At 55.2% G+C, this 56,354-nt stretch carries 56 protein-coding genes and 1 pseudogene (1 of these 57 cut by a window edge); 22 read left to right on the top strand and 35 right to left on the bottom strand.

The genetic code is table 11. From position 1 onward, the window contains the following. The first annotated feature begins 22 nt into the window (after window positions 1–22). On the top strand, window positions 23–907 hold the full coding sequence (locus IFT53_RS15325; RefSeq protein WP_192065888.1) for a SphA family protein: 885 nt from the start codon (window positions 23–25) through the stop codon (window positions 905–907). A 158-nt stretch (window positions 908–1,065) separates the two neighbouring features. Continuing rightward, a pseudogene (locus tag IFT53_RS24145) lies at window positions 1,066–1,395 on the top strand (integrase core domain-containing protein); the annotation flags it as partial. Here the strand turns inward: IFT53_RS24145 and IFT53_RS15320 are convergent. From IFT53_RS15320 to IFT53_RS15280, 9 genes are all read right to left on the bottom strand, one after another. Further along, window positions 1,299–1,553 carry a hypothetical protein gene (locus IFT53_RS15320; protein WP_192096937.1) on the bottom strand — a complete coding sequence of 85 codons (255 nt, stop codon included), beginning with the start codon at window positions 1,551–1,553 and terminating at the stop codon, window positions 1,299–1,301. The pseudogene IFT53_RS24145 and the gene IFT53_RS15320 overlap by 97 nt on opposite strands. 50 nt (window positions 1,554–1,603) lie before the next feature. Continuing rightward, on the bottom strand, window positions 1,604–4,354 hold the full coding sequence (locus IFT53_RS15315; protein ID WP_244656349.1) for a M16 family metallopeptidase: 2,751 nt from the start codon (window positions 4,352–4,354) through the stop codon (window positions 1,604–1,606). Window positions 4,355–4,356: 2 nt separating this feature from the next. Next, window positions 4,357–7,233 (bottom strand): TonB-dependent receptor, encoded by a 2,877-nt coding sequence (locus IFT53_RS15310; RefSeq protein WP_192065884.1) that lies wholly within the window; start codon window positions 7,231–7,233, stop codon window positions 4,357–4,359. Window positions 7,234–7,357: 124 nt separating this feature from the next. Further along, window positions 7,358–8,377, bottom strand: coding sequence for a FecR family protein (locus IFT53_RS15305; RefSeq protein ID WP_192065882.1), 1,020 nt, complete (start codon window positions 8,375–8,377; stop codon window positions 7,358–7,360). Between the two features lie 94 nt (window positions 8,378–8,471). Then, window positions 8,472–8,996: an RNA polymerase sigma factor gene (locus IFT53_RS15300; protein ID WP_192065881.1), complete on the bottom strand. Its 525-nt coding sequence runs from the start codon at window positions 8,994–8,996 to the stop codon at window positions 8,472–8,474. A gap of 272 nt (window positions 8,997–9,268) precedes the next feature. Then, entirely contained in the window at window positions 9,269–9,853 is a 585-nt protein-coding gene (locus IFT53_RS15295) for a DUF1349 domain-containing protein (RefSeq protein ID WP_192065879.1), read from the bottom strand. 171 nt (window positions 9,854–10,024) lie between these two features. Next, a complete protein-coding gene (locus IFT53_RS15290) occupies window positions 10,025–11,251 on the bottom strand; it encodes a metal-dependent hydrolase family protein (RefSeq protein WP_192065877.1) in 1,227 nt (408 codons plus the stop codon). A 50-nt stretch (window positions 11,252–11,301) separates the two neighbouring features. After that, complete coding sequence (locus IFT53_RS15285) at window positions 11,302–11,772, bottom strand: GAF domain-containing protein (protein WP_192065875.1); 471 nt, start codon at window positions 11,770–11,772, stop codon at window positions 11,302–11,304. 56 nt (window positions 11,773–11,828) lie between these two features. Continuing rightward, a complete protein-coding gene (locus IFT53_RS15280) occupies window positions 11,829–13,199 on the bottom strand; it encodes an MFS transporter (protein ID WP_192065874.1) in 1,371 nt (456 codons plus the stop codon). A 100-nt stretch (window positions 13,200–13,299) separates the two neighbouring features. On the opposite strand from IFT53_RS15280, the gene IFT53_RS15275 reads away from it, so the two are divergent. Further along, a complete protein-coding gene (locus IFT53_RS15275) occupies window positions 13,300–14,223 on the top strand; it encodes a MurR/RpiR family transcriptional regulator (RefSeq protein WP_192065872.1) in 924 nt (307 codons plus the stop codon). 60 nt (window positions 14,224–14,283) lie between these two features. On the opposite strand, the gene IFT53_RS15270 is transcribed toward IFT53_RS15275, so the two are convergent. Then, on the bottom strand, window positions 14,284–15,195 hold the full coding sequence (locus tag IFT53_RS15270; RefSeq protein ID WP_192065870.1) for a LysR family transcriptional regulator: 912 nt from the start codon (window positions 15,193–15,195) through the stop codon (window positions 14,284–14,286). Between the two features lie 95 nt (window positions 15,196–15,290). Here IFT53_RS15270 and IFT53_RS15265 point away from each other — a divergent pair, with 95 nt between their 5' ends. From IFT53_RS15265 to IFT53_RS15255, 3 genes are all read left to right on the top strand, one after another. Continuing rightward, the gene (locus IFT53_RS15265; RefSeq protein ID WP_192065869.1) at window positions 15,291–15,614 is read left to right on the top strand and encodes a nuclear transport factor 2 family protein; all 324 of its coding nucleotides are present in this window, start codon (window positions 15,291–15,293) and stop codon (window positions 15,612–15,614) included. Continuing rightward, window positions 15,611–16,390, top strand: a complete 780-nt coding sequence (locus IFT53_RS15260; RefSeq protein WP_192065867.1) for an SDR family oxidoreductase — start codon at window positions 15,611–15,613, stop codon at window positions 16,388–16,390. The genes IFT53_RS15265 and IFT53_RS15260 overlap by 4 nt, the downstream gene beginning before the upstream one ends. Before the next feature lie 225 nt (window positions 16,391–16,615). Next, window positions 16,616–17,545: a YihY/virulence factor BrkB family protein gene (locus IFT53_RS15255; protein ID WP_243258346.1), complete on the top strand. Its 930-nt coding sequence runs from the start codon at window positions 16,616–16,618 to the stop codon at window positions 17,543–17,545. A 62-nt stretch (window positions 17,546–17,607) separates the two neighbouring features. Here the strand turns inward: IFT53_RS15255 and IFT53_RS15250 are convergent, their stop codons facing one another. Continuing rightward, window positions 17,608–18,570 (bottom strand): LysR family transcriptional regulator, encoded by a 963-nt coding sequence (locus tag IFT53_RS15250; protein WP_192065864.1) that lies wholly within the window; start codon window positions 18,568–18,570, stop codon window positions 17,608–17,610. Window positions 18,571–18,677: 107 nt separating this feature from the next. On the opposite strand from IFT53_RS15250, the gene IFT53_RS15245 reads away from it, so the two are divergent. After that, window positions 18,678–19,448, top strand: coding sequence for an SDR family NAD(P)-dependent oxidoreductase (locus tag IFT53_RS15245; protein ID WP_192065862.1), 771 nt, complete (start codon window positions 18,678–18,680; stop codon window positions 19,446–19,448). 11 nt (window positions 19,449–19,459) lie between these two features. Next, window positions 19,460–20,446, top strand: coding sequence for an aldo/keto reductase (locus IFT53_RS15240; RefSeq protein ID WP_192065860.1), 987 nt, complete (start codon window positions 19,460–19,462; stop codon window positions 20,444–20,446). A 130-nt stretch (window positions 20,447–20,576) separates the two neighbouring features. Here IFT53_RS15240 and IFT53_RS15235 read toward each other — a convergent pair whose 3' ends face one another. From IFT53_RS15235 to IFT53_RS15160, 16 genes are all read right to left on the bottom strand, one after another. Continuing rightward, the gene (locus IFT53_RS15235; RefSeq protein ID WP_192065858.1) at window positions 20,577–21,890 is read right to left on the bottom strand and encodes an ABC1 kinase family protein; all 1,314 of its coding nucleotides are present in this window, start codon (window positions 21,888–21,890) and stop codon (window positions 20,577–20,579) included. After that, a complete protein-coding gene (locus tag IFT53_RS15230; RefSeq protein ID WP_192065856.1) occupies window positions 21,887–22,234 on the bottom strand; it encodes a thiol-disulfide oxidoreductase DCC family protein in 348 nt (115 codons plus the stop codon). Before IFT53_RS15230 ends, IFT53_RS15235 begins: the two co-directional genes overlap by 4 nt. Window positions 22,235–22,624: 390 nt before the next feature. After that, window positions 22,625–23,527, bottom strand: coding sequence for a LysR family transcriptional regulator (locus IFT53_RS15225; protein WP_192065854.1), 903 nt, complete (start codon window positions 23,525–23,527; stop codon window positions 22,625–22,627). A gap of 51 nt (window positions 23,528–23,578) precedes the next feature. Continuing rightward, complete coding sequence (locus tag IFT53_RS15220; RefSeq protein ID WP_192065852.1) at window positions 23,579–24,328, bottom strand: RraA family protein; 750 nt, start codon at window positions 24,326–24,328, stop codon at window positions 23,579–23,581. Between the two features lie 37 nt (window positions 24,329–24,365). Further along, on the bottom strand, window positions 24,366–24,677 hold the full coding sequence (locus tag IFT53_RS15215) for an NIPSNAP family protein (protein WP_192065851.1): 312 nt from the start codon (window positions 24,675–24,677) through the stop codon (window positions 24,366–24,368). 45 nt (window positions 24,678–24,722) lie between these two features. After that, entirely contained in the window at window positions 24,723–25,607 is an 885-nt protein-coding gene (locus tag IFT53_RS15210; RefSeq protein WP_192065849.1) for an SMP-30/gluconolactonase/LRE family protein, read from the bottom strand. 409 nt (window positions 25,608–26,016) lie between these two features. Continuing rightward, complete coding sequence (locus IFT53_RS15205) at window positions 26,017–26,430, bottom strand: nitrile hydratase accessory protein (RefSeq protein ID WP_192065847.1); 414 nt, start codon at window positions 26,428–26,430, stop codon at window positions 26,017–26,019. Window positions 26,431–26,440: 10 nt separating this feature from the next. Continuing rightward, entirely contained in the window at window positions 26,441–27,082 is a 642-nt protein-coding gene (gene nthA, locus IFT53_RS15200; protein WP_192065845.1) for a nitrile hydratase subunit alpha, read from the bottom strand. Window positions 27,083–27,135: 53 nt separating this feature from the next. Then, a complete protein-coding gene (gene nthB, locus IFT53_RS15195; protein ID WP_192065843.1) occupies window positions 27,136–27,795 on the bottom strand; it encodes a nitrile hydratase subunit beta in 660 nt (219 codons plus the stop codon). A 38-nt stretch (window positions 27,796–27,833) separates the two neighbouring features. Next, window positions 27,834–29,222, bottom strand: a complete 1,389-nt coding sequence (locus IFT53_RS15190; protein WP_192065841.1) for an amidase family protein — start codon at window positions 29,220–29,222, stop codon at window positions 27,834–27,836. Next, window positions 29,219–29,428 carry a hypothetical protein gene (locus IFT53_RS15185; RefSeq protein WP_192065840.1) on the bottom strand — a complete coding sequence of 70 codons (210 nt, stop codon included), beginning with the start codon at window positions 29,426–29,428 and terminating at the stop codon, window positions 29,219–29,221. The genes IFT53_RS15190 and IFT53_RS15185 overlap by 4 nt, the downstream gene beginning before the upstream one ends. Window positions 29,429–29,570: 142 nt before the next feature. After that, window positions 29,571–30,524, bottom strand: coding sequence for an ABC transporter substrate-binding protein (locus IFT53_RS15180; protein ID WP_192065838.1), 954 nt, complete (start codon window positions 30,522–30,524; stop codon window positions 29,571–29,573). Between the two features lie 61 nt (window positions 30,525–30,585). Then, entirely contained in the window at window positions 30,586–31,353 is a 768-nt protein-coding gene (locus IFT53_RS15175) for an ABC transporter permease (protein WP_192065837.1), read from the bottom strand. After that, the gene (locus IFT53_RS15170) at window positions 31,350–32,123 is read right to left on the bottom strand and encodes an ABC transporter permease (RefSeq protein WP_192065835.1); all 774 of its coding nucleotides are present in this window, start codon (window positions 32,121–32,123) and stop codon (window positions 31,350–31,352) included. The genes IFT53_RS15175 and IFT53_RS15170 overlap by 4 nt, the downstream gene beginning before the upstream one ends. Then, window positions 32,123–32,833 (bottom strand): ABC transporter ATP-binding protein, encoded by a 711-nt coding sequence (locus IFT53_RS15165; protein ID WP_244656339.1) that lies wholly within the window; start codon window positions 32,831–32,833, stop codon window positions 32,123–32,125. Before IFT53_RS15165 ends, IFT53_RS15170 begins: the two co-directional genes overlap by 1 nt. A 374-nt stretch (window positions 32,834–33,207) precedes the next feature. Then, entirely contained in the window at window positions 33,208–33,552 is a 345-nt protein-coding gene (locus tag IFT53_RS15160; protein ID WP_192065831.1) for an EthD domain-containing protein, read from the bottom strand. Between the two features lie 279 nt (window positions 33,553–33,831). On the opposite strand from IFT53_RS15160, the gene IFT53_RS15155 reads away from it, so the two are divergent. The 6 genes from IFT53_RS15155 to IFT53_RS15130 all read left to right on the top strand — a co-directional run bounded on the left by IFT53_RS15155 (window position 33,832) and on the right by IFT53_RS15130 (window position 39,572). Continuing rightward, window positions 33,832–34,197 (top strand): EthD family reductase, encoded by a 366-nt coding sequence (locus tag IFT53_RS15155; protein ID WP_192065830.1) that lies wholly within the window; start codon window positions 33,832–33,834, stop codon window positions 34,195–34,197. Between the two features lie 295 nt (window positions 34,198–34,492). Next, window positions 34,493–35,323 carry a metallophosphoesterase family protein gene (locus tag IFT53_RS15150; RefSeq protein ID WP_192065828.1) on the top strand — a complete coding sequence of 277 codons (831 nt, stop codon included), beginning with the start codon at window positions 34,493–34,495 and terminating at the stop codon, window positions 35,321–35,323. Further along, on the top strand, window positions 35,320–36,480 hold the full coding sequence (locus IFT53_RS15145) for an ABC transporter ATP-binding protein (RefSeq protein WP_192065826.1): 1,161 nt from the start codon (window positions 35,320–35,322) through the stop codon (window positions 36,478–36,480). The genes IFT53_RS15150 and IFT53_RS15145 overlap by 4 nt, the downstream gene beginning before the upstream one ends. Next, on the top strand, window positions 36,473–37,405 hold the full coding sequence (locus IFT53_RS15140; RefSeq protein WP_192065825.1) for a carbohydrate ABC transporter permease: 933 nt from the start codon (window positions 36,473–36,475) through the stop codon (window positions 37,403–37,405). The genes IFT53_RS15145 and IFT53_RS15140 overlap by 8 nt, the downstream gene beginning before the upstream one ends. Then, window positions 37,402–38,253: a carbohydrate ABC transporter permease gene (locus tag IFT53_RS15135; RefSeq protein WP_244656338.1), complete on the top strand. Its 852-nt coding sequence runs from the start codon at window positions 37,402–37,404 to the stop codon at window positions 38,251–38,253. The genes IFT53_RS15140 and IFT53_RS15135 overlap by 4 nt, the downstream gene beginning before the upstream one ends. Before the next feature lie 47 nt (window positions 38,254–38,300). Further along, window positions 38,301–39,572, top strand: a complete 1,272-nt coding sequence (locus IFT53_RS15130; protein WP_192065823.1) for an ABC transporter substrate-binding protein — start codon at window positions 38,301–38,303, stop codon at window positions 39,570–39,572. 99 nt (window positions 39,573–39,671) lie between these two features. Here IFT53_RS15130 and IFT53_RS15125 read toward each other — a convergent pair whose 3' ends face one another. After that, window positions 39,672–40,649 carry a substrate-binding domain-containing protein gene (locus IFT53_RS15125; protein WP_192065821.1) on the bottom strand — a complete coding sequence of 326 codons (978 nt, stop codon included), beginning with the start codon at window positions 40,647–40,649 and terminating at the stop codon, window positions 39,672–39,674. A gap of 384 nt (window positions 40,650–41,033) precedes the next feature. Here IFT53_RS15125 and IFT53_RS15120 point away from each other — a divergent pair, with 384 nt between their 5' ends. The 3 genes from IFT53_RS15120 (at window position 41,034) to IFT53_RS15110 (ending at window position 43,812) form a co-directional block, all read left to right on the top strand. Further along, window positions 41,034–42,251 (top strand): GGDEF domain-containing protein, encoded by a 1,218-nt coding sequence (locus IFT53_RS15120; RefSeq protein WP_192065820.1) that lies wholly within the window; start codon window positions 41,034–41,036, stop codon window positions 42,249–42,251. Window positions 42,252–42,432: 181 nt separating this feature from the next. Then, window positions 42,433–42,966 (top strand): cytochrome b, encoded by a 534-nt coding sequence (locus tag IFT53_RS15115; protein WP_192065818.1) that lies wholly within the window; start codon window positions 42,433–42,435, stop codon window positions 42,964–42,966. Between the two features lie 27 nt (window positions 42,967–42,993). After that, the gene (locus IFT53_RS15110; protein ID WP_236727923.1) at window positions 42,994–43,812 is read left to right on the top strand and encodes a RibD family protein; all 819 of its coding nucleotides are present in this window, start codon (window positions 42,994–42,996) and stop codon (window positions 43,810–43,812) included. On the opposite strand, the gene IFT53_RS15105 is transcribed toward IFT53_RS15110, so the two are convergent. The 4 genes from IFT53_RS15105 to IFT53_RS15090 are packed head-to-tail and all read right to left on the bottom strand — an operon-like array spanning window position 43,741 to window position 46,910. Next, entirely contained in the window at window positions 43,741–44,538 is a 798-nt protein-coding gene (locus IFT53_RS15105; RefSeq protein WP_192065817.1) for a methyltransferase domain-containing protein, read from the bottom strand. The genes IFT53_RS15110 and IFT53_RS15105 overlap by 72 nt on opposite strands. Next, window positions 44,535–45,581: a glycosyltransferase family 4 protein gene (locus IFT53_RS15100; protein WP_192065816.1), complete on the bottom strand. Its 1,047-nt coding sequence runs from the start codon at window positions 45,579–45,581 to the stop codon at window positions 44,535–44,537. Before IFT53_RS15100 ends, IFT53_RS15105 begins: the two co-directional genes overlap by 4 nt. After that, window positions 45,578–45,976 (bottom strand): 6-pyruvoyl trahydropterin synthase family protein, encoded by a 399-nt coding sequence (locus IFT53_RS15095; protein WP_192065814.1) that lies wholly within the window; start codon window positions 45,974–45,976, stop codon window positions 45,578–45,580. Before IFT53_RS15095 ends, IFT53_RS15100 begins: the two co-directional genes overlap by 4 nt. 10 nt (window positions 45,977–45,986) lie before the next feature. Next, the gene (locus tag IFT53_RS15090; RefSeq protein WP_244656337.1) at window positions 45,987–46,910 is read right to left on the bottom strand and encodes a zinc-dependent alcohol dehydrogenase; all 924 of its coding nucleotides are present in this window, start codon (window positions 46,908–46,910) and stop codon (window positions 45,987–45,989) included. Window positions 46,911–47,146: 236 nt separating this feature from the next. On the opposite strand from IFT53_RS15090, the gene ribA reads away from it, so the two are divergent. After that, complete coding sequence (gene ribA / locus IFT53_RS15085) at window positions 47,147–48,253, top strand: GTP cyclohydrolase II RibA (RefSeq protein ID WP_192065811.1); 1,107 nt, start codon at window positions 47,147–47,149, stop codon at window positions 48,251–48,253. 23 nt (window positions 48,254–48,276) lie between these two features. Continuing rightward, complete coding sequence (locus tag IFT53_RS15080; RefSeq protein ID WP_192065810.1) at window positions 48,277–49,080, top strand: CDP-alcohol phosphatidyltransferase family protein; 804 nt, start codon at window positions 48,277–48,279, stop codon at window positions 49,078–49,080. Here IFT53_RS15080 and IFT53_RS15075 read toward each other — a convergent pair. After that, window positions 49,011–49,907, bottom strand: coding sequence for a lysylphosphatidylglycerol synthase transmembrane domain-containing protein (locus IFT53_RS15075; protein ID WP_192065808.1), 897 nt, complete (start codon window positions 49,905–49,907; stop codon window positions 49,011–49,013). The two genes, IFT53_RS15080 and IFT53_RS15075, sit on opposite strands and share 70 nt — an antisense overlap. A 74-nt stretch (window positions 49,908–49,981) precedes the next feature. On the opposite strand from IFT53_RS15075, the gene IFT53_RS15070 reads away from it, so the two are divergent. Continuing rightward, the gene (locus IFT53_RS15070; protein WP_192065806.1) at window positions 49,982–51,607 is read left to right on the top strand and encodes a sulfatase; all 1,626 of its coding nucleotides are present in this window, start codon (window positions 49,982–49,984) and stop codon (window positions 51,605–51,607) included. A 313-nt stretch (window positions 51,608–51,920) separates the two neighbouring features. Further along, window positions 51,921–53,996 (top strand): ATP-binding protein, encoded by a 2,076-nt coding sequence (locus tag IFT53_RS15065; RefSeq protein ID WP_192065804.1) that lies wholly within the window; start codon window positions 51,921–51,923, stop codon window positions 53,994–53,996. A gap of 48 nt (window positions 53,997–54,044) precedes the next feature. Here the strand turns inward: IFT53_RS15065 and IFT53_RS15060 are convergent, their stop codons facing one another. Continuing rightward, window positions 54,045–54,452, bottom strand: coding sequence for a tautomerase family protein (locus tag IFT53_RS15060; protein ID WP_042617188.1), 408 nt, complete (start codon window positions 54,450–54,452; stop codon window positions 54,045–54,047). Window positions 54,453–54,553: 101 nt separating this feature from the next. On the opposite strand from IFT53_RS15060, the gene IFT53_RS15055 reads away from it, so the two are divergent. Continuing rightward, the gene (locus IFT53_RS15055) at window positions 54,554–55,444 is read left to right on the top strand and encodes a LysR substrate-binding domain-containing protein (RefSeq protein ID WP_192065802.1); all 891 of its coding nucleotides are present in this window, start codon (window positions 54,554–54,556) and stop codon (window positions 55,442–55,444) included. Window positions 55,445–55,507: 63 nt separating this feature from the next. On the opposite strand, the gene IFT53_RS15050 is transcribed toward IFT53_RS15055, so the two are convergent. Beyond that, window positions 55,508–56,354 carry the 3' portion of an NADH:flavin oxidoreductase/NADH oxidase gene (locus IFT53_RS15050; protein WP_192065801.1) on the bottom strand. It continues 245 nt past the right edge of the window, so only the last 847 of its 1,092 coding nucleotides appear in the window; its start codon lies beyond the right edge, outside the window; its stop codon occupies window positions 55,508–55,510.

Here is a 56,354-nt window from a genome sequence, read left to right as displayed (position 1 = left end):
TTCATGTGAGGAGGGATGAATAATGAAATTGAATACATGTTGGCTCGCTGCCGTCGTATCCGCGACGGCACTTTCTGCGCAGGCGGCCGAGAACGGAAACACACAGTATTCGCCGGGTTCGGCACAGTTCTTTGCCGGTGGGATGCCGCCATTTCCCGGCTTTTATTTCGTGTCGCAGATCAGCTACTACAGCGCTGACCGGACAAACGATTCAAACGGTGACAGGATACCGATCGACTTCAAGGTGAAGGCGTTGGCGGAGACATCGCGCTTTCTCTATATCAGCGACATCAACATCGCTGGTGCCGACGTTTGGGGACAGCTTGTCGTGCCTGTCGTCCATCTCGACATGTCCTTGCCGTTTGGGCACGACAAATCCACTGCGCTGGCCGATATTATTGTTTCCGGTGGTCTCGCCTGGCATCCGGATCGCTACAACACGTTTGTCGCGGGTCTCGACATTGCTATGCCCACCGGCAGTTACGATGTATCGGAACTCGTCAATATCGGCACCAATCACTGGTCGGTTCAACCCACCGTCGCATATCATTACACCGACCCTGAGGGCTTCGAGTTTGGCGGTGTCGCCCGTGTGATCTTTAACACCGAGAACACGGATACAGATTATACTTCCGGCAACGAACTGGTCATCGATTATGCTCTCGGCTGGAATTTCGACAAGCTGCGCGTGGGCGCCGTCGGCTACTATTTGCAGCAGCTAACCGATGATAGCGGACCGACGGCCCCCGCCGATGGCAAAAGAGGCAAGGGCTTCGCGGTTGGTCCGTCCCTGACATACAGCTTCAATCCCGGCATGCAGCTCGGTGTCTCCTGGCAGCATGACGTGGTGGCGGAAAACCGGTCGCAGGGCGATATCTTCTGGGTCAATTTCGCCACGAAGTTCTGAACAGCGCGTCCATGCCCTTGGGGGGACATTTTCGCAAAAGCCCGTCTGGTGTCATCGTCTGGCACCAGACGGATCGGAGCGCTCATCGGACAAGGCCACGACAGCCAAAGACTGGGCAAAGAGGTCTAGTTCTCTTGGCAGCCGGGTGGGTCGTTTGATCCCTCAATCGGTTCATCGAATGGCGCGGAGAGCCGGATACAATTCGGGCGGACAATGGGCTCTAATACATCAGCGGCACACTTTTGGCATTAGCCAAGAAGCGGAACATCGCCATCGCCCATATCCAGCCGGGAAAGTCGGCGCAAAACGCCTAAATCGAGCGCTTTGACATCACGGTCAGGCATGAATGCCTGGGATGCTTCAAGTTTGATACTATCAAGCAGGCGCAGGACTACGCCACACGATCGCGCTGGACATACAACCCTGATTTACCCGATATGGCCACGGGCGTTATCACTCCGAGGCAAAAGCTGAAAATGGCAGCATGAATTCTACTGCCGATCCCGATTAAAAACGGGTGGATTACCAGATGAATAGGTGTGTGAATATAGGTGCTGTGATGACCACCATTGCTCTTCCGCTGTCCCGGATCAACATATCCATCAGGTATGCGTAGCCTGGCGGTGAGGCTGAGTTCACTTGCCATGGCTCTCTTTCTAATTCCATTGATGTCTCGATCTCCCCACTGATATTCCGCTACCGCTTCGGCATTTGAATCAACACTGCGATGTTGTCCGTGCTGAACGCGCCGCGGGCGTGGGTTGCCAGCAAGGTTGGGGTGATGCGCTTACCAAGACTTTGCACCCGGTTAAGATATCCCCCATTGCCGTATCGGAGATAGCTCAGCGCAAGTCTGCGTAACAAAGTATTCGGGTCGTCAAGTCGGCCGAGTTCAGCAAACGCAATGTCAGCCTGAACTCGATTGACATCCGCATTCAACGCTAACTCCGGCATCGTCTTGATCACACCGATAGCGGCGTCCGCCAGTTTACTGGCTGTTTCAGGTGCACATTCGAATGACAGATTGCCGATGATCCGGTTTGAGTCAGGATCAAGTTCAAGGTCGAACTGCACGGAATAAACGCCGCCCAGTTCCAGCCTCAGTTTGTTCTTCAGCGCTTGCTGGGCTAATGGCGTCAGCGTCGAGACGATAAATGCACCCTCTGGTGTCCAGTTCATCGGTGAAAAAAACGACATTTTCACACGTGCCTTATCGGTATCAAATGTTTCGATGTTGGCCGTATGAACTCCATTGCGTTGAAGCGCTGGCATCTTGGATAGTGGCTTTGCGCGCGAAACCGCGCCAATTATCTCGGCAAAGGCCGTCTTTATGGTGTCGTCCGGAGTGGATCCGACCACAAACCATGTGACCGGTGCCGATAGAAAACCCTGAGCGGTAGTCGCCAGGCCCTCTGTCGTCACGGTGTTGATGTCGATGGCGGACAGCTCTTTAGCAGCGGTACCATACAATAGCTGCGTGTAGTCGTCGGGGTGTGCGAGGGGTGCTGCCTGTTTAAGAAATATGTCCAATGCTTCGTCTCGAACCGTGCCGAATGCCACACTCGAAGCATATTGTTCGAGAAGCAAAGGCAATTGGTCCGTCTGAGCAGCGACTGCGATATCGAGCGATCCCTTTTTGAGAACCCAACTCCAGCTTTGCTTTTGTGATTGTTGCCAGCGATCAAATTCTCTTTGTGACCAAAAGTGAAAGCCACTCTGCTGCCATAACTGGATGGCGGTTTGTGAGATGATGCTGCCGAATTCGGCGTTCATGTAACCTGGATGGGACTGCCCCGACACGTAGATCTTGCCATCCGGAGTTTGTCGCTCCAGCCATATGACTCTATCGCCGTTTGAAAGATGCCATTCAATGATAGATGGAACCTTGTTGTGGGTTTCAGAAGTAATGTTGCCGTTCCGTGGCAGTTGAGCCTCTTGTGGCCATTTTGGCGGCTCATTCGCTTTTGCCGCGTTCGGTGTCTCTACGATGGCTGGCAAATCTGGAAGTGAATCGAGTGTTCTCAGCCGTGTGTTTGCGTCTGTGATCTCGTCAACGGTGGGCAGTACCCGCGTGACGTTACCTTGAACCTGATAAAATAGGACCTTATCAGGCGAAGACAGCATGTCCTGCATCCTTCGATTAAGGCCTTCAAGTGTTATGCGCTTTAACAAGGTGTCCGTTTTCGCGGTGCGCGCCTGCGGCTCTTCAAGGACGGACCCGGTAAGCACAGCGGAGGCAATTTTATCCTCCCATTCGGCGAAAGTTCTTTTTCGCGCGGCATCAACATTGTTTGTGTTGATACGCCGCGCATTCGCCATCAATGAATTGAAGCCATCACCGGAAACCCCGTTTCGGCGCAACCGCTCGACCGTCTCTAGCAGGATTGGCCACGCTGTTTCGTGATCGTGCGTGCGGGCATCGAAAGCCAATATCAACCGTTCTTCGGTCGTCTCCTGCGCGACAAATGCGAGACCATCGACTGCATGACGGAAGTGAAGGCCCTGGCTTTGAACGGCGTCTCGGATGAGGCGTATCAGGAAATAGTTTTGTAGATACGCGATCTGGCCATCTTCACTTTTGCGATCTGGCATGGGTATGCGCAGCGCATAGGTCACCTGGGACGAGGAGCCCTCTTCATCCTGGACCAGTCCCGTCGTTATACCATTCCTAAGCGGAAGCTTGACATAGGGGCGATCCGGGCGTGGCTGCTTTGGCGCGGAACCGAAAAGCCGCTCGATGGCATTCACGGCAATCTGCCTGTCTATGCGACCGGACAGAATGAGAGTCATGTTGGCGGCTACGTAAAATCGCTTGTGAAATGCACGGATGTCGGCAATGGAAACCTTTTCTATGCCGTCACGCGTGCCGATTGTCGGGCGGTCGACATAACGTGACCCGGCGCGCAAGACGGCCTTCTTCTGGCGGCTTATGCGGTCAGCAACGCTATTGCCCTGACGCAGTTCCTCGAGGATGACGGATCGTTCCTTTTCCCAGTCTGCTTCTAGCAATTTCGAGCCAAATGCGAGGTCAGACACAAGCGCTAGAGAGCCCTCGAGGTCGAGCGCATCGTTTGGGCGTGTGCGCAGCATGAATTGGGTTTCGGTCTCTCGGGTAACAGCATTGACCTGAACGCCTGTCCGCCAGCCGAGATGCTGGAAGTAACGGTGCAATGTTTCAGGATGCGCCACGCTCGACTGAAAAACCATGTGTTCCAGTATGTGCGCAACGCCGCTTGGCGTTTCCTCATCGACGGAACCCGCATGCACGATCAGCCGGATGTTGAAGGGATCTTCCAACTTTTCGCTATCATAGATGATGTAGGATAGTCCGTTTTCGAGCGTTCCCCGTGTCAGGCGGGGATCCCATTTTGGCTCATCTGCAAAAGTGGTCTGCGAAAAAATAAGAGTGAGGCTGATCGCTGTGACAACGAGACTAACAATTTTCATCATCAGAACGTCGCCTTGGCGCCGACCCAGACCGTACGACCGATTATCCAGGGCTTCGATTTCGAGCTAGTGGCGTTGCCTGTTTCATCGAACAGATTGTTGACTTTGACATTGAAGACGAGGCTGGCATCGTCCTTCTTATAGACGGTGTAGTCGGCTGACAGATCAACCGTTAATGCTGCGTCAAACTCGAAGTCTTCGTAAATGTCGTGAGACATTCCATCGACGATAATGGTTTTGTCGGTATTTTTGGCGCCGGTATAACGAAGATTGTAATTGCCAGAAACGTCTATGTGAAGGCTGTCATCCAACCAAGTGCTGGAAAGCCCGGTCTGGAGGCGGAGCGGAATATCCATGTTGCCTGTTACGACACCGAAACCGGCTTGGGTGTAGGACTTGCCTTTGTACCAGATATGATCGTCTTCGAAATCGTCTTCGAAGTAGCTGTCATTGGAAACCTCTCTTTTCGACCAGGTCACCGACGCGTCAAAGCCAAGCCGCTCGATACTACTGATGGAGCTGACGTCGATCTCTTTGGAATATTCGGCGCTCGCAGATTGATATGCGCCATAGGCGTCGTTGGTGAGAATACGGCCTTGTCCACTGGGTCCGCTGGTCTCTGAAGCGAATTGGTCCTTGGCTCGGCGGTCAAGGAAACGCAGCCGCCAATCGCCATCAAAAATTGGATCCTTGCCGGATAGACCAAAAGTGATCTCGTCCGTGTATGGCGTTTTTAGATCGGAAGCGCTGTTGCTATAATTTCCGGCGATCGCAGCGAGTTTCCAGGTATCACCGACAACTCCGCCCGTTTGAACGCGTGTGTATGATTGTGGTCGTGGCTGCTGATCGCGGATTGCGAAAGCGAGGCTTTGCGCATTGTAGTACCGGTTGACACCTGCGGAGAGCGAAAAGTCCTCCCAGGGCGTCACGGTTGCGACCAGGCGAGGTGAAATGTCGAGATTTTTCATATAATCGTTGTAGGAGAGTCTTGCTCCAGCCCGTACGTTCAGCCAATCCCAGGTTTGCTCAATCTCTGCATATGTGTTGAACTCGTTCAGCTCGGCTCTGATGTCAAATGCCTGGTAGACCGTCTTGGTGCTTGCAAACTGCTCGCGGCTGCACTCTTCATTGGTGTTGCAAGTAAATCCTGGGATCGTGCTCGAAACGTCGCCAAGTGAGGTGTATACGCCATAGTATAGAGCGTCCTCTGGGCGCCTGCGATAAGCTTTCGTATGGGTGTATTCTGTGCCAACGGTAAACGTACCATTCCAGATATCACCCGTCAGGTTTTCGGACCATCCAAGTTGCTCTTGGCCTTGCTCTTTGTCTCCGATTGCGCCGTCGTAGCAGCGGGTAGTCGTTTTGGTTGGGTCTGTCCGGCACCAGTCGGATAGCTCCGTTGAGGTGAAAATACCGCCGCCATTTTTTGAGCTTCGCGTAGTCTGTTGTACAAAGGCTCTGGCGACATTGCCGTTCATGTCGTTTAGTGTGTTTGACTTTCCATAAGTTAGCTTTGAGGCCAGCTTGACATTGGAGAAAGGAATACCGCCAAGGTTGACGTCCCCGAATTCGTATTGATGTGCTAACTTGCTTGTCAGGCTCCGGGTCTCGGTATTCAAAATCAGGTTGCGCCATGTCGCGCTTTCCCAGGCTTGATCATAATCCGTATAGGCACCCTCCAGAGTGAAATCTCCGAAGTCCGTGTCGGCCTTTATTTGCGCTCTGTAGAAATCATTCTGAGAGTCTTCATCGACGCGGTCAGTCTCTGTGTATCGATATTCCTTGTCCTTCTGTGTGGAGGCGCTCGATCTACTGTACTGGCCCAGGATGGCAATATTGTCTGTCACCGGACCACTGGCTGAAATCGATGATCGCCGCTTGATAAATTCATTGCGGGCGACGCTGTTTGGATTCAGGCCGTCCTTAGTCGCAAGGTTGAAACTCGTCCAATCACTTGAGGTGTAATCGATGCTCGCACTCCGTATCCAACGGTCCTTCTGCGCATCCATTAACTTGTACGAAACAACACCGCCCTGGAAATTTCCGTATTTGGCAGACGCATTGCTATCGATGACTGTTGCCTCTTCGATAAAGTCTGTTGGTACAAATATTGTCTGAGAATGCAGCCCATAAACACGGTCTGCATTTGGCGGCGATTCAGTCGTTGCAAATTCCTCACTGCCATAGCGCTCCTGACTACCCGTGACGTCGTTGATTTCCATACCGTTTATGATGAAGTTGTTCTCATAAACACGTGCGCCTGAGATCGATACCTCACGAGGTTTCAAGTCTATGACGCTCTGGTCTGTGATGCCGGCGTCGTCGTCAACATCGTTCTGGTACTGGACGTTTGGAAGGTTGCGAAGGATACCATTGGCATCGTTGCCTTCCGCGCGCGCAGTAATCTGGCCGCCGTAAAGCGTGCTGGTACCTGTGTCAGCAACGCTCCCAGTGCCAAGGCCCACGCCACTGCGCGCGCCTTTGACCACAATCGTTTCAAGTACAGTCGAACCGTCAGAAGCCTGCTCGGTAGTTGATGCCCCAGCAAGCATTACCGCGTTGGGGCCGGTCAAACGGATCGTGACGTTTGAGCCTGATAACATTGCCTCAAGAGCTTTGAGTGGCGCCATCCTGCCCGAAATTGGGCTTGATCGCTTACCGCTGATGACAGCTGCCGCATAACCAACCTGCCAGCCGCTCTGCCGGATGAATGTGTTGAGGGCTGCGTTCAGTGGCTGCGCCTCTATGGCGAACACCACTGTATTTTCTGTAATGATGTCTTGGGCATGAGAGTTTGTGGGGATCAGTTGGGTAGATATAACCGCTGTCGTAACCAGTAACGCCGCGAAACTCTTTCCGCGCTTTAAACCTCTATTCACTGTCGTCCCCATGTCCAGGGCGCTAGGCGCGCGCCCTTATAAATCCACAAGCGCGCCGCTGATCACGACGCCTCAATGGGATTGACGAAAGAGGAGAATGAATCTCACAAAAAAAGTTGAGTATTTAACGAATGATTGTGATGCCGCCTGGCAGGAAGGTGACTTTACCACCGACAGCACTGACAATGCCGTTGAGCGCATCCTTGGCGCTTTCAACCCTGTAGTTTCCACTAACAGGTATATCCAGGATTGATCTGTTCAAAACGAAGACCTGCGAATTCCAGTAGCGGGAGATTTCGTCCAGGGCCTCCCGAAGAGGCTTTTCAGTGAAGACGATTCTGCCTTCGCGCCATGCCATCGTCTCATCATTGCCGGTGGGCAGTGCGTCCGATATACCTTGCTCCGTTGCCCGTGCCGTTTGCCCGGGTAAAAGATGGACGGGGCGGATCTCTTCGCGCTTATGGGTTAGATATACCGAGCCACGTTCGAGTTTGACGGTATCGTTATTCGTGCCGACCCGCACATCAAATGCCGTGCCGGTAACCGTTGTCGTGGAGAATTGTCCGTTCACGCGAAATGGCGCAGTTTCGTTGTGGACGACATCGAACCAAGCTTCACCCTGAATGATGCGGACACCACGCTTCGTCGCGGAAAAGTCCAGCGCAACGGCACTGTCTGAATTGAGTTGCATGGTCGTTCCATCGGGAAGCTGGACGGTGCTGATTTCCCCGACTTGTGTCGTAAAATCGGCTGTCGGCAACCGGAGAAACACCAGCATCATCTGGCTTGTTCCAGCGATCAGCAGGATCGAAGCTGCAGCGGCAAATGCATACCGACGTCGAACGCCTGCATGATTGGTCGGCTCTTTAGGGCTGCCAGTCGTTGATCCAACCGTGTCGTACTCGTCCTGAAGTCTTTTTGAAGCAACAAGTGTTTCAGGAAAGGTCCAAAGATTTTTCACCCGTTCGAAACTATCTGCATGGCTGGGGCAGGCCGCCAACCAAACCTGGAACGTCTCCAGCTCGGCAGCCGTCGGCTCACCGCCGACTTTGATGGTGATAAACCACTCCAACGCCTGATCCGTGACGGGGTCGGCATGTTTGTAGTCACCGTGATCCGAGAGGTTGTCATTCATCGAAACCATCTATGCCTTCCGAACCGGATGTTCCCACATGTACCTAGACGTTTCATAACTGGCGATCTCACAAAAAAACACACGGAAAGGTTTGGTGCCGACTTCAAGGAGGATCGATCCTTGATTTGAGATCAAGTAACACGCCCATCGCCAATTTGATGTCGTTGAATATAGTGTTCTGTGAAACGCCAAGCTGCTTTGCGATTTCCGGATAGGAAATGCCATCGACCCGACTTAATATCCAGACCTGCTGGGTGCGCTGCGGAAGTTTCAGCAGGGCCTTGGAAAATGCGCGGAGCAAATCTCGTTGAATGACAATAGCTTCGGGAGACGGCTCTGTGGAAGCAACATTGTGTAGCGCATTTTCATCAAGATTCCGGGCTTCGTAAATCGACCTGACCTTGGCCTTACGCCAATGATCAATGGCCAGATTTTTCGCTGTCTGCCACAAAAATGCTTCTGCGTTTTCCAGCGGGTGTAGGATTGAGGCGGTCCGAGCGCGCAGGTAGGCGTTCTGAACGATCTCTTCAGCCAGAGCGTGCTCGTGGACGATGCGAAGGATGCGATGACGAAGTATGTCTTGAATTCTGAGGAATGCAGTATCGAGCTGATTGGTATTATTGCCCATTCGAGTTCGATCTTTCGGCCCTGCAAGTTTATGAAGGAATAACAATCTATACAAAATTTGTCATGTTATTAATTGGAGCCGAAAGAGATTTCAAGAATAATGTGCGAACCGGTGAAAGCAGTCCGATGCGGGCTGGCATTCGTGTAGGCACAGATAAGGATCAACACAGAATGGTTACTCGGCATCTGAAGAGGCTAGCCCGTCGCACTTCATGAGACAAAGAAAATACTAGCCTTCAAAATCGGCTCGATGCCCATCGCCATTGGCTATCATCAGGTCAGATCGTGGAGATCGGTGGTGATTGCCGGACCGATCGAAAACTCCGAGAAGTTTACAGAAAGGCCGCTGCGTTCCGGCGTGCAGGCGGTCGGCCCAACTTGATAGCGTTCCGCGATCGGGAATGGCGCCAGCCGCAGCAGGGGCCAGAATTTTCCGTCTCTGGAGGCCTGTATCCGCATTGCGCCATTGTTGACGGTGACGCGGATGTAGAAATCCTCAAGTTCCTTGAATGGCTGCGAAATCGACCAGTCCGACTTGCCATTGGTTACGACTGTTGAGAGGAAAAGCTCGCCATCCGTAAACTCAACCCCGGTCTTTACCCACTTCGTGTCATCGATGCGAACCATCAGACCAGCCTGATCGTAAAGAGTGCGAAACTCGCCGCGAATACGGATAACGGCGGTAAAGCTGCTGCCAGTGGTAAAGCCTAGAAAATGGCCGCTGTCGCGGGTGAAGCCGTAATAGGTTTCGCGCCAGAAATCAGTCTTGGCGTCCGTCACGATGGTCAAGCCACCGTCGTCCGCCTTCCAGCTCTGTGGCTCGTTTAGCCACATACCGTTGTTGAAATCGATGCTCATGAAAATCTCCCCGTTCCATATTCCGCGGCGGCGTTGAGGTGGCAAAATTGCTCTACAATGCTGGCGGTCAGTTTAAGCTATTGAGACGAAATCCATGAGCTATCTCTTCGATAGTGCTCGTTACCGGTTAGTCATCCTCGGAGCAAATAAAGACAAGCACTGCGCCTGAAATCAAGAACCTTTGACGAATTCGCCGCCCTTTAAAATGAATGGCATATGCTGGCCCTGGCCGGTCAACAAAGAAAGGTCTTCAAGCGGGTTGCCATCGACAACGATAAGGTCCGCAAATGCGCCAGCAGCGACGGTTCCAAGCTTGCCCTCGTAACCCAGGGCCTTTGCGGCATCGAGTGTAGCGGAGCGAATGACATCTGCAGCGGGGAGGTGCTGACCCCGCAAGACAAATTCCTCTGACTGATGCTCATGCATCTCTCCGAGAAGGTCGGTGCCATAAACCATCGTTACACCTGCTTCATGCAGAACCTTGAGTGCGTTGAAGCCCGCGCTTCGCACGTCTTCAATCTTTGCGACAGAAACGGGTGGAAGCCCGAGTGAGGCGCCATCCTTGGCAAGCCGATCATAAACGATGTTGGTCGGCACGACGAATGCTCCACGTTCGCGCGCCAGTTCCGCCGTTTCAGGCGTAATCAGATTGCCATGCTCGATGGATTTAACACCGCATTCGACAGCACGGCGAATGGCAGCATCTGTGTAGAGGTGAGCGGCGACGTAGGTCTGGGCATTCTCTGCCTCTTCGACAGCAGCAAGCATTTCATCGCGCGAAAAGCCAAGGTTGGCGATAGGATCGGTCGGGGATGAGACACCACCATTTGCCATGAGCTTGATGAACTGTGCGCCCCCTTTGATTTCCTCACGACAGGCTAGACGAACCGCATCGACACCATCGCAAATACGCCCCAAAGCTCCCAGTTGATCTGGATAGTGCTCAACCGAACGACGATTGAACCGGCCTCTGTAGTCGGTATGACCACCAGTCTGGGACAGTGCCTTGCCGCAAATGATCAATCGTGGACCGACGATTGTTTTTTCTTCCAGTGCTTCGACCAGACCATGATCGGCACCACCAAGGTCACGGACCGTGGTAAAGCCACGCATCAACATGTCCTTCATGATTTTGGCCGATCGCAATGCGACCAATGAATTGGGCAAATCTGCGTTCGCACCCAGATCAAGCTTCGTAGCAATGACATGGACATGCCCATCGATCAGGCCTGGCATGACGGTCTTGCCTGCAAGATCGATTATCCTGTCTGCTGGCTCTGTTATAGTGTTGCCTACGTCAACGATGAGATCGTTCCGGATAAAGATATCGACCGGAGCAGTTGGCTTGCTCTGTGAGCCGTCAACGATGCAGGCATTTTTTAGAAGAATCGTCGTCATCAGTCTTTGCTTTCATTCGAGCCGCTGTGAATACGGCATGGTTTTTAAAATTACCGCGCGGCTTGCAGAAAATAGGGGACGAGCCAAGGCGCGAAGGCTTCTGCACGAGCAAGATGGCTCTCGTTGTAGTGACCTGCCCTGTGGGTAAGATTGATGGTCCCGACGCATTTGCCATTGAACACGACGGGTACGTTGATCTGTGTGCCACCGCCGAGGCTCGCGATCAGTTCGTGATCGAAAAAAGCCCATTTCAAGTCATCCATGTCTTTGGCGAGAAAGCTCTTCTGTTCGCCAATCACATGACGCCCCCATGGCGTATCGGTCATGGGTTTGCGCCCGGATACGGGATAATGGTCAACATCGGACGAATAGATGCGCACAACTTCACCGCCATCCACCGCCAGAAGCGTGAAGAGAATATGCCCCACCTGCTGCTGCAGAAGCGCGTCCAGCGCCTGAAAGAAGGGCTGAGGCTGATTGCTCTTTCTCATTGCCCCGTAAAGCGAGATGTCATTTTCCATGTCTGTTCCTTTCCCAAGCCGGGAGCGACATCCGTCGCTCCCGATGAGACGGCGTGTTATTTGGAGCTTCCACTGAACTCTTCAGCTTCAATTTCTTCCAGCGAGCGGTCTTTCGTCGGAATTCCCAGGATCAAAACTGACGCAGCGCCGATCACCAGGATGACTGTCGTCATGCCGAAGACGCCCACAAAACCACCGATAGGGTAAACTGCGCCCACGAGGATTGGTGCTGCGATGCCGCCAATTCGCCCAATTGCCGATGCGGTACCAACACCCGTCGCGCGGATACGGGTGGGAAACACTTCTGGTGTGTAGGCATATTCCCCAGCCGCAACGCCGTTGATAAAGAAGGAAAGCGTCATCGCGAGCGCGATAACCTGAGTGTCACCGTTGGCGAAAGCAAGCGATAGAGCAGATACAGCGGCCAACGCCATGTAAAGAACGATGGTGTAGGGGCGACCGATCTTTTCGCAAAACCATGCTGCGGAAAAATAGCCTGGAATTTGCGCCGCATAAATGAGGATCGAAAAGGAGAAGCTCTTCGTCATCGTCATGCCGCGTTCTACCAACAGGCTCGGAATCCACGTCATGAACGCATAGATGCTGAAGGTGACCGAGACCCACAAAAGCCAGGTCATGATGGTGATCCGTAAGAAACGCGGTGACAGAAGTGTCTTGAAATTGGCGAACAGGGACGTATTCGGTGTTGCTGCAACCTGTGGCACGGAAGCGGCTGCGGGAAGGGAAACACCCCGTTTGCGGTAGTCCTCTTCAATCGCCGTAACGATTTCGTTGGCTTCGTCATGCCGGCCCTGGCTCTCAAGCCAGCGTGGCGATTCTGTCAGACTGCGGCGCCACCATAAAACGATGATGACAGGCATGGCCGTGACGATCAGGGCATACCGCCATCCATCTTCGGACGTCGGTACCAGCAAATAGCCGAGCACCGCCGAAATGACGAAGCCGAAGGAGAAAAAGGCTGCAAGCGACGCGGTAAACCTGCCGCGATATTTGGCGCCAACGAATTCCGAAAGGAACGGCGCGATGATCGCGGCTTCCGCACCCATGCCGATACCGCCGATGACACGAATTGCGAAAAACTGATGCCAATCATTAACCGCAGCACCTGCAAGACTAGCAAGGCAAAACAGCACCAGAGCCCAGAGCATGACATTTTTGCGGCCGTACCGATCGCCAATCGCTCCTGCGATTAAAGCACCGATGAGAAATCCGACATAGGTACTGCTCGCCAGATAACCGACCTGAAGGCTCGTCAACTGCCACTGCGCACGCAACGCAGGAAGCAGGAACGCGATAATACCCGCGTCCCATGCCTCGAACATGTAGCCAAGGCCGCCCATCATCAACAATTTGTATTGGAAGCGGCCAACAGGCAGCCTCTCCAGTCTTGCAGCAGTGTTATACATTTCCAGTTCCCATTATATAGTGCGATTGCTTGCCGCGCTTATGCAGATTGCGTGCGCAATGTTTTGCCACGCAATATTTTTTGCACAGGATAGTTTAAAAATGCAATATGCAAAAAACGCTGCAGACGAATTTGTGCAGTCACTGGAAGACTGGCTTCGCAACCTCGATGAAAAGCATGAGCTTACGCCAGCCGCGCACCAAGTTGTTCAAGCGGTGATCAACGATCCCAGAGATGCGTCTTTTGCATCTGCAGCAGAGCTTGCACTAAAAGCCAACGTCAACGTAGCGACTATTACGCGAACAGCTCAAAGCCTTGGTTTTTCTGGATGGCCTGACTTGAGACAGGAAATCCGTGTCCGCTTTATGAGCAAGCTGTCGGCCCCAGAAGTGAGTGTTGTGCATCAACAGGAAACCGGTTCCGAGCGTCCCTTCGATGCTGCATTGAACCGTCAGATCGAGCAACTGACAGCCTTGCGCAGGCGCACGGACAGACAGTCTGTCCGTGACGTTGCAAAAACTGTTGCAGACGCCAAACGGCGCATTGTGGTTGGGTCCGGCAGCTTTGCATCCATAGCCAACATCCTTGCGCACCACGCCACGCTTTGCGGTTATCGTATGGAATTGGCCACGGATGGTGTGATGATCGCTAACGCACTGGGCGATGTGAAAGAAGGTGATGTCGTTGTTATCATCACCTTCTGGAGGCTTTATAACTCCGCCATTCGGGCAGCTCGAAAAGCTAAAGAGCGCGGTGCGACGACGTGTATAATCACGGATGCTGCCGTCGATGCCCTGAGGGAAAATGCTGACTATCTCCTTCTAGCCCCAGCAGAAAGCACTTCGTTCTATACCACGATTTTACCCGGTATCAGCCTTGTGGAGGCGATCTCAGCAGAGCTCGGTGCCCTTGATCCAGAGATGAGCGCTAGGTCTATCGCAAATTTCGAGGAGCAGTGGCAAAGTCAGGATTTGCTCTTCACAAAGACAGCGCCCATGGCGGGAAAACCCTTTGATAAATTATGAACATCCGTGCCTACTTGCGGGTCTCATACTTGAACAGCGATTGCAACGAAACGACTGGCCCTAATGTCGGCCAGTTGCGGATCTTGAGAGTTCACGAGCGAGTTCCAGAAACGCTCTCACGCCCGCCGACAGGTTTCGGCGGCCGGGATAGTAAAGGCAGAGCCCCGGGTACGGTGGCGTCCAATCTTCCAGAACACGGATGACGCGTCCCGCTTCGATATCTGGAAGAACATCCTGCTCGAAAAGGTAGCCCAGACCGGCACCTTCGATGACAGCGGTTCGCGTAAGGCTGGCTTCATCGAGCGAAATCGCGCCCCGCACATCGATCTGCACCTGCTCGCCGTCTTTTTCAAAACGCCATCTAAACAACGAGCCGTCCGGCAACCGAACACGAATGCATTTGTGACCCAGAAGATCAGGAGGAACGATGGGCTTGCCATGCTGATCGAAATATTCAGGAGAACCGACCACGGCGTGTCGTTGAGGGTGGCCGAGCGAAACGGCAATCATGTCGCTGGGAACGAGACCTGCAACCCTGACGCCCAGATCAAAACCGTCTCTGACGATATCGACCATTTTTCCTTCGGTGACGATATCGATGTTCATATCGGGATAGCGTCGCAGGAACTCAAGAACGAGTGGTGAGATGATGGCGCGTGCCGCAAAGGGTGCAGCATTGATCCTGATCGTTCCGGAGGGTGTCTCTCGTTGCGAGCGAACCAGATCCAATGCGGCATGGAGATCCTGAAGCGATGGCGCGACCTGCTGCACAAACAGCCTGCCGGCATCCGTTAGCGACACGCTGCGTGTGGTGCGGTTGAACAGTCGCACACCCAGCCCTGCCTCGAGCCTGCCGATTGTGTGGCTCAGTGCGGTCGTCGATATGCCCAGATCAATGGCTGCTGCGCGGAATGTTCCGCGACGGGCAATCGCAATGGCTGCTTCAAGTTCCTTCAGACTGGCGTGATCCATTGTCCCGATCCGTTCAATACCGCATGCCGCTTTATCCCACTTATCCAAATACTGGTCGAGGGCTAAGTTAGGGGTCGTTGAGCAGGAGAAAAACGATGGATATGCCCCAAATTGTGAAGAACTATTTCGGCGCCGACAGCCGCAGCGATATCGATGCACTCCTCAAAACTTTTGTGGTCGACGCGGTGGTCGAGGACGAGAATGCGCGCCACCAGGGAGATGTGGCAATCCGCCAGTGGTGGCTGGCCGCCAAGAAAGCGACCCAATACCTTGCAGAGCCAGTGGAATCCAAGGTTGAGGGCGACAAGGCACTGGTTCGGGCCAGGGTGAGTGGTCAATTTGCGGGCAGCCCGGTGATGCTCACCCACGCTTTCACGGTAAGGGATGACAAGATCGTCAGACTGGAGATTCACTCATGACCGACTTTCTCGATCTGAGAGGCAAGCGCGCGCTCATCACCGCCGGAACCAAAGGCACAGGTGCTGCAACCGTCAGCCTTTTTCGCGAACTTGGTGCGCGGGTTCTGACGACAGCGCGGGCGCATCCTGAATACCTGCCGGAAGAGCTGTTCGTTGAAGCGGACCTGACCACCGAAGCGGGATGTGCAATGGTCGCGGATGCTACGCGCAAGCGCCTTGGCGGCGTCGATGTCATTGTTCATATGTTGGGTGGATCTTCAGCGGCCGGTGGTGGCTTTTCGGCCCTGTCGGATGATGACTGGCACAAGGAGCTGTCGCTTAATCTCTTTCCGGCTGTTCGACTGGATCGGCTGCTCGTTCCGGACATGGTCGCGCAAGGAAGTGGCGTCGTCGTGCATGTCACATCGATCCAAAGGGTATTGCCGCTTCCGGAATCGACAACCGCCTATGCTGCGGCCAAGGCAGCACTTTCAACCTATAGCAAAGCGATGTCCAAGGAGGTGGCGCCAAAGGGTGTGCGGGTCGTTCGGGTGTCGCCGGGCTGGATCGAAACGGAAGCCTCGGTCCACCTGGCAGAGCGCCTGGCGAAACAGGCCGGGACAGATATTGAGGGTGGCAAGAAGATCATCATGGACGGGCTGGGCGGTATTCCGCTGGGGCGTCCGGCAAAACCGGAAGAGGTCGCGAACCTGATCGCCTTCCTCGCCTCTGACCGCGCGGCCTCTATCACCGGGACCGAGTACACAATCGATGGAGGAACGGTGCCGACGACATGAAGTCTATTAGCACCTGGATCAGGCGGGTGCGCTCCATCCGCCTGACTCAGCTCCGTCACACCTTGGCGCTCGATAAACCTCACCGTGGATGAGAGCGCATTCACATCCGTTTCAGCTTGAATGCTAATATGCTTATGCGATACGTGGCGGGTCGAAATGGCTAGGGTAGGGTGCTTGGACAGGAACAATAGCAAGTCAACTGAGGTTGGTGATAACCGAGGCCGTATGGCGGCAACGCCTGGCGAAATCACATCTCTCGGTTATCGGGACGTGTTCTGGCGCGTCTTCGCAGGATTTACGGAAGATCGCGTTACGTTGGTTGCAGCTGGCGCCACCTATTACCTTTTGCTGGCTCTGTTTCCTGCTTTGGCTGCACTGGTTTCGCTCTACGGGGTCTTTTCCGACCCTTTGACCATCGCGAAGCATATTGCATTTCTATCCACGACGCTGCCTCCAGGTGGCTTTGACATCATCGTTTCCCAGCTCGATGCATTGTCACAACAGAAGAACTCCACTCTGAGCTTTGGTGTGATTACCGGCTTCATGGTTGCTCTATGGAGTGCGAATAACGGCATCAAGGCACTCTTTGAAGCCATGAATGTTGCCTATGGTGAGAAAGAGAAGCGCGGGATCATCCGGCTCAATCTGAATTCGTTGGGCTTTACCTTTGGCGCTTTGCTCGTTGCCATAGCGTTGATTATAGCCGTTGGTGTCGTGCCAGCCGTTCTCGGTTACCTTTGGCTGGACCAGTGGACCGAATTTCTAGCTAAGATAGCCCGTTGGCCTTTTCTGCTTCTGATTGTCGGGTGTGGCATTACAATGATGTACCGCTACGGGCCGAGCCGGGAAGCTGCCAAGCTTCGCTGGATCACATGGGGTGCGACCTTTTCGACCTTTCTCTGGCTGGCGGCCTCGGTCCTTTTTTCACTCTATCTTGAAAACTTTGCCGACTACAACGCGACCTATGGGACGCTTGGTGCTCTGATCGGTTTAATGGTCTGGACCTGGATATCGGTGATCATCCTGATCTTGGGCGCAGAGCTCAATGCCGAACTCGAACATCAGACAACCATCGATTCTACCACTGGCAAGCCAGTGCCAATGGGGGAACGGGGAGCCCATGTCGCGGACACCATTGGTGAGCAGTCTAACTAACCTGCCTCTCATGATGTCCTTCAGCCCGGATTAAAGCCCGGCCATCTTGGATTGTCGCGCCATCATTGACCGGCTGGTATTGAGAGATGGGCAACGGGGCCATGTTCATCGAACACTCGGGTCAACCCGTTTTGATGGCGAATGATGTTGACCAGGGATCGCAGGCCCGGGTGGCCGTGGCGGCGACTGTCGTAATAGACATGGAATGGTTCGCCCGGAGAGGCATGGTCAGCCAAAACAACCTTCAACGCGCCGTCCCTGATCTCATCTGCAATTCGCGCCTCCAACAAATATGCCAATCCGAGGCCAGCCTTTGCTGCCTTTATTGTCGTGGCCGTGTCATTGATGGTTATCGAACCTGGTACTCGCAGCCTTAAATTCCTGGTGCCCTCAGACAGCTCCCACTTATATGCAGAGTTATCTCCAAGGAGCAGTTGGAGGCAATTATGTTGGGCCAGGTCGTTGATAGAACTTGGCGTCCCGTTGGCCTCTAGATATGCCGGTGATCCCGCGACCACCCAGCGTTGTGGGCCTGATAGGGCCAAGGCAACCATGTCCTCTGGTACGTTATGGCCATAGCGAAAGCCCGCATCATAACCCTCAGCGACAATATCGATCGGACGATCCTCCACAACGACTGTAATCCTGACATCGGGGCATATGCGTGCGAACTCTGGTAGTGCAGGAGCGATCAGCAAATGGGCGGCATCAGCGAAGGCGTTGATGCGAAGCTCGCCAAACCGCGCAGCACCGGGCACGCGGAGCGAGTGCAGTGCTGCGCCGATGACATCAAATCCTTCAGTAAGCCTGGAAGCCAGTTCCACGCCCAGATCCGTCGGGGCCACGGCCCGGCTTGTTCTGTTGAGAAGTTTTGCGCCAAGACGACTTTCCAACCGCCGCATCGCATGGCTAGCGGCCGAAGGGGTTATCCCAAGCTCGATGGCTGCGGATTTGAAGCTCTGCCGGCGCACGATGGTCGTGAAAAGTCTCAAATCCGCAAGATCGACGCGCTCGAAGAAATCCATGATGCTTCTCTTTCATCGTAAGAGTGAACCAAGTTCATCATAAAGCATGAGGCTTTGAAGCGGGCAATTGCTATGACAATGCCTGAGGACTTTGAGGAGGAAGTAGAATGTTCGACGGGTTTGTTTTTAGCGACCTCAAGGGCAAGCGTGTCCTTGTAACGGGAGGCTCGACGGGAATTGGCGCTGCGGTGGTATCGGCATTCGCGAAGCAAGGTGCTCGGGTTGCCATTCACTTTAACGAAAGCCACGATGCCGCCGCCGCGCTTCAGGGCAAGCATTCCGAAAACACGGTGCTGGTTCATGGGGACCTTGGCGCGCCGGGTGTCGGCGCACAGGTGGTGGACGAAGCATCACGTCTTCTCGGGGGACTCGACGGCATCATCAACAATGCAGGTGGCATGTTGGGCAGAGTACCGACCACGGAAGTCAGCGCCGAACATTTCGACCGTGTTTTGGACCTCAATGCGAAGTCACTCTGGGAAGCAAGCGTCGCAGCTCATCGCCATCTCGTGGCGTCCGGGGGTGGGTTCATTATCAACACGACGTCAATCGCGGCCAGAAATGGTGGCGGTGGTGGCGCCGTCCTCTATGCAGCTGCAAAGGCTTTCGTCAGCAGTCTGACCCGAGGCCAGGCCAAGGAATTCGTCAAGGACAGAATACGCGTGAATGCGGTGGCCCCCGGCCTGATCCAGACACCATTTCACGATCGGTATACGTCGGCGGAGATCATGGCCGCCCAGCGAATGACCATTCCCATGGGACGGGAGGGGACGCCGGAGGAGTGCGTTGGAGCATTCCTCTTCCTCGCCTCGGAGGCTATGTCCGGATACATCACCGGGCAGGTCATTGAGGTCAACGGCGGACAATTGATGCCATAAGGAGATGATGCATGAACTATAGAGAGTTTGATAGAACGGGACGGTCTGTCTCGGAGATCGGATTTGGTGCCTGGGCGATTGGCGGCTCCTGGGGCGATGTGTCAGAGGCGGATGCTCAAGCGGCGCTGAACGCTGCCTTGGATGCAGGCACGACATTCATCGACACCGCCGATGTTTATGGCGATGGCCGATCCGAGAAGATCATCGCTGATGTGTTGAAGGCACGGGGTGGTGAACGGCCGTTCGTCGCCACCAAGGCAGGCCGTCGCCTGTCGCCGCACATATCCGAGGGTTACAACAAAGACAACCTGACCATGTTCGTCGAGAGGTCGCTCAAAAACCTCGCAACGGATTGCCTGGACCTTGTTCAGCTGCACTGCCCGCCAACGGAGGTGTATTATCGCCCAGACGTTTTCGAGGCGATGGAATCGCTGATCAAGGCGGGGAAGATCAGAAACTACGGTGTTTCCGTCGAGAAGGTCGAAGAAGGCCTGAAAGCGATCGAATATCCGGGCGTAGCCTCTGTCCAGATTATCTACAACATCCTCAGGCAGCGCCCTGCCGATCTTTTCTTTGGTGAAGCCAAGCGCAAGGGCGTGGCGGTCATCGTTCGTGTTCCGCTTGCATCCGGCTTGTTAACCGGAAAGATGAATGCCCGAACAACCTTTGCAGCCGACGATCACAGGGCATTTAATCGCAATGGAGAGGCGTTCGACAAGGGTGAGACATTCTCCGGCGTCCCTTATGAGGTTGCGCTTGAAGTTGTTGAGGATATCCGCAGGCTTGTTCCCGGTGACGTGACAATGGCCCAGTTCGCTTTACGCTGGATCCTTATGAATGAGGCTGTCAGCACGGTCATTCCAGGGGCGAAGAACGCCGATCAGGCGAATGGCAATGCTTCGGCAAGCGGTATCGAGGAAATCTCGCCGTCCATGATGGAGCAGCTGAAAGCTATCTACGAAAACCGCATTGCTCCTCACGTCCATCAGCTTTGGTGAGCGATCGCCGTTGGCGATGGCTTCATACCGAGCAGGGATGAACGAAGCTCTTTCTATGCGCCAGTCCCGGCGCATAGAACACAATTTACTGAACTAATAGGCCGCTCATCCATTCGTGGTTCAGGCGACCTTAGCAAAAGCGCGCAAGCGTGTCGGCCAGTGGAAGACGCGCGCGCATGTTGGTTAGTAGCAACGCCATACCGCCGATCTTGCGTTGAATAAGCAGCGTATCAGCAGGAGGCAGGTGCCAGCTTGCACGATCGGCCATCATCGGCATTGCACGTTCGCGGATCATAGCAATGACATCGCGGTCGGCAAAATCGAAAAGACCATTTCGGCTCGTCTCAATACGGGAAACCGCAAGGCCAATCATGGCATCCAGTGTCGTACCGTGTCGCAGCACCTGGACTGGGGAGATGAAACCCATTTTCACGAGTGCATCACGGATCGCAGGGACATCGCCCGTCATCCCGATGCGCAGCAAAATGCAATATTTATTAGCAATCTCAGGGGCTACCGCACGTGTGGCACCAAAGTCCAGAAGCACGATGCGACCACCGTCGCGCTGCCAGCGATAATTGGCGAAATTAGGATCTGTCTGCATCAGGCCGAATTGGAACAGCTCCTTTAGGAGCAGTTCGAGCAGTGCTTGCGATGCCCGGTTGCGATCTGCTTCCGGTGCCGCGGCCAGTGTTTCTAAGGGGCCGCCCGGAATGTAGTCCATCGGCAGAACAGTCCTATGGAGAAGATCTGTGACAGGCTCAGGCACAACGAAACGCGGGTCATCTGCAAGAAGCCTGCGGTAGCGGCGCATCTGCTCTGCCTCCCGCAGGTAGTCCGCCTCTTCATGCAACTGCCTTTTGGCCTCGGTCAGGTAGGGTGCCAGGTCAAGTCCTGATGGTAGCAGGCCCGTGATCCGCAAAAGTGCTGCAACATTGTCAATGTCGGCATCGATGCTGGCCGAAATTCCCGGATATTGCACTTTGACCGCCAACTCGCGCCCTGATGAAAGAACGGCGCGATGAACCTGCCCAATCGAGGCCGCTGCTATCGGTGTCATATCAAATCGAGAGAAGTGCCTTTGCCAGTCTGGACCCCAGGCTGCCGTCAGCGTTTGCTGGAATTGACGATCCGGCATAAAATGCGCGCTCTCTCGCAAGTCGGCAAGGATGACCGCGAGTTCTGGGGGCAGAAGGTCGCCCGCATCGAGTGACAGCATCTGTCCAAGCTTCATTGCGGCACCTCTCAGGCGCGACAATTGCTCTTTAGCCCTAAGCGCGTTGGATGGTGTCAGGAGCAGATCGGAAAGATGCGGGCGTTCTCCCTGCGCCATCCGGCGCAAGCCTTCACCGACCATCCCCGTTGCTACGCCGCCTGCAAGCTGGCCTAACGCCGCAAGCCGGCCGAGACGGCTTTTGGGGACGGGGTGAAAACGGTCCTTCATCGGAAAAGCCTCTGCAGCCGGGGACGAACGCGCAGGAAGCCACGATAGGCCGCTTCGAACAAGGGTGTGACTGCAGGCCAGCCAGCGATCTTTCCCAATGGGCGCAAGATTGGGATGGCCCGCCACATGGCCGCAAATGCCGCCGCACCCGAAAGCAACCTGTCGCCCTCCTGCGCATGGAAGCGGGCAAGAATGTCTGCGCGATCAATGGGGCAGACCGTCAAAGGATCGCAAGCATCGATAAATAAGATCGCCCCGCGCCGATCGAGCCGTTTCATCAATGCGATTTCTCTCTGACACAACGGGCAATTGCTGTCGAACCAGACTGTCACTTGCTCAGCCATGACGATGGTCTCCAGTTCTGATGAGTGCTGGAATCTTGTTGGACACGCGTGGGCCAAGCGAGTTTCCTGAATGATGTCTTAGACATATTACGGCGACACGCTGTATTCAGATCAGGCGAGTGATGTTGGATTCGGCTTTTCTTTCGGTAGCGCCCATGCTTCCTCAACTCAACTCTACTGTTCTGAAAGCGGTAGTTTTAAATGGGCGCCTTGAATATTGCGGGCGAATTGCGGCAACAGCGGCACCCTGCATGACACTAGTGTCACCCAGAAGGGGTAGCTTGGCGACCCCACGGCATTTATGATCTGACGGCACCAGATTTGGTTGAGAATCCAAACATCATGGGGATGCGATAGGCCGGAGCATGCTTGGACTGTTAACGGCTGGCTCTAAACGTTGAGGGTTGTCTCACGCAGAACCCTCCTCAGCCAAGAGCGGGCAGGATCCCGTTCGGTTCGTTTGTGCCAGGCCATTTTGTAGATGATATCATGCGTGACGAAGGGCAAGGGCGATACGGTCAGGTCTTGTCCGTTCCGGTAACTCTGAACGAAACTCAGCGGCACGGCGGCGGCGAGATCCGAGCGCCGCACGATCTCGATGGCCTCTTCCGCCTTGTTGACGACAAGTGAGATATCGCGTGCCCCACCGGTTTGCTCAAGCCATTTATCAACGATACCCATCTGCCCGGTTGCCTGCTTGACCAGAACATGCTTCGCGCCAAGAAACGCCTCTTTTGATACGGGGGCGACGAGGTCTGGATGGTCGTGGCGGAAAATACAGACATATTGATCCGTAAAAAGCGGTTCCACAGCCAACTCGGCATCCAAGGTTGGAAACATGCCGACCGCACAGTCCAATACGCCGCGTTCTAGACCATTGATCGAGCTGGGGTTGGAGTGGACATGGAAATGCAGTTTCGCCTGTGGCGCTTCTTTCAGAAAACGGGCTGTGAAATCGGGCAAAATGCGTGAGATCAGCGTCTCGGTCAGCGCAACGTTGAACGTCAGACTGGTTTGGGCCGGAGAAAAAGCCTGAGGCACAGCAATTTCCCGGATCTTGTCCATCGCGGCCTGCAAGTCCGGCCAGATCTCAAGGGCCTTGGCTGTTGGCTCGATGCCGCCGGGGACCTTGATGAACAGTTCGTCCTGCATGATATGCCGAAGCCGCCCAAGCGCATTGGATACCGCCGGCTGGGTGAGCGAGAGTCTGTTGGCGGCGCGTGTCACACTGCCTTCGGCAAGGACAGCGTAAAGGACATTCATCAGGTTCAGGTCGATCCGTTTTTCCTGCATAGCCCTATCCTTAAATGTGACATGCAAGCCGCACGCTTGCGGCGGTCGCCCTCAAGCCTTCGGTTTGCGTCGCATGACATCGCGGATCGGCGCACCGTTGCTGATGGCCTTTTGACGCATTTCTTCGCTCTCGGCAATGTCTTGCGCATGTTTGAGGACTTGTTCGATTTTATCAAATGGAACGAAGCACACACCGACCTCATCGGCCAGGACGAGATCGCCGGGGCTGACGGTCACGCCGCAGATTGTAACGGGTGTGTTGATAGCGACAGTGCGTACCCGCCACTTGCCTGTGATGGGGCTGACGCTCCGGGACCAGATGGGATAACCGATATCGCGCGAATGACCGATATCGCGGACTGCGCCATCCACAATGGCTCCGAGCTCACCCTGCCGTTTGGCGATGCTGGCCAGCAGCCCTCCCATATTGGAGATTTTGTCTACGCCCTCCAGCACAAGCACATCACCGGGTTCGGCGAGGTTATGTGCCTCAACATCTGCCAGCTCCGGATTGCCTGTTTTAAACACGTCGATAGGGCTCATATCATCGCGCAAGACATTCTTCACCGTCAGTGCCCGGCCAACGACACGGGCGGATGCATCTGTTGGCCGCAGCATTCCACCGGGAACGGCACCTGCAATGCCCAGTTCGTCCATTGCATCTGATGTCATTCCGGTAAGGTCCGGCAAAGCGCGAAAGCCCGCAAGGCTGTCGGGGTCGATTTTGGGCAATGTGAATATGCCGAATGCCTCGAGCGGAAGCCGTCCCAGCGTTTCAATCTGCGGGTTGTTCTGGTCCATTGGGGTGCTTTCTTAAAACGAACCCGCTCTTTATGGCTTAGAGCTTGGTAAAGGTGGTCGGTTTGAGGATCTTGTTTTCCTGAGCGACAAAGCTGCCGGCGTTTAGCGTCAGAAACGCCTGCCATTCGGGATCTGCGGCCATATTGGCACGGCGTGTTTCCCGGTCAGTTATGTCTTCGTAGGCCCAGATATGCACGACCTGGTTTTGCGGCCCGATATCGGACACGAAGGAGCCGATGAATTTGCCGAGATGACGCAACTGGATCGGCAGCGCGACCCGCTCGAACTGCTCAAGATATTGCTTCATGTGACCGTGTCTGACGGTATAGGTGCGATGATCGATTATCATGGTGTGCCTGCCTGACGATGATGACGAAAGATATTGGATGGAAATTCAGCCCGCATATTCTGGCTCCGCCAAGCCTTTGATGCCGATATCGAAGGCAAATACATCTCCAGCCAATGGCTGCGCCGCGAGGTCGTCTAGGCCCAGCCGTTGATGTGCCGATGTGACAAAGAGAGTGGCCAGGTCTGGGCCACCGAACGTGCAGCTCGTCGGCTGGGTGACGGGTAGATCAACAACCCGGTCGATACGGCCATCTGCCGCATAGCGCACGACACGACCGCCACCGTATTCCGCGTTCCAGAGATATCCATCGGCATCGACTGTCGAGCCATCCGGCCTGCCCGGACGATCCGATGTATCCGCAAACAGCCGTTCGTCATGAATTGTGCCCGCATCAGCGTCGAAACGATAGGCCATGATCCGATCGCGGTAGGTATCCGCGAAATACATGACCCGGCTGGCGGGGCTCCAGCAGATGCTGTTGGGAACGATCACATCGCCGCGCAGGCAAGAAACCGTTCTATCCGCGTCAAGCCGGTAGAGCGATCCGGTTGGGTCGCGTCTGACGTCGCTCATTGTGCCCGACCAGAACCGGCCTTGCCGATCGGTGCGTCCGTCGTTGAAGCGGTTGTCAGGGAGGTCTTTTTCGGGATCAGCAATCGGCTCGCAATGCTTCGAATTAAAATTCACGAAATGCAAACCAGTTTGCATGGCAACGACAAGCTCGCCTGGCCCACCACTGCGCAATCCTATGCTGCCGATAATATCTGGCATTGCAAGGCTTTCGACGTTGCGGGACACCGGATCGAAGCGATAGATCGTCGGGCCGCGACTATCCACCCAATATAGCTTTTGCTCCCGCTCGCTCCAGACCGGGCTTTCGCCGAGCTTGTTTTTGACATCAATCGTATAAATTGGAGATATGGCGGGCATGTCGGTTTCCTACAGCCTGTCGTGTGACAGATCGATTGAGTGTTCTGGGCGCGTAGGTGGACAGACGCTGGATATGTCCATCGAAGGTACAGAGGCAGCGGCAACCGCAACCGCCGCCAGTTTTGCAAATATCATGAAGTCCTCCCGAATTGACTTGGCATTGCCCGCTCCATCCTCATGCGCGACAAGCCTCCCTGCATGCCGCTGAAGAACGTCGGCCACAAACAATTCCCACACCGCTTTCGGTTTGCGCCGGGACTGAGGCTAAGAAGCTGAACGTCTCAGAGGTAGTCATTATTCGTGATGGGCCGCATCACCCATAGTTTTGAAAGGAAGATGAAATCCGCGCCGACGCCAGAACGATCAACTCACGCGGATCCCCAGAGACCAACCCATCGTGTAGGGGCCCTCAAGCGCGATGATGCGAGCGTGCCTCTTCGAAATCTGCCTCCTGCAGAAAGATGGGCAGGCCGTGCGGTGTTCGTTCGGCTGCGTGTTCCCATGCATGCTTATAAAGATGCTGCTCATCGCCCGTCGCCAAAGATCGTATCGAGGCGATTTCTTCCAGAGCGTTCAGCCAGTCGTCGTAATAGGTATCGACCGTATCGGGCATGCCGTTTCTGGCACTCGCCTTGCGATGTTTTGAAAACACCCCGGCCCATTCGCTCCATTCGAACTGTCCGGCCTCGTTTAACGCAACCGTCATGGCAAAAATCTGCGCCTGCCACGGTTCGCCAAAGAGCATGCCAGTCTCTTCATCCCAGATGCGCGGGTCTGTACCGCAGGTTTGAGCGAGATCGATATCAGTATGCGCCTGTGTCATGCTGTTTGCCTCATGCCGTTGCGCTGGGCCGCTCGGAAGCAGCGGTTGCGATCCGCGTACCGATCATGGAATCGCGGTTTGCGAGTTCTGCCAGTTCCTCTTCCGACCATCCCTCTGTTCCTTCTGGGCGCATCGGAATAACGATGTAACGCATCTCGGACGTGGAATCCCAGACACGCACGCGCGTCGTTTCAGGAAGGACAAGGCCGAATTCCGCAAGGACGGCGCGCGGTTCGATCACGACGCGTGAGCGGTAGGCTGAGGACTTGTACCATGCAGGGGGCAAGCCAAGCACAGGCCAAGGATAGCAGGAGCACAGCGTGCAGACGACGACGTTATGGACCTCGGGCGTATTGATGAGCGCCACGATATGTTCACCCTGACGGCCTGTATATCCCAGAGAAGCGATGGCAGCGCTGCTGTCGGTCTTCAGCCATTCCAGATAGGCTGGATCGCTCCAGGCCCGGGCTACCACCCGCGCGCCATTGCGAGGGCCGATCTTGGTCTCGTAAGTCTCCAGAATCGTTTCCAGCGTTTTCGGATCGACATAGCCTTTCTGCGTGAACAGAGTTTCCAAGGCCCGGACGCGCAACTCCGTGTCAGTCAGATGAGAATGATCGTGATCATGGTCGTGGTCATGGTTGCCGGACATGGCAAACTCCAAGGCTTGAAAGGTTGAGGCAGCTGCTAAAGGCGGTAGATGCTTCAGGCAGGATCGAGATAAGGTTCAAAGGCATCGACAACGACTTCGCAGCCAGGTTCGCAACCCTCGCCCCAGAGGTCCCGTCCATCGAACTGCACGGCATAAAGCCACTGCGGATCTTCGTTACCAAGGGCGCTATGGTCGGGATACACGTGGACGCCATAAACCATCGTCACCACGCCGGGATGGCCCCGGACGTAGCGAGGCAGCCGCGTATGGGTGGACGGGTTAAGCTTGCGTGCAATCACCCTGTCCCCGATGTTAAAACGATGGGCCGTCTTCGCTGGGCGCATCGAGGAGTTGCCCTTTTCGGCCATGATCGGAATACGCTCAGGGGGGAGGGCAGAGAGGCCTGTACGCGCCGGATGAAGGGCCGCGCCGGCGCTGATCTCACTCGCATCGGCCAGCGAATGTTTGATGGCCAACCGCTCAAGCCGAAGGACAAACCTGCGAAAGTAGTCATCGCCGCGCAGATATTCGTCAGGCGGCAGGGATTCCATTTCGGAGCGGACCTGATCGATCGACCAGAGCCCAAGCCCACCAATCGCAAAATTCACCGCAAAGATGCGGCGCTCCCATTCATGGTGAAACGGTTCTTCGTTCTCGATATCTGGAATCGGGCCGAAGCCGTGCATTCCGCCCATGTCATGAATACCATTCATCGTCCACTTTCCTCATTGCGGCAGCGTCGTCCAGTTGGTTACCGAGCGTAGTCAGGCAGTGATATGTCTGTCCACCCACTCAGGCTTTCGACGGCATGAGCGACCGTGAGCAGGGTTTTTTCGTCGAAGAGCCTGCCGACCAGTTGCACGGACAAAGGCAGACCGCAGTCGTTAAGCCCAACTGGAACGCTGATGGCGGGATTGCCTGTCACGTTGAACGGGTTTGTCATGGAAGGCCCGGCAGGATCGAATGGATTTGGTACTGGTGTGTAGCGGGGTGCGGCATTCGCCGTCGTGGCGCAGAGTAGAACATCGCAGCCAGTCAGCGCAGCCGACAGCTGTTCAGCCAGAATGCGCCGTGCTTTCAGGCAAGCAAGGTAATCTGTCGCGGTATAGGCGGCACCCAGCGCCAGCCGGCGCGCTGAAAGGGGGCCGAAATCGCCTATCCGTGAACGCAGGTTGGCTTCGTGAATGTGGTGCCCTTCGATGAGAAGCAAAGCGCGGATGACGGTTCCAAACAAGGCAAGCGGTGGGGTTTCCACATCGAACACTTCCGCGCCTTCTGCACGAAGCAGATCCGCGACCCGCTCGATTTCGGCCAGAACCGGCCCAGATGCCGTGACCAGCAGCGACCTTGCGATCCCGACCTTCATACCTTTGACGGAATGTCCGAGAGCTGCGGTGAAATCCTCTGTGGGCACATTGGCGCAGTCATTGTCGAGTGGATCATAACCAGCCAGCACGTTGAGTGCCACGGCTGCGTCCTCCACCGTCCGCGCAAGAGGGCCGCAGTGGTCGAGGGACCATGACAGCGGAAAGCAGCCACGGCGCGAAACACGCCCGAAGGTCGGCTTCAGGCCGACCGTTCCGCACCAGGATGACGGCGACCGGATCGAGCCACCGGTATCTGTGCCAAGCGCCATGCGCAGAATGCCGCCAGTAATGGAGGATGCCGAGCCGCTCGAAGAACCACCAGTGATGTGATCGAGGTTCCACGGGTTGCGGGCAGGCGGAAAGGGAAGTTCAGCATCCGGGCCATAAAGGGCATATTCATGCGTCGCCATCTTGCCGACGAGCACCGCGCCACCGAGGGAAAGCTTTTCGACGATGGCCGCGTCGCCAGACGCAACGGTATCAAGCCCGATGCGCGAATGGCAGGTTGTTGGCAGACCGGCTACATCAAACAAGTCCTTGGCGCCATAAGGAATGCCCTGCATCGGGCCGCGATCCACGCCAGCGGCAAAATCCCGGTCAGCACGCTCCGCCGCAGCCAGCGCCTGCTCGGGAAGAATGCTGATGAAGGCGTTCAACGTGTCATTGGCGGCCTTCGCCTTGTCCAGCGTCCAGCGGGTCAGTTCTGTGGACGAAAAGGCACGCTCACGCAGTTTTTGGCCAAGCGAGCGAAGGGAGAGATCTGTGAATGTCACTTTTCGACCCTCCCAAAGGTAATCACCTGGCGCAGATCCGCGGGACCGCTCGCACGATTGGCAAAGGCGTGAATGGTATCGAGTTCCTCACGCATCTGCGCAAATTCGACGAGCATCTGTTCGCGCCAGCCCTCATCAAGATCGAGCTTGGCGCGCTGCATCAGAATATCGAACTCGCCAACCAGCGATTCGGGCGTGTAGGTCATTCTCATCACCATCCGTAAAAATATAGACCCCGGTCAGACCGAGGGCGTGAACCGGTCCTTTGCCCGCAACGGCAAGCTGGCATGTCAGGCATTGTTCGTGGAAGTGATGGACGCGATCGCCCCCATCACCTTCAATGCGTTCTTATGTCCAGGGCGTAAGTGCTTTGTCGGCTGTCAGGCCGGTTTTCAAAAGTCCCTGGTCACGCATAACGGTGAACACGTAGTCGAGATTTGTAGGCTCGACCCTCGGCGAAAGATTTGGGACGGCCATTTTCTTGACCAGTGATATGTCCATCTTCGTCCACTTCGCGATGGATTCATAGGCCAGATCATGATCTGCCATGGCCAGTTCAGAACCCTGCACCAGAGAGGCACGGAACTTCGCAACAAGCTCGGGATTCTTGGCTGTCCATCCGGCGTTGGCCTGATATCCACCGACGACAACGCCATCAGGTGCGTTCTCGAAGAAGTTTACGAAGGGCACTGCGACGCCTTCCTCTTTCATGAGGAAGAAAAATGGGTCGAAGTTGAGTGCGGCATCGATCTCGCCGCGCTTCATCATATCGCTGTAGTTGACTGGCGGCACTTCAATCCACTTGAGCTTCTTGGGATCAAGGCCCTTCTGCTTGAACCAGTAATTGAACATGTACAACATGATGTTGTTCAATGCTGGTGTGGCAAGCCGGCGACCGTAGAGATCAGCCGGTTCCTTCAGGCCTGCGCCTGCGCGCGCCATCAGCCCGATATTGCCGGTGGCGGGAAGTCGTTGCCCTCCGGCAATCATGGAAATCGGAAGCCCTGCATCGATGGACTGAAGCGTCGGGATCATATTGAGCGTGCCGATGTCCATGGAATTGGTCACCAGCGCCGGTACGATTGCGGTCGCTGACATTGGCGTCAGTTGAAAGTCGATCCCATTCTTTTCAAAGATTCCCTTGTCTTTCGCAAGGAAGGCTCCGACGAAGTCGACAGCAGGATAGAAGCCAAAGCGGATGGGCTTGAGGTCCTGCGCGCGCAACAGTGACGGGGCCGCGAGCGAGCCAAGCGCAAGGCCTGACAGTGCAAGTGCGGAACGGCGTGTTATTTTCGATGTCATTTTAGTTCCCCTAACTTAACGTTGAGTTTTTCTTGTTGTTACATCGCTGAAGAGGCGGCGTTCATTGTTGTGAACTTCGCCACCGCAGGATTTTTCGCTCGGCAAAACCGAGAAGGAGCGCAGACCCCATGCCGATCATCGACAGCATCACAAGGCCTGCGAACATATCGGCTGACCGGTAGGATCGACCCGCCGCAAGCATGAACTGGCCTATTCCGTCGACACCGACCAGCATTTCCCCGGCGACCGCCATCCCCAGTGAGGCGGTCAAGCTGATTCGGGCTCCAGAAAGAATATCGGGCATGGCACTTGGCAGCGCGATCTTGAAGGCAAACTCGGTCCGAGACATGCGAAACACCCGCGCGACCTCAAAAAGGCGGGGCTCGACCATCCGGAAACCATGAATGGTGGACAGAAGCATTGGCCACAATGCGCAAAAGGCGACAACGCTCAAAACCATCAGATCGCTGAGGCCAAACAATGCCATGGCAACCGGAATGATCGCCGAGGCTGGCAAAGGGCGCAACGCCTCGAGGGAAGGCCCGAGATAGCTCTGCGCGACTTTCGAGCTTCCAACCAGAGCACCGATCGCTATCCCTGCGATGGACGCCAGTACCCAGCCATAAAACATGCGCATAACGGTCGCGAAAAACTTGTGGCGGATGTCCTCGTCAAAAAAACCAGCCCAGAGGCTTGCGAATGTATCACTTGGCGATGGCAGGAAAACGGGCGTGATAAGATTTGCGTCCGTGACCAGCTTCCAGATGCCGATAAGGACAAGGAACATGCAGCCGCTGGCCAGAACCCATGCGAAACGGTTGATGTTCATTCTTCCTGCTCCTTTGTGTAGAACCGGCCGAAGAAGGTTTTCTGGACCGAGGCCATTGCTATATTGAGCAGGAGGCCGAGAAGCCCGATCCAGACGAGTGTTGCCAGCATCAGCGCCGGGTTCATCGCTTCGCGTGCCAGCATGATGGCTGAGCCAAGGCCTTGCGGGTTGCCGACAATTTCGATGGTGACGCCGACGACGAGTGAAAAACCAAGCGTTACACGCAGCGCGACAAAGATACCCGGCAGCGCTGCTGGCAGCACGATTTTCCAGATTTGTTGAAGTCTGGACAATCCCAGAACCATTGCCACTTCATTGAGGCGCGGCGTAATGCCCTGAACGGCAGACCGCGCCATGATCAGATTTGGCCAGATCGTGGTAAAGGCGATCACGGCAATTTCCATCTTGAAGCCAAGGCCGTAGATGATCATCCAGACCGGAAGCAGCGCGATGGAAGGCATGGCGCGAATGAACTCGACAGGCACCTCGAACAGCCGGTCGAGCTTGTTCAACAGGCCGAGGAAAATACCGCCGGGAATGCCGACCGCAGCCCCGATCAGGAAGCCCAATACAACAGATACCAGTGTTTCCCATGTCGTTTTGAAGAGCGAGCCATCGATGATAGCACCCGCGCCTGCAACCAGAATTTGGCTTGGGGGCGCCAGCGTGTAGCTTTGCATGTGGGTCAATCGCGCCCAGCTTTCTGCAATCACCACCGCTGCGATAGGCAGTGCGGCAGCGCGCAGCGCGTTGATCTTGGGCGCGCCCATCAACCTTGCTTCTCCGCAATGGTAATAAACCGTGTCAGTTCTCGCCGCAGACGAACAAACTCCTCGGTTTCGCGCGTTTCAAGCTGATTGCGGGGGCGCGGAAGACGCACGTCAAACACTTCCGCGATCCGACCCGGGTGCGGCAGAAGGCCGATCACACGATCTGAGAGATAGATTGCTTCTTCCAGGTCATGTGTCACGAAAAATGCAGTGGCTTTGTTCACTGCCAGAATGGCAAGCAATTCGTCCTGCAGGTTTTGCCGGGTCATTGCATCGAGTGCACCGAAGGGCTCATCCATCAGCAAGAGCTTCGGTTCCTGCGCCAGCGCACGGGCTATCTGCAAGCGCTGCTGCATGCCGCCCGACATCTGGCCGGGAAATTTATGGCTGTGCTGACCAAGCCCGGTTTTATCCAGCAGGTTCTGAATGATCGGAGCGCGTTTCTTATGGGGAACGCGCGCAGCCTCCAATGCCAGCGACACGTTTTCTGCAGCCGTCCGCCAGGGTAGCAAAGCCTTGGCATAATCCTGGAAGACGACGGAAATCTCGCGGGTGGGGCCACGAAGTTCCTTGCCTTCATAAAGAATACGCCCGTCCGTCGGAGCAAACAGTCCCGCAATCAGCCGCAACATCGTCGTCTTTCCACAGCCCGACGGACCAACGACGCTGACAAATTCGCCTGGCTTCAAAGCCAGTTCGATGTTGCGCAAGATCTCATGCCCGCCAAGGGTAAGGCACGTGGAATGAAGATTCACCAACGGAATAGCTCGCTGCGTGTCTTCAGGGCCGCCTCGGCTTGGCGTTGTGATTGTTGATTGCTGCGTCATATGCTCAGTCACCGATCCGATATTTGCGAGAGATACGTCAGAGTTCCATTCGGAAACCAATCAAATACTGACCTCACTCATTGCCATGAGAACATGGATGCGCACCTGTTCCGAACAGGGATCTGTCACGAGTGAGCGCTCCAGAAAGTCTCTTTCGGACATGAAAGCTGCGAAGCGAGAATTCGCTGGAGCGACCTGCGCAAAGTGGTCAGCGTGTTCAGGTTTGTTTTTCCCGTGCGGAAACACACTGAAGATATTCAGGGGATCCTGAGCGCGATAAACTCATCTTCACGAACAATGACGGTTCGGGCACGTCCGATAAATTTGGCACCGTCGGCGAGAAGGCGCTGACCTTCTGGTGAAACGCGCGCTTCGCGCATTGCCTCTTCGCTCTCGTACCAGACCTCGGCGACACCGTCGATTGCGATGTCCATTTCCACGATATCCTGGCGCACAATGTTGTCGAGACATTCGGACTGCACGTAACGGAGAATATTCTTCACATCAATTGCCAGCGGACCATGAACTTCGCGCCAGTATTTGAGGAATTCTTCGCGGGTCCAATCATCGCGTTTTGCCAATAGGGTTACAGTCTTGATCATTGTCCCTCCGAAATCTTTTTTTCAGACCTGTTAGAAATGGTAATGTTCCAAAACCATTCCGCCCAAATGGATAGTTTAAGATCGGGGCGGATGACACAAATTTCCTCTCGTAATGCGCCACATCATGTTCGTGAATAAAGAGCAAAGGCTTCATTAATGCTGGTAATGAGCCGTATTTCGAACTTCAATTACAAGGTGCGCCTTGATTGGACGTAAGTTGAAGATGCCTTTCGTGATGACGGGCTTTTTCAAAATTACCCAAACCTTTGAGGCCCTTACATGATCAAACTCATTTCGTTGCTCGTTCGACCGTCGGAAATGACGAAGGCCGACTTTCTTTATGCCTGGCGCGTCGAGCATGCTGAAATGGCGCTCTCTGTCCCCGGTATCCGCAAGTTCGTGTTGAATATCATCCTGAAAGAGCCAAGTCGTGCCGATGTGCCGGACTACCCCTTCACCTGCGACGGAATTGCCGAGATTTGGTTCGATGACGAAGAACAGATGAAGGACGTTCTGGCTTCGGAAGCGCTCAAGCGTTTTCGTGCACATGGTGCAACCTTCATCGGCAGCATCAAGGCTTTTCTGGTCGAAGAGCAGATCGTCATCTCTGGCGAAGAAAGTCGCCTCCCATTGCCTACAGCATAGGTTTTGCCATGTGAGGTGACAGGACCTCTTCGTTATGCATGCGACGCAGCGATTATGTGGATGATCCGACCTGAGGACATCAGGTCAGATAGCTCATTTAAACGTTGCGTCGCCCCCAGTGGTGGGAGTTGTCCCGACGAACATCGAACGTGTGAAGGTTTTGCAACAAAACTGAAAAACCACTGAAAGAAACTGTAGCCATACTGACATCATCAGTGACTAAACACGGCGGCAACACAATGCGGGTCGTGCTTGAAGGCATTCTCCGGACAATGTGAGTTACCGGAGTTGCACCTTGAAAATCATCCAGATCACAGACACCCATCTGAGCCCCACCAAGCCGCATTTCAATGGCAATTGGGAGCCGCTGGTTCGCTGGATCGAAAGTGAGAAGCCTGATCTGGTCGTCCATACCGGTGATCTCAGCATCGACGGTGCCGATTTCGAAGAAGACATCGCTTTTGCCATGGACATGATGCGGCAATTGTCCATGCCGATGCTGATTGTTCCTGGCAATCACGATGTTGGACATTTCCATGGGTCGGCACAGCCGGTCAATGCCGAGCGCCTGGACCGTTGGCATCGCCTCGTCGGCCCCGACTACTGGGTCGAAGATACGGATCGTTGGCGCATAATCGGGCTCAACAGTCTCCTGATCGGGCTTGGTGGCGCAGATGAAGAGGCGCAGGAACGCTGGCTGGAACAAACCCTTGAGAGCCGCGACGGCCGTCAGGTCGCAATCTTCACGCACAAACCGCTTTTTGTCGATGACGCCAACGAGCCGGAAGCAGGGTACTGGAGCGCACCGTTTGAGCCGCGCATGCGCCTGCTGGAGCTTATCGCCAGGCATGATGTTGCATTGGTCGGTTCCGGCCATCTGCACTGGAGCTGGATAGGCCGTCATGACAACACCACCCTCGTCTGGGCGCCACCGTCCTCCTTCATTTTGGGAGACATGGAACGCGAAATGCCGGGATCGCGTCTGCTTGGTGCAGCGGTTCACCATCTCGGAGAAACGGTGGAAAGCCAGTTGGTGTCCGTGGAAGGGCTGAAGCCCTATTATCTCGATGACGTGGTGGCAGAGGTCTATCCATCCGCTCTCAAGAAGAAGGAAGCGGCGGAATGAGCGTGCTGTCTCTCTCCAACATCACAAAGTCTTTCGGCTCCAACGATATTCTCAAAGGAGTAAGCCTTGAGGCTGAGCCTGGCGAATTCATCGCGCTGGTCGGCCCGTCCGGCTGCGGCAAGAGCACGCTTCTTCGCATCGTCGCGGGTCTGGACCATGCCGATCAAGGTGAGATCAGCCTTGGTGGAAAGACATTGTCGAACCTGACAGCCGCCGATCGCAACATTGCCATGGTGTTCCAATCCTATGCGCTTTATCCGCATCTGACAGCTGGCCAGAACATCGCAGTGCCGCTTGCCATGCGTCGCCTCACTGCCACGCAACGCCTGCCGATTATCGGCAATGTCTTGCCCGGTCAGAAAGCAATCCGCCAAGGCATACTCAAGGAAGTTGAGGCGATGGCTGCCTCCTTGAAGATCGGCCATCTGCTGAATCGTAAGCCCGGCCAGATGTCTGGCGGCCAGCGCCAGCGTGTGGCGCTTGCTCGCGCCATGGTTCGCCATCCAGCATTGTTCCTTATGGATGAGCCTCTGTCCAATCTGGATGCCAACCTGCGTGTCCATGCGCGTGGCGAAATCGTCGAGCTGCACCGCAAGTCAGGCGTTCCGGCACTTTATGTTACGCACGACCAGTCGGAAGCCCTGTCCATGGCAAGCCGTGTGGCGGTTATGATTGGCGGCAGACTTCTGCAACTGGCCACGCCGCAGACGATCTATGAAGACCCCTCCCATATCGAGGTTGCGCGGTTCATCGGCCAGCCCCGGATCAACCTGCTGCCGACAAAAGCGACTGCCAATGGCATGGTGCAATTCGGTGGTATCACCATCGCAGCGTCTAGCCTGTCGCGTGGCGACGACATCACCGTCGGCATTCGCCCGGAGTTTGTGAGGCTGGCATCGCAATCCAGAGACACGATGGCTGCAACGGTGGAACGTCTTGAGTTCCTCGGCTCGGAAGTCATTCTCTTTGCACGCCTTGACGGTATGGGCGAAACTGTCGTCGTCAAGCTCACGCCGTCCGACGCCGCAAATCTAGGCCCCGGCAAGCCGGTTCATCTGGCAATCCAGCCGGACAAGGCGCTGCTCTTCGGTGCGGATGGTGAACGCGTCACAACGCAGGTTTCCATTGTTGGTGCGCCGGAGCTGCTCCATGGCTGAGTTGACCGCATCCGTTTTCGCCGCTCCGACACCGACGCAGGCAGAGATCGCCGCCAGGCGCGAAAGCCGCACCGCCTGGCTGCTTGCGGGACCGGCTATCGTCCTCATGATGCTGTTCATCATCGTTCCGACGGCCGCCGTCATCGTGCTGGGCTTTACCGATTTCGAACTTGGCTATTCCAATTTCCGCTTTGTCGGATTTGAGAACTATGTCGAGCTCTTCAGTGACCGCACGTTCCGCACATCGCTTTGGAATACCGTTGTCTATACGGCCATCGTAACGCCCTTCTCAATCATCTTCGGCCTTGGCATTGCCATGCTTATCGAAGCTGAGCCGCGGGCCAAGGCGTTTTTCCGCACAGTCTACTTTCTGCCGGTCGCCTCTCTGCTGGTGGCCATGGCAACGGTCTGGCAATATATGCTGCACCCGAGCATCGGCCCTGTGAACATGATGCTAGGCGTCTTTGGCATTGCTGGACCCAACTGGCTTGGCTCGTCCAGCACGGTTTTGCCAAGCCTTGCCATTATCGGCATCTGGCAGTCGGTCGGCTTCAATATGGTTCTGTTTCTGGCAGGCCTGACGGCCATCCCGCGTGATCTTTACGCAGCAGCGGAAATGGATGGCGTCCGCTCCAGTTTCGAGCGTTTCCGCCTTGTCACATGGCCGATGCTGGCGCCAACCACGCTGTTTGTGGTGACGATCAGCATCATCAATTCGGTCAAGGTCTTCGAGACCGTAAAAGCCTTGACCGAAGGCGGGCCGAACAAGGCATCCGAAGTGCTGCTCTTCACGATCTATCAGGAAGGGTTTGTCTATCTGCGCGTCGGCTATGCGTCAGCCATGACTGTGATCTTCCTCGCCATTCTGGTGGTCCTGATGTTCCTCCAGTACCGCGTTCTTGACCGCAAGGTGCATTACTCATGACGCAGTCCGCCACTCTCCCACCAACGATGACATTGGGCCGCGTGATCCGCCTGTGCATTCTGAAAATTGGCGCGCTCATCTTCCTGTCGCCCTACATCTTCATGATTTCGACGGCTGGCAAAGCGCAAAGCGAGATTTTTTCCTCGTCTCTGTCGCTCATTCCGCAGACATGGAGCTACATGGCCAACTTCACCAAGGCCATGACGCGGGTTTCTATGCCGCATCTTCTCTTGAACGGTGCCATCGTCTGCTCACTGATTCTGTTCATTCAGGTCATCGTCGCAGTGCCCTGCGCCTACGCCATGGCAAAATTGAAATTCAAGGCGGCGCGGGCATTGATGATCATCGTCATGCTGGGCCTTCTGGTGCCGATCCACGCCACCGCCTTGCCGCTTTATGTCGCCTTCGACCGCATGTCGGTGCTCAACAGCTATATGGCGCTGGTCGCACCTTTCTCGATCTCGGTGTTCGCGATCTTCCTGTTCCTGCAGTTCTTTCGGGCAATGCCGGACGATCTTATCCACGCAGCCCGGCTGGATGGAATGAGCGAAGCTGGGATCGTCAGCCGTGTCATTTTGCCCAATGCCTGGCCAGCGGTCACGGCCTTTGCGATCTTCTCGGTCGTCGCCCACTGGAATGATCTGTTCTGGCCGCTGATCGTCGTGACGAACCAGACCTATGCAACACCGCCGCTTGGCCTTCTCTACTTCCGTGCTGCGGAAGCAGGAGACGATTACGGCGCACTGATGGCGGCAACGCTCATCATCACTCTTCCCCTCGTTCTTGCGTTTCTGGCTGCCCAGAAGAGCTTTATCGAAGGCATCACCATGACCGGCCTCAAAGGTTGAGCCGGACAGCATAAACACTAGCCTCACCATTTAACGGAGAACGTGCCATGAATCTTATCAGACACGCATTGACGGCGCTTGCCGTCTCGGTTGCCTTTGCTGCCATGCCCGCAAAGGCAGAGACAGTGCTGACCGTGCATTATCCAATGCCGGGCTTCTTCAAGGATGTGATGGACAACATTTCGAAGAAGTTCATGGAAGAGAACCCGGAGATCAAAATCCAGTTCGCCAATCCTTCCGCAACCTACGAGGAAGGCATCCAGACCATAATGCGGCAGGCCGGAACGGCCGAAATGCCTGATCTGACCTTCATCGGTCTTAACCGTCTGCGCATGGTCAACGAGCGTGACATTCCTGTTGATCTCGGGCCGCTCGTCAAAGCCGATGGCAACATGGCTGAGCAAGGCTTTTCAGACAATATTCTGAAGCTTGCCCAGGTGGACGGCAAGCAGGTTGGCCTCGCCTTCGCAACCTCGAACCCGATCATGTATTACAACGCCGATCTGGTTCGCAAAGCCGGTGGCAACCCGGACGTTCCGCCAAAGACCTGGGATGAGGTGATTGCACTTGGCGGGAAGATCAAGGCGCTCGGCGACGGCAATGAAGGCATCGATTTCCGCTGGCAGGGTGATGACTGGATGTTCTCCGCACTGTTGTTCGGCGCAGGCGGCACCATGCTGAGTGCTGACGAGACAAAGGTGACATTCAATGGTGAGGCAGGCCAAAAGGCCGTTGCCGTTCTCGACAAGATGGTCAAGGAAGGCGGCCTTCCGGTTCTGACCAAACAGGCTGGCGAACAGGCCTTTGCAGCCGGCAAGATCGGCTTTGCGTTTCAGACAACGGGCGCCCTTCGCAACACCATCAAGAACGTTGGAGACAAGTTCGATCTACGCACAGCACAAATTCCGCTGATCGACGCAGAAAATGGCAAGCTGCCAACAGGCGGCAATGCTGTGGTTATCCTGACCAAGGATGCCGAAAAGCAAAAGGCCGCATGGACCTTCGCAAAGTTCGCAGCCGGGCCTTACGGTGCGTCCGTTGTCGTGCCGGGCACAGGTTATGTTCCAAACAACGAGTTGGCTGCAAAGTCGCCGGAATATCTCGGCAATTTCTACAAGGAAAACCCGCTGTTCCAAGCTGGTCTTTCACAGATGTCGCGCATGATTCCTTGGTACGCTTTCCCGGGCACAAACGGTGTGAAGGTTACTCAGACCATCGTTGAAAACCTGTCACGCATCGTCGAGCAGAATGCCAAGCCTGACGAAGCCTTGAATGACGCTGCCGATGAAGTGAAAAAACTTCTGCCGCGCAGGTCTTGAAGACACCAAGCACGACGTTGAGGAGGTGGCTTTGTCACCTCCTTTTTTGATTTTTCAGATAGTTAGGATGGAGCGGGCCTTTGGCGTCAGGCTGTCATGCTAGGCGACTGTTGCGCCGGGGAACAATTGGTATCCAACTCGCAGATGCCTTGGTGGTGCTGCGTTCTGCGCAATATCCAGCAACAATGCGGCAGCTGCGGTGCCCATGTCTGCATCCGGCATCCGTATCGTGGTCAACGGCCGCTCGAGCATACGCCCGATGGAAATGCCGTCGAAACCGCAGACGGAGATATGACCCGGAACCGAAATCCCATGTCGTCTCAGAGCGCTGATCACACCAAGCGCCAGAAGATCATTGGAGGCGATGATGGCACTTGGCCTGATATTCTCTACAACGTCCAACAGATCAAGGTTTTCGTATCCGTCGAGAAAGCCAATCTGCAGCGCTTCGAGCGATCTAAGCCCGCTGTCCGCCAGCGCCTTGCAGTGCCCCTCGTAACGTAGCCGTGCCCTGTCAGAGGAGGTGAAATACCCGGATACAAACAGGATATGATGATGACCCTTATCCATCAAGAAACGGGTAAGCTCGTAGCTTGCCTGAAAATTATCGACGGTGACCGCCGCTTGAAACCGCGGCAGTGGCAAATTGTTCAGCAGAACGGTGGGTGGCAATGCTGCCGAAAGTACATCGCTGGAACGGGGATCGCAAAGCGTCAGGATTAACCCGGTCGGGTGTTCTTCAAGGAGGGATGCGACAGCCGAAGCCTCGCTGGACGGATCATAATTGGACTGTGCAATCAACACGCTTTGCCCTGCGGCTTGCAGGCGACGCTGAATGCCCGCAAGAGATGCGGCAAACACCGGATTGGAAATGCTCGGAACAAGAACGCCAACGACAGCGCGTGATCGACGGGTATCGCCAGCTTTGTTTGCGATATGCCTGTAACCCATTTCCGCCGCCGCACGGCGGACCTTACGCACCATCTCGGCGCTAACTGGCCCAGTGCGGTTCAGTACACGGCTTGCAGTGCTGATGGAGCATCCTGCGCGGAAAGCGACCTGCTCAAGTGTGATCATAGAGGTGGTTTTTAATAATCAACATAACAGCCTGTCTTGTCAGCAGCGTAAGGCATCAATTCCCGGCCCACGACTTCGGATCGAGCTACCATATCTTATTCTGAGCAGCGCTACGAGGCTATAGTAAGCAATATCTACTACAGCTGCCATCCAGCGCATTGTTCCGATCTGCAAACGGTTGCCCAAGACCATCAGGTTCTTCTGGAGTTGACTGTACCGCCAGCCTTTTCTGCCCAAAGCCACCGAGATCCCACCACAGAGAACAGCGCTCTTATTTAAGAGAATTTACAGACCACCAACGTACTATAGAAAAAATTTAAGTTTTTTAATTGGTCCATTCTGGGAAAGGCGCCCTCCCAATGTGGAAATATCGAGGTCAACATATTGGAACTCTCTACCACCCTGTTGCTGCATAAATCTTCTTTGCTCGTTGGGGCGGGCTGTTTCCTCTATGTAAGATGGCAATCTGGAAAGAGCCTGGGTCTAAGGCTTATGGCCATCTCTTTCATCATACTCGCCATCGGCTCAACAATCGCGGGCGCCGGGGAGCGAGGAGAACTCCCCGTTTATGCCTGGACACTTTTGAGTTTCACGGCTGGACCCCTTGCTTACGCACTGTTCTGGATTGGAATTAGACGTCTCATCCATGAGCGCGTCTGTCACCGGGACTGGATCGTGCTTGCAATAGCGCCTGCGCTATTTGCCATTGCTGTTGCGACCGATTTCCATTTGGAAAACTCTTATAGAGCAACTATTTTTCTGACTGTGATGGCATCCTTCATGGTGTCCTGCGCCTTTATCGTTCTACGCGGCACCCGTGGAGCCATTGTCCGGGCTCGTTTTCCTTTGGCGCTGTCATTCGCCGCGAAGGCGGTGTTAGCGTTGATTGCGATTGCAAGCATTACGATCCCTGAACATGTGTCGGTTTCCGTCAGTGAAACTTTCTTTATGCTGATCCTATGCCAGTTCCTAATCGCGATGTTCGTGCAGATATTTGCCAAGGAACGCGCGGAAATGCGGTTGATCCAGCTCCTTGAAACCGATCCGCTCACCCAGATCCACAACCGCCACTGGTTCTTTTCAAATCTGCCTGCCAATCCCTCGCCAGGGGATATTTTTGTGACGATCGATATCGATCACTTCAAGAAGGTCAACGATGAATTCGGTCACGCGATTGGCGATCATGTTCTCGTTGCGACGGCAAAAACAATGGCTGAAAGCCTATCGGGAGACTATATGCTCGCCCGGGTCGGCGGCGAAGAGTTCGGTCTTTACATCAAATCCTCTTCATTGGATGAAGCCGAACGACAAGCGGAGCGTCTGAGGAGCGCCGTTGAGGCAATTGATTTGCGTTTTGAGGGAAGGCGTGTCCCCGTTACAATTAGTCTTGGTCTCGCGACCGCGACAAGTGGAATGAAAATGCAAACCTTGATGAGGAACGCAGATCAGGCGCTCTATTCCGCAAAGGCTGCGGGACGGAATCGAAAAGAGATTTTCAGTCCTTACCTCGAGGGGCCGCTTTTCAACGATCTTTCCAGTGACAATTCTCACAGTGTCACTCGCCTTGGCGAAATGGCGAATGCGCCCGGTCACATCCAGTGATCGCCTGAGGCGGGTCAAGCGCGATAGCCGTGGACCTTGCCACTTCGGGGCAGATGTTGTCCTGCCTCGTAACAGTAGCCGTCTTAACCCTCGAAGATTTGCATCACGATAGCGCGATGTTTGCCATGCTCATAGCTGTTACTTTTCGAAGATGTTATATACATCAGGAGGGAGGATGCCGATGACAGATCGCTCGACGCGAGATTTTCCGGGCTACAGCCGCATATCAAAAGCCATGCATTGGATCGTGGCTTTGCTTGTTTTCGCGACATGGCCTCTGGGCTTGATGATTAGCTTCGTAAAGGATGACGTCAAGCTGGATTTCTATCTTGTGCATGAAAGCTTCGGCTTTCTCGTGCTGTGGGCCATGTTGCTCAGAGTTGGATTTCGGCTTTTTCAACCACCGCCTCCAGTGGAGAGATCCGCGCTAGAGCGTATTGCGGCCAATACGGTTCACGGGTTGCTCTACGTGTTTTTGATCATCATGCCCGTTTCAGGCTTCTTAGCCACAAATGCCCACGGTTTCCCCCTGCAATGGTTTGGATTGGTGACGATCTGGAGTCCGCTTGGCAAATCTTCGGAGATCGCGCAGATGCTCTCAGCCATCCACGAGTGGAGCGCGTGGATCGTTTTAGGGCTTTTCGCGTTACACATATTGGCAGTGATATTCCATCACCTCATACGCCGAGATGCCACGCTTTACCGAATTCTTTAGACAGGGACGTCGATGCAAAACCTCCATATGAATGACAGGCTTTGGACGCGGCTCCTTTCACTACGCAGTGGGAATGGCCTGATCGGCAGGCAAGATGTGGATCCCGCATTTGCGCTTTACGGTCCGATTGCGTCGGCCAAGGATGGGTTTGTCCTTGCGCAGGTCGGTCAGTCTCTTGATGGACGCGTTGCCACGCCAAGCGGGGATGCTCGCGATATTTCAGGACCTGAAGGGCTTGCGCATCTTCACCGCTGCCGCGCCCTCGTCGATGCGGTCATCGTTGGTATCGGAACCGTCCAGAATGATGATCCGCGCCTCTCCGTACGAGAGGTCTCAGGTCCAAGTCCGACCCGGGTCATCATAGACTGTCGCGGCGAATTGACCGGAGATGAGCGCCTGTTTCAAGATGGCGCTGCACCGGTTATCGTCATCCAAGGGCATGATGCGCCGAGGTCCTCACGCCGGTTCGATGTGGTGAGACTTCAACGCGGCCCAGATGGCCTCGATCCTCAGGACATCCTCGACTGTCTTGCTGAGCGCGGCTTGAAGCGGATACTGGTGGAAGGTGGCGCTAGAACCATTGCACGCTTCATTGATGATGGGCTGGTTGATCGCCTTCACGTGACGATCTCACCTTTGATCATCGGCTCCGGACCATCCGGCATCTCCCTGGCACCTATCACGGAACTCTGCAACGCTCAGCGCCCATCAGCAGATGTCTACGTGCTGGGAGGCGATGTGTTGTTTGACTGTCGCATGAAAGCAGATACGTGCCTAAGTGCTGGGGAGGGCCAGAAAGTCCGTATGTCCAACGATGCAGAGGCTGCCGTCCCGGCCAATGTGTGAGTGGCGGAACTCGAGCCACTCATTGAATGCCGGATCGCTGACATTGCCTATTTCCTGCACCGGCCGATGAAGTCCCGCAAGAAACTCTTTCTGAAGCTCGGCTGAAGACGACCCAAGGCGCCAGGGGCTATCGGCAATCTCAACCGTAAATCCCAATGCTTCACATCGGTGAGAGAGATGGGCGGAAGCGCTAGGTCCGAGAGCTGGGCCAAAGCCTTTGTCAGATCTCTGATGCAGGTTAAAATCTGCGGCAATCTGTTCATCCAGCGGATGCTTGATCGACCATTCCATGATGCCGTCATAGTTCAGCGCTGCGTAAAGGCCTATGTTGCGATGAGATAACTTTTCTACGAAGCGGTCGCAAAACTCCGATGAGCACAGATCGAAAAGAGCCGATGCGGTGACAATCGAAACATTATCGAGAAGTGTGTCGTCAAGATCGTTCAGGTCCTGGCGGTGGAACTCGATGTTTTCATGCACACCAATTTGACGCTTCGCCTCATCCAGCAACACGGTTTCATAGTCCAGAAGCTTCCAATCGCAGTGTGGCAGTTTCTGCGAAAGCGTCCTGTAGGTCGATCCTGTGCCGCACCCTATATCCATGATGACATGCGGCTGCGGAAGGGCATCGAGGTACTGACGCACTTTTTCGAGCATCGGCGCTGCTCTTGCTTCACGGTCTGCCGGTTCACGAAGTTTCAGCCAATCCTTGTCAAACCCGCTCATGCCAACTCTTTCAATGCCATCGAAATGATTTTCGATGTGTCTTCCCATTGCGGGAGTAAAGCGCCCGCTCTCGCGGCTGCTTCCGCCCGCCGACTGCGTTCCTCATGATCGGTCAGCAACGTCCTCAGCGCTGAGGCGACCGCCTCGACATCGTCCACCGGAACGAGATATCCAGCCTCAGTTGGAACGACGTCTGGTACCGCGCCCGCCTTGCAGGCAATGATAGGCAGGCCGTGAGACAGAGCCTCGGCAAAGACCATGCCATAACCTTCATAACGGCTTGCAAGCGCGAAGATGTCGGCTTCGGCATAGGCCGTGGTTAAATCATCGGTTTCTCCAGCAAGATTAATGCGCGCTGAAAGATCAAGCCTTCTGATCTGCTCTTCCAGAGCATTGGCGACCGTCGTGTCTAAATGGGGACTTCCAATGATCGTTGCCTGCCAATCAAGCTCGGAAATACTGGCCATCGCATTGATCAAAACATCATGTCCCTTGCGCGTTGTCAAAGAACCAACAGATAGGATCTGCGGGATTTCGTTCACGACCTTGCGCGATGCGGCTGGCCTTACCGTCCCAGGTACTGCGACGCTGATCTTGTCAGGCGAAACACCGAAGTTTCTCGTCAGTTCGCTGGCTGTCATCGGCGAGGTTACAAGAACATGGCGCACTGCCCGCAGGGCTACCATTTCACTTCGCCGCAAAGGTTCCTGTTGTTCTGCGCTCAGACCTGTTTCCAGCGCTAGCGGATGATGCACCAACGCCACTATTCTGAGGCGCTGAGCTTCACGGCTTGCCCAGGCATCCATGACACCGAAAGCCAGCCCGTCTATGACTACGAGCGCGCCATCGTCCAGGGATGACAACCTCTTTCCCGCTTCTGCCAGTGTGTCAGGAGTGGGTGAGGGAAAGCCATCTCCGAGCGGTAGTAGGTCGATCTCCCAGCCGAGGTGTCGTAACCCTTTGATGATTTCCCGATCATAGCCATATCCCCCGGTCCTCAGTTCAAGGTTGCCGGGGTAGGCGAATGTGAGGCTTGGCGTCAAAGGTCTGCCTCATACCAGCCGCGAGCTGCGTGGGATTCATGCAGCGTAATCTTGAGGCGCGAGATCCGGTGGCTGCCGGGACCCAAACGCTTGGCTGCCACGGCTGCTGCAAGCTCATCGAATATGTGTTTTGCGATGACTTCTGTGGTGCTGATCTTACCTTTGAAGATATCGACCTCATCCAGATTTTGATAATTCAGCGGCTTGAGAACCTCCGATAGGACAGTCGTTGCTGCGCCGATATCAACCGCCAGTCCATCTTCGTCCACATCCTTCGTGAAAAACGCCGCGTCCACGACGAAGGTGGCGCCGTGCATGCCTTGGGCGGGACCGAAGACCGGGCGCGGCAGGCTGTGGGCGATCATGATGTGGTCTCGAACTTCAACTGCGAACATGGTCTCTCTTTCATGGGTAGCGGATGCGATGGCAAAGTGTGTCCTTTGATGAAAGGATACGTGGATAATCGGCGGCCAGATCATCAAACGTCGTTTCACCGGAAATTAAGTGATCGAGGCGGTCGTCCCGCAAAAGCTCCAGAGCCTTTGCCATACGCCGCCCAAACGTCCAGCGCGCCTTGCGAGTTGCGGGGATGGAGCCGACCTGTGAGCTGACGAGGGAAAGCCGTTTGGAATGAAACGCGCCGCCGAGCGGGATGGTAACGGTGCCTTCGCCGTACCAGCTTGCCTCCACGATCCGCGCTTCCGTTCCGGCATGTTCAATGGCATTGGCAAGAGCTGCTGATGATGCTGATGCATTGATGAGCACATCGAACTCGCCGTCCAGACTGCCAGCTTCTGCGAACCGGATGTCCATGGCTTCAACGTGCTTGCGACGATCCGTGTTGACGTCAACGAGGGTGGTTTCTGTTCCCGCAATTCTGCTGGACAGGCTTGCTACGAGCGTTCCCACCACGCCGCTTCCGAAAACGGCAACCCGGTCTCCGGGCTGAATGAGAGCATCCCAAACGATGTTGAGAGCGGTTTCCATGTTCGCAGCGAGCACGGCGCGCTCTGGCTGAAGATTTTCCGGCAGAGGTGTGACCATATCCTGCGTTGTGATGAAGACATCCTGATGCGGGTGGAGGCAGAACACCGTTCGGCCCAGCAATTCCGCTGGCCCATCCTCAATCATACCAACGCTGGAGTACCCGTATTTCAGCGGAAACGTGAAATCACCGATCATATGCGGCCCGCGCATTCTGTCGAATTCGCTTTGTGGAACGCCACCATTGAATACCAGAGACTCCGTTCCCCGGCTAATGCCGCTGTAAAGACTGCGAACAAGGACCTCATGGGGCTCAAGGGCCGATCTCAGGTTTTCGTCCTTCATCGCACATTGGCCTGCGCTCTCTATCCAGAGCGCGCGAGCTGGGCGCCGTGCGGCGATTGTCGCGGTGTTCTTCGCAAATGCCAAAAGAGTGATCCCGTATGTGCGTGTTCAATGGAGCGTATGACGCAGAGCCACGTTTTGTTCCGTGAGTAAATCAAAATAAATTTACGGCTCACACAAAACCAGCCTGCGAATTTCATCGTAAAAACAGAAAACGCACAGGGAGATTATGTCCGATGTTGAATGCCTCCAAGCCATCTTTTCAGTTCAGCACGCCGGAAATCGACGTAGAACGCGCAGTTTCCGAATTGCGTTATGGACGCCCCGTCGTATTGTCATCGAACGAACGGAAGATGGCAGTTCTTGCTCTTGATGCCGTTGCACCCTCTATCTATGACCAATTCGCAGCCGCATGCGATCAAACTCACTCGCTGCTGCTGACCGCCCCACGGGCATCACGCCTTGGTATCGCAGGACAACAGGATATCTTGACGCCACTTGCGGGCGTGAACTTCGAGGCAGCTTCGCGTCTATCCTACGTTCTCGGCGCCAAGCGTCCTTCCAACTGGGTCGAGGCGGATACTCTCGCTTCCCAGACGGCAGAGCTTGCGCGGATCGCTCTTTTACTGCCTGCAATGATCGTCGCCGACATTCCTGCGACAAGCAATACATTCGCCGGATGCTGCCAACTGAATGCCGTTAATTTGAAGGGTGCAGATGTTGCCCGCCAGCGCTTCCAGCAGGTTGCCCGCACCCGCGTTCCCCTCAAGGACCTGGGAGATGCCGAATTCGTCGTTTTCCGTGGCGGGCTCGCGCAGAAGGACCAAGTCGCAATTATCGTCGGCAAGCCTGATACATCCCGCACCGTGCCGATCCGTATCCATTCATCGTGCATCACCGGCGATCTGTGTGGCTCGCTGAAGTGCGATTGCGGTGATCAGCTTCAAAACGGGCTTGCTCTTCTCAAGGAAGCCGGTGGTGGCGTTCTGCTTTATCTCGATCAGGAAGGCCGAGGCACGGGTATTGGCGCGAAAATGCGCGCTTATGGATATCAGCACCTCGGTCTAGACACGATTGATGCGGATGCGGAGCTTGGCCTTGCTGAGGATCACCGCCGATATGAGGCAGCCGTTGCGATGCTGTTGCTAATGAAAATTTCGAATGTCGCCGTCTATACCAACAATCCAACCAAGATCAGCGCGTTGAGGGCAGGAGGCATCAAAGTTGATGCGCGTGCGCCGGTCAACGGCACTGTGACAATGGAAAACCAGAATTACCTCCGCACGAAGACACTTCGTGCCGGGCATCTCATGGACTTGAAGGCGCTGGTTGCCGCAGAGTGATGTCTGGCCGCAAGGAGGAATGAATGGCGCTGATCCCAACTTATGCCGCTGAAAAATTGGGGGGCAGACGGCCCCTCATTCATAGCACGCTGGCGAACCTTGCTTGTCTCATGCTCGGCACGATCATCGTTGCAATCGTGTTGCGCGCAAAACTGGCCTTGGGTTGGGATTTCGTGGCGGCTGCGGTCCTGTCCCTTTCCCTCATTTTCGGCTTCGTCATGTATCTCTTGCCGGATTATCCCCACCGCAGGTTTGGCTATGCCAATTTTGTCACGGCATTTCGCAGTACGCTTGTCAGCCTGACCGGCGCGACGGTGATCTGCTTTGAGAGTTTGCATCAGGCGGATACCGTTCTCTGGGTACTGGTCGGCGTCGTTGCCCTCGCTCTGGCGCTTGATGGTATAGACGGTTATCTCGCCCGGAGATATCGCCAGGAATCTGAGCTGGGGGCGCGTTTTGACATGGAAGTCGATGCGCTTCTCATTCTCATCCTTTCCGTAGCCGCTGCCATACTGGCGAAGGCTGGGGCCTGGGTCCTTCTCATTGGATTGATGCGCTATGGATTTGTCGCTGCTGGCTGGTTCTTCACCGCTTTGGCCGCCGATTTGCCAACCTCGTTCAGGCGCAAATTTGTGTGTGTGGTCCAGGTGTCAGCACTCTGCCTGATCCTCGTGCCTTTTGTCACCGTTCCTCTGTCGAGCTATCTCGCGGCTATTTCGCTTGCCATGCTTGTCATGTCCTTCGCCATCGACGTCGTCTATCTCCTGCGCAACGCGACGAGGAAAACTATTCCAGGTGCCGCACCCGCAAGTGACAGCCAGCCATAACTAATGCTCGCGGCAAGACCATCGGCGGAAGGCGCGCCCAACAACGGCCAAAGTGCCATCGCCGCAGCTTCGCGTGTTCCCCAGCCGCCAAAGCCGGTGGGGATCAGCATAGCGACCAGACAGAACGGTATAATCGTTAGGCCTGCAATCCACGGCAGGCTGGAGCCCATGGCATGAGCCGTTATCAGGAAGACGGCGACATAGGCGAAGAGAATAGCTGCGCTTGTTGAGATTTGAAACAGCCATGCCTTGCGCCGGACGAAGACGTTGAGCAGGCTTTCAAAAAGGTTGCTCTCCACGTTTCGCCTTTTGATCCATATGGTGATCAGTATGACGGCGGCGATTGCGGCTATGCCGAGGATGATGAAATGCCACGAAGACTGAACATTGTCGCTGTTCGACACGAAGGGCCAGATGGACAGGCCAATCAATGCCAGAAGAAAAAGCGCAATCTGTCCGGAAAGCCTTTCGAAGATAACGGCCTTGGCGGATTGTTTCCACCCACCGTGCTCATCGCTGCGCATTCTCCAGGCTCTCAACGCATCACCACCCATGCCGCCCGGCAGGGTTTGGTTCAAAAGGCTGGCGACGTAGTATTCCCGAATTGCCGTGAAAGGCGCGATATCCTGGCCAAGACGTCTCGCAGTGAAGCGCCATCTCAACGCCGAGAGCACGATTTGCATCTGTACCAGCGCGAGGCAACATATGATCGCGGTCCAGGAGATGCGCGAGAGCGATTGTGCAAGACCCGCCAGATCGGCGCGCAGGATTATGATGATAAGGAACGCCAGCGTGGCGATGGACACGAATATTCGCAGTTTGTTCAAGCGCGGGCGCCTCTGTATTTTGCCTGTTTTTCCAATAGAATCCTACGTGCAGGAGACGGGAGCAGATTGCAGTGATGCGCCAAAGCCGAGTGGATCTCAAACACATTAACTTGAAAGCTGTGGTCGGCGCAGTTCTTTTCTCCCTCACCGCATTTCTGGCTTTCACGCTTCCCGACCACCCGGACGCTCTGGGAATGGATGCATTTTTGCGTTTGCCGCTTGAGTGGCCTGTCATCGCCATCCTCGTGCTGATGACGCGGGGTTTCCTCAGGCGTCTCATCATCTATCTCTGTGCTTTGTTGGTGTTTGTTGTTCTCTTTCTGAAAATCGCAGATATCGGTGTGCAGACAGCGTTCCAGCGGCAGTTCAATCCCTATCTGGATTTGAAGATGCTGGCCGATGGCTGGAATCTAATTTCGGGTACCATCGGAACGCCTGCTGCCCTTATAGCTTTGACCGGCGGCGTCCTTATGGTCCTACTGGTCGTCATCATCTTTCTGAACTCGCTGCGGCAAATGGCTGAGACCCAAGCAAGCCTTCGCAGACTGCTCATCGGCGTTTTTGCATGCATTATCGCAGGAGCTGGGAGCCTTTTTTTGATCGACAGGACGCGTGTGGAGTTGGCTACACCCACCTATCTGACTGGGCGGTTTGGCCTCGTTGTCCGCTCTTTCGCTGATATGCAGGTGTTCGAAAAGCAACTAGGGGCAGGCCTTGGTCCGCGGGATGGAACCGGTCTTTTTCAGGCGGTGAAAGGCAAGGACGTATTTCTCATTTTTGTGGAGTCCTACGGGCGTTCGGCAGTGGATGACCCCCGATACTCAGGCGTGACCTTACCCCGGCTCTCGGCAATGGAAACCCAGATCGAGGCGATAGGCCTGCAGGCGGCAAGCGGTTGGGCCACATCGCCCACTGTCGGCGGGCTGAGCTGGCTGGCCCATGGCACGTTGCTCTCCGGCCTGTGGGTCGATAGCCAGGCGCGCTATGACCGTCTGATGATCAGCCGCCAGCCGAGCTTGAACCGGCTGTTCCTGCAGGCTGGTTGGCAAACGGTTGCGGTCATGCCTGCCATCACGATGGCGTGGCCTGAGGCCGACTATTTTGGCTACAACCAGATCCTGTCCGCAACTGGCCTGGAATATCGTGGCAAGCCATTCAACTGGGTCACGATGCCGGATCAGTACACCCTGTCTGCCTTCGATCGACTTGCATTGAAGCCTGCATCTTTGCGCGGTCAAAATGTCATGGCAGAAATTGCCCTCATCTCCAGCCATGCACCCTGGACGCCTGTGCCAAGATTGGTTGACTGGGATGCTGTTGGCGATGGTTCGATTTTCAATGGTCAAGCCACCAGCGGTGATCCTCCCTCTGTCGTTTGGGCTGATCCCGAGCGCGTTCGTAGCCAGTACATTCAAACCATCGATTATTCGCTGGCGACACTCGGGGACTTCATGGCAAGGCAGGGGAAGGGCGCGGTCTACATCATCCTCGGAGACCATCAGCCCGCCTCCATCATCACCGGTCCTGATGCTTCGAGAGCGGTGCCGGTGCATATCGTTACGGACGACGCACAGCTTCTCGCCCGCTTCCAGAAAGATGGTTTCACCAGCGGAATGACACCTGTCAATGCGACTGGAGAAAGGTCGATGAGCGAGCTACGTCAACTGTTGATCGAGGCGTTCAGCAACGCTGAAAAATAGCGACCTGAACGCTTCCTTACCAAATTCGACTTTCCTGCCTTCGGAAGTGCGAAGATCCATATTTCTCGCTTGACTGGCAGACGTGGGATCAGGCCTAATTCAACGGGATGGCACCAATGATCCTGCACTGGTATCCATGGCAAAATTATAAGCTAAAAGCTTGATCCTGTTCAGCCAAATCAAGCTACCACTCTCGGACGATTGGTATGTGGCTGGAACCATTGAGCGGGTCTGAGCTTGTTACCGCATTATCTTAATCGTCGCGTCTCTGATACGAATGGCTGGCGCCGTTGCGGTGTCGCCTTGGGAGTAAATGCACTTGAATTTCCTGGATGATTTCGACTGGTCAAAGACCCCGCTCGGACCAAAAGACCAATGGTCAGTTGCTCTGCGGACCACCTACGATCTCATCACGGCATCCGGATTTGGCATGTGCGCTACATGGGGCCCGGAAGGTACCTTCCTTTATAATGACGCCTACGCAGCATTTCTCGGCGACCGCCATCCCCAGGCTCTTGGGCAACCGATCATGCAGGTCTGGCCTGATGTATGGGATGAGATCAAACCACTCATTGATCGCGCCATGGCGGGAGAAACCATTCGCCTCGAGAACCTGCATCTGACGATGACCCGTAACGGATATGAGGAAGACACCTATTGGACGTTTTCCTACAGCCCCTTGCGTGATGGTGACGTGATCTCTGGCTTCCTGAATGTCGCTCACGACACGACGGCCCTCGTCTTTGCGCAAAACCGTGACCGGGTGAACGCTGAGCGGGTGCAACTGGCGCTCGGCGCGGGCGCAATTATCGGCACATGGTTTTGGGACATACCAACGGACCGCTTTACCATCGATGCTGCATTTGCGGATAGTTTCGGGCTCGACCCGGCACTCGGCAGGACGGGTATACCGTTGGAGCAGATCATATCGACTGTGCATCCCGATGATCGCGACGGCTTGATCACAGCCATCAATGAAGTCATTTCTCGTGGGGGTGCCTACGCACATCAATACCGTGTCCTGCGCCGTGACGGGAAATACTACTGGATCGAAGCCAATGGGCGTGTCGATCTTGCCGAAGATGGCTCTCCTTCCAGTTTTCCCGGCGTCTTGATCGATGTCGAAGAGCGCCGTGCTGTAGAGGCCGAACGTGACCGGGCCATTTCCATGTTGCGTGCGCTGAATGACCAGTTGGAGCAACGCGTTTCAGATCGCACATCCGAGTTGCTGAAAGCGCAGGACGCCTTGCGCCAGTCCCAGAAGATGGAGGCCGTCGGCCAGTTGACCGGTGGGCTTGCGCACGACTTCAACAATCTTCTGGCGGGCATTTCGGGAAGTCTCGAACTGATGGGACGCAGATTGTCTCAAGGACGCGCGAACGAGTTGGATCGATATCTTTCGGCGGCACAGGGTGCGGTCAAGCGGGCGGCTGCGCTTACCCATCGATTGCTGGCCTTTTCCAGACGCCAGACGCTTGATCCAAAGCCAACCGATATCGACAAGCTGATTGTCGACCTTCAGGACCTGATACAGCGTACCGTCGGCCCGTCTATCGATATTGAGGTCACGAAGGCATCCGAAACATGGAAAACGCTGGTAGACCAGTCGCAGCTTGAAAATGCTGTCCTCAATCTTTGCATCAATGCGCGGGACGCCATGCCGGATGGTGGCAAAATCATCATTAGAACGGAAAATACAACAATTGAAGCGCAGGCGACGGATGAAGGCGGCACTTCCGCTGGCGAGTATGTTTGTCTGCGAATTACAGACACGGGCACGGGCATTCCCGCAGATGTGATCGACAAGGTCTTCGAGCCATTCTTTACCACCAAGCCTCTGGGGCAGGGCACAGGTCTCGGCCTTTCGATGATCTACGGATTTGCAAAACAGTCCGGGGGAAAAGTCGAAATATCATCCGAGCAGAATGTTGGAACCACAGTCTGCATCTATCTTCCGCACCATATGATGGAAGGAGATATAGCCCATGAGACCGTCGATTCACGCACGCCCGGTGGGGCGAGAGCAGAGGAAACCGTGCTGGTCGTCGACGACGAACCAACAGTTAGGATGCTGATTTCCGATGTGCTTCAGGAGTTCGGTTACACCGTCATCGAAGCCGCAGACAGCGCGACGGGTTTGAAGATCTTGCAGTCTGACGTCGGTATCGATCTGCTGATTAGCGATGTCGGCCTTCCAGGAGGGATGGATGGACGCCAAATGGCAGATGCCGCGCGCCTCAGCCGTCCCGGATTGAAGGTTCTGTTTGTGACTGGATATGCGGAAAACGCCGCTGTGCGGGACGGCAAGCTGGATCCTGGTATGGCTGTGCTGACCAAGCCTTTTGCCGTGGAAACGCTCGCGGCTCAGGTTCGCGAACTCATCGTGTGAACTCGGGCAGTCGATCCGATTGACCGCCCGGTTCTCACACATGCGTTTCTAGCTATCCGTTCCGCGCTGCTGGGCTATCGCCATGGCGAAGACACCGTTTCCGACGCTCCAGTCCGAATAATCGTTTTCGTGCATGAATATGAAAACATCTTTCGGAGAAACGGCTGCCTTTGCTTCCAGATTTCTGGTGATGGCTGCATAGAGTGCGCGTTTCATCGCGTCGCTGCGGCCTCTGCGCATCGTGATTTCAACGACGATCACATTGTCTGAACGCGCAATGCCGTTGAAGCTCCGGTCAAAAAAGAAGTCGCTACCCTGGTACTCGCTGACCAGATTGAACAATTCGTCCTCTGGCATGCCGATAGCCTCGACCAGCGCATCGTGAATGCCCCGGACGATTTCATGCTTCCTTGATGGTGCTGTTCCCGAGGGTATGGCTGTTTTGACAAATGGCATGCTTGATCTCGCTTTTCGTTTAAATCGATCGGCATTTGTTATCAGATGGAAATCGCTCTCCATATTGACGTGATAGCCGTGCCTATGTGACCTTTGCTCACATGAGAAACCGAAAGAATATACCCGTTGCCGCATTGCGGGCCTTTGAAGCCGCGGCACGTCACGGTCGGCTTGTGGCCGCTGCGGAGGAACTGTCTGTTACGCATGGTGCAATCAGCCGCCATGTCAGCCTTCTCGAGACAATGATTGGAACGCAGCTTTTCGAGGGGCCGAGGAATCGTCCGCAACTCACCGCAGAAGGGCGGGTGCTGGGCTTTGCGCTCACCTCTGCATTCGACCAGATCGAGGATGCGTTGCGGATTGTCAGGCGCGGCGACGACACCATTCTGGATGTCGCTTGTCTCAGCACATTTGCCATGCGCTGGCTCATTCCGCGTCTTCATGATTTTACGACAAAGCACCCCCGCTATGATGTGCGTCTGGCAACAGACGATCGCATGCCGCGAACCCAGGTCGATGTGCAGATTCTGGTGTTGTCGCCCGATGCCGAGATGCCACAGGATTGCTCGCCGCTTTTTCAGGAGCAGCTAGGGCTCATCATCGCGCCTTCCATTGCAAGTGGAAGGGAGCCGCTTGACCATGACGAAGCCTTTGCGCTGCCCCGGTTAGAAACCAAAACGCGCCCGCATGTATGGCAAGAATGGGCTCATCTGACCGGCCAGAAGGACCACGGGAATGGGACGCGGGCCAGCATTTTCGATCACTATCACCTGACTATCGAGGCTGTGTTGAACGGGCTGGGTGCAGCCATCGTGCCGTGGCATCTTGTTGCCGGAGACATCGATTGCGGCCGCCTCGTTGCGCCGTTCGGCTTCCTGCAGAGCGGCCTTCAATACGCTGTGAAGGTCGAGCGGCCCGGACGGCGGAAGACGCAGCAATTTGTGAGTTGGCTGAAGGAGGAAATTGCTCAGTTTCCTCAATCGGCACAATGAACTGATGCGGAAAAGCAAACGCCACCGCGATCTGCAGTGGCGTTTGTAAGAGGACCTTCCGATTCAGGCCGTTCTGTAGCGTTCCAGCCAATGGGCGTATGGCGCTGGGAGCGTCCAGGATGGCTTTTCGATACCGAGTTCGAGTGCTGCCTGATATGGCCAATGATTGTTGGCGAGCAGCGGGCGTCCAAGCGATACAAGATCGATAACGTCATCCTCGATCAGGCTGTTGGCCTGTTTCGCCTCGCTGATGAGCCAGCTTGTCGTGGCAGGCAGTCCAACTTCACGCCTTACGCGTTGAGCGATGGGTGCCATGAAGGCGGGACCCCACGGAATATTCGCGGTTGGGGTGGAAAACCCGATGCTGACGTCAATAATGTCGAGGCCGCCATCCTTGAAGCGGCGAACCATTTCGATCCCTTCTTCCAGGTCGTCGGAGCCATCGAACTCGGTCACGCCGAAGCGGGCAGCGAGCGGCAGATGCTCTGGCCAGACTTCGCGCACGGCAGCCAACGTCTCGAGCAGAAACCGCGCTCTTCCGTCAAAGTCGCCGCCATAATTGTCTGTGCGCTTGTTGGACCATGTCGAAAAGAAACTCTGGCCGAGATAACCATGCGCGAAGTGAAGCTCAAGCCATTCGAAGCCGGCGGCTAGCGCCCGCTTGGCGGCAGCGACAAAGTCTGCCTTGACCCGCTCAATATCGGCAATCTCCATTGCCTGTGGCACCTTGCCAAGGTTTGCTCCGAAAGCAACGGCGGATGGCGCTATGGTCTCCCAGCCACGCGGATCGGATTCTGGAATGTGGTCGTCGCCTTCCCATGGACGATTGGCGCTCGCTTTGCGGCCAGCATGTGCAATCTGGATTCCGGGAACCGCACCGGCAGCCTTCATCAGGCCCACGGCTTTTTTC

Source organism: Rhizobium sp. CFBP 13644 (assembly GCF_014842165.1).
GTDB classification, from domain to species: Bacteria; Pseudomonadota; Alphaproteobacteria; order Rhizobiales; family Rhizobiaceae; genus Agrobacterium; species Agrobacterium tumefaciens_C.
The sequence above is the reverse complement of the archived record's forward strand: the minus strand, read 5'-3'. Positions and strand labels throughout refer to the sequence as shown.

What these genes read in the sequence shown, in the direction of transcription:
- IFT53_RS15325 (WP_192065888.1), top strand. Translation starts at nt 23, where the DNA reads ATGAAATTGAATACATGTTGGCTCGCTGCCGTCGTATCCGCGACGGCA.
- IFT53_RS15320 (WP_192096937.1), bottom strand. Translation starts at nt 1,553, where the DNA reads ATGGCAAGTGAACTCAGCCTCACCGCCAGGCTACGCATACCTGATGGA.
- IFT53_RS15315 (WP_244656349.1), bottom strand. Translation starts at nt 4,354, where the DNA reads ATGAAAATTGTTAGTCTCGTTGTCACAGCGATCAGCCTCACTCTTATT.
- IFT53_RS15305 (WP_192065882.1), bottom strand. Translation starts at nt 8,377, where the DNA reads ATGGTTTCGATGAATGACAACCTCTCGGATCACGGTGACTACAAACAT.
- IFT53_RS15300 (WP_192065881.1), bottom strand. Translation starts at nt 8,996, where the DNA reads ATGGGCAATAATACCAATCAGCTCGATACTGCATTCCTCAGAATTCAA.
- IFT53_RS15295 (WP_192065879.1), bottom strand. Translation starts at nt 9,853, where the DNA reads ATGAGCATCGATTTCAACAACGGTATGTGGCTAAACGAGCCACAGAGC.
- IFT53_RS15290 (WP_192065877.1), bottom strand. Translation starts at nt 11,251, where the DNA reads ATGACGACGATTCTTCTAAAAAATGCCTGCATCGTTGACGGCTCACAG.
- IFT53_RS15285 (WP_192065875.1), bottom strand. Translation starts at nt 11,772, where the DNA reads ATGGAAAATGACATCTCGCTTTACGGGGCAATGAGAAAGAGCAATCAG.
- IFT53_RS15280 (WP_192065874.1), bottom strand. Translation starts at nt 13,199, where the DNA reads ATGTATAACACTGCTGCAAGACTGGAGAGGCTGCCTGTTGGCCGCTTC.
- IFT53_RS15275 (WP_192065872.1), top strand. Translation starts at nt 13,300, where the DNA reads ATGCAATATGCAAAAAACGCTGCAGACGAATTTGTGCAGTCACTGGAA.
- IFT53_RS15270 (WP_192065870.1), bottom strand. Translation starts at nt 15,195, where the DNA reads ATGGATCACGCCAGTCTGAAGGAACTTGAAGCAGCCATTGCGATTGCC.
- IFT53_RS15265 (WP_192065869.1), top strand. Translation starts at nt 15,291, where the DNA reads ATGGATATGCCCCAAATTGTGAAGAACTATTTCGGCGCCGACAGCCGC.
- IFT53_RS15260 (WP_192065867.1), top strand. Translation starts at nt 15,611, where the DNA reads ATGACCGACTTTCTCGATCTGAGAGGCAAGCGCGCGCTCATCACCGCC.
- IFT53_RS15255 (WP_243258346.1), top strand. Translation starts at nt 16,616, where the DNA reads ATGGCGGCAACGCCTGGCGAAATCACATCTCTCGGTTATCGGGACGTG.
- IFT53_RS15250 (WP_192065864.1), bottom strand. Translation starts at nt 18,570, where the DNA reads ATGGATTTCTTCGAGCGCGTCGATCTTGCGGATTTGAGACTTTTCACG.
- IFT53_RS15245 (WP_192065862.1), top strand. Translation starts at nt 18,678, where the DNA reads ATGTTCGACGGGTTTGTTTTTAGCGACCTCAAGGGCAAGCGTGTCCTT.
- IFT53_RS15240 (WP_192065860.1), top strand. Translation starts at nt 19,460, where the DNA reads ATGAACTATAGAGAGTTTGATAGAACGGGACGGTCTGTCTCGGAGATC.
- IFT53_RS15235 (WP_192065858.1), bottom strand. Translation starts at nt 21,890, where the DNA reads ATGAAGGACCGTTTTCACCCCGTCCCCAAAAGCCGTCTCGGCCGGCTT.
- IFT53_RS15230 (WP_192065856.1), bottom strand. Translation starts at nt 22,234, where the DNA reads ATGGCTGAGCAAGTGACAGTCTGGTTCGACAGCAATTGCCCGTTGTGT.
- IFT53_RS15225 (WP_192065854.1), bottom strand. Translation starts at nt 23,527, where the DNA reads ATGCAGGAAAAACGGATCGACCTGAACCTGATGAATGTCCTTTACGCT.
- IFT53_RS15220 (WP_192065852.1), bottom strand. Translation starts at nt 24,328, where the DNA reads ATGGACCAGAACAACCCGCAGATTGAAACGCTGGGACGGCTTCCGCTC.
- IFT53_RS15215 (WP_192065851.1), bottom strand. Translation starts at nt 24,677, where the DNA reads ATGATAATCGATCATCGCACCTATACCGTCAGACACGGTCACATGAAG.
- IFT53_RS15210 (WP_192065849.1), bottom strand. Translation starts at nt 25,607, where the DNA reads ATGCCCGCCATATCTCCAATTTATACGATTGATGTCAAAAACAAGCTC.
- IFT53_RS15205 (WP_192065847.1), bottom strand. Translation starts at nt 26,430, where the DNA reads ATGACACAGGCGCATACTGATATCGATCTCGCTCAAACCTGCGGTACA.
- nthA (WP_192065845.1), bottom strand. Translation starts at nt 27,082, where the DNA reads ATGTCCGGCAACCATGACCACGACCATGATCACGATCATTCTCATCTG.
- nthB (WP_192065843.1), bottom strand. Translation starts at nt 27,795, where the DNA reads ATGAATGGTATTCATGACATGGGCGGAATGCACGGCTTCGGCCCGATT.
- IFT53_RS15185 (WP_192065840.1), bottom strand. Translation starts at nt 29,428, where the DNA reads ATGACCTACACGCCCGAATCGCTGGTTGGCGAGTTCGATATTCTGATG.
- IFT53_RS15180 (WP_192065838.1), bottom strand. Translation starts at nt 30,524, where the DNA reads ATGACATCGAAAATAACACGCCGTTCCGCACTTGCACTGTCAGGCCTT.
- IFT53_RS15175 (WP_192065837.1), bottom strand. Translation starts at nt 31,353, where the DNA reads ATGAACATCAACCGTTTCGCATGGGTTCTGGCCAGCGGCTGCATGTTC.
- IFT53_RS15170 (WP_192065835.1), bottom strand. Translation starts at nt 32,123, where the DNA reads ATGGGCGCGCCCAAGATCAACGCGCTGCGCGCTGCCGCACTGCCTATC.
- IFT53_RS15160 (WP_192065831.1), bottom strand. Translation starts at nt 33,552, where the DNA reads ATGATCAAGACTGTAACCCTATTGGCAAAACGCGATGATTGGACCCGC.
- IFT53_RS15155 (WP_192065830.1), top strand. Translation starts at nt 33,832, where the DNA reads ATGATCAAACTCATTTCGTTGCTCGTTCGACCGTCGGAAATGACGAAG.
- IFT53_RS15145 (WP_192065826.1), top strand. Translation starts at nt 35,320, where the DNA reads ATGAGCGTGCTGTCTCTCTCCAACATCACAAAGTCTTTCGGCTCCAAC.
- IFT53_RS15140 (WP_192065825.1), top strand. Translation starts at nt 36,473, where the DNA reads ATGGCTGAGTTGACCGCATCCGTTTTCGCCGCTCCGACACCGACGCAG.
- IFT53_RS15135 (WP_244656338.1), top strand. Translation starts at nt 37,402, where the DNA reads ATGACGCAGTCCGCCACTCTCCCACCAACGATGACATTGGGCCGCGTG.
- IFT53_RS15130 (WP_192065823.1), top strand. Translation starts at nt 38,301, where the DNA reads ATGAATCTTATCAGACACGCATTGACGGCGCTTGCCGTCTCGGTTGCC.
- IFT53_RS15125 (WP_192065821.1), bottom strand. Translation starts at nt 40,649, where the DNA reads ATGATCACACTTGAGCAGGTCGCTTTCCGCGCAGGATGCTCCATCAGC.
- IFT53_RS15115 (WP_192065818.1), top strand. Translation starts at nt 42,433, where the DNA reads ATGACAGATCGCTCGACGCGAGATTTTCCGGGCTACAGCCGCATATCA.
- IFT53_RS15110 (WP_236727923.1), top strand. Translation starts at nt 42,994, where the DNA reads ATGAATGACAGGCTTTGGACGCGGCTCCTTTCACTACGCAGTGGGAAT.
- IFT53_RS15105 (WP_192065817.1), bottom strand. Translation starts at nt 44,538, where the DNA reads ATGAGCGGGTTTGACAAGGATTGGCTGAAACTTCGTGAACCGGCAGAC.
- IFT53_RS15095 (WP_192065814.1), bottom strand. Translation starts at nt 45,976, where the DNA reads ATGTTCGCAGTTGAAGTTCGAGACCACATCATGATCGCCCACAGCCTG.
- IFT53_RS15090 (WP_244656337.1), bottom strand. Translation starts at nt 46,910, where the DNA reads ATGAAGGACGAAAACCTGAGATCGGCCCTTGAGCCCCATGAGGTCCTT.
- ribA (WP_192065811.1), top strand. Translation starts at nt 47,147, where the DNA reads ATGTTGAATGCCTCCAAGCCATCTTTTCAGTTCAGCACGCCGGAAATC.
- IFT53_RS15080 (WP_192065810.1), top strand. Translation starts at nt 48,277, where the DNA reads ATGGCGCTGATCCCAACTTATGCCGCTGAAAAATTGGGGGGCAGACGG.
- IFT53_RS15070 (WP_192065806.1), top strand. Translation starts at nt 49,982, where the DNA reads ATGCGCCAAAGCCGAGTGGATCTCAAACACATTAACTTGAAAGCTGTG.
- IFT53_RS15065 (WP_192065804.1), top strand. Translation starts at nt 51,921, where the DNA reads ATGCACTTGAATTTCCTGGATGATTTCGACTGGTCAAAGACCCCGCTC.
- IFT53_RS15060 (WP_042617188.1), bottom strand. Translation starts at nt 54,452, where the DNA reads ATGCCATTTGTCAAAACAGCCATACCCTCGGGAACAGCACCATCAAGG.
- IFT53_RS15055 (WP_192065802.1), top strand. Translation starts at nt 54,554, where the DNA reads ATGAGAAACCGAAAGAATATACCCGTTGCCGCATTGCGGGCCTTTGAA.